The organism is Halarsenatibacter silvermanii (assembly GCF_900103135.1).
In the GTDB taxonomy this organism is placed as follows: Bacteria; Bacillota; Halanaerobiia; order Halanaerobiales; family Halarsenatibacteraceae; genus Halarsenatibacter; species Halarsenatibacter silvermanii.
Window position 1 is genome coordinate 57,672 of the sequence record NZ_FNGO01000003.1, and the last position, 57,671, is coordinate 115,342.

The 57,671-nt window shown below is 43.8% G+C and carries 56 protein-coding genes (2 of these 56 cut by a window edge); 10 read left to right on the plus strand and 46 right to left on the minus strand.

Annotated features, from left to right (window positions below; genetic code table 11):
- Positions 1–887 carry the 3' portion of a helix-turn-helix domain-containing protein gene (locus BLT15_RS02100; RefSeq protein WP_089758196.1) on the plus strand. 298 nt of this gene lie to the left of the window's left edge, so 887 of the gene's 1,185 nt are visible here — the last part of the coding sequence; its start codon lies off the left edge, out of view; it ends in the stop codon at positions 885–887.
- Between the two features lie 525 nt (positions 888–1,412).
- A complete protein-coding gene (locus BLT15_RS02105; RefSeq protein ID WP_089758197.1) occupies positions 1,413–2,444 on the plus strand; it encodes a DUF21 domain-containing protein in 1,032 nt (343 codons plus the stop codon).
- Between the two features lie 145 nt (positions 2,445–2,589).
- On the opposite strand, the gene BLT15_RS02110 is transcribed toward BLT15_RS02105, so the two are convergent.
- The 6 genes from BLT15_RS02110 to uvsE form a co-directional block, all read right to left on the minus strand.
- Positions 2,590–3,543, minus strand: coding sequence for an ATP-NAD kinase family protein (locus BLT15_RS02110; protein WP_200769677.1), 954 nt, complete (start codon positions 3,541–3,543; stop codon positions 2,590–2,592).
- A 26-nt stretch (positions 3,544–3,569) separates the two neighbouring features.
- Positions 3,570–3,716, minus strand: coding sequence for a hypothetical protein (locus tag BLT15_RS13400; RefSeq protein WP_200769672.1), 147 nt, complete (start codon positions 3,714–3,716; stop codon positions 3,570–3,572).
- A gap of 134 nt (positions 3,717–3,850) precedes the next feature.
- A complete protein-coding gene (gcvPB, locus tag BLT15_RS02115) occupies positions 3,851–5,428 on the minus strand; it encodes an aminomethyl-transferring glycine dehydrogenase subunit GcvPB (RefSeq protein WP_089758199.1) in 1,578 nt (525 codons plus the stop codon).
- A gap of 21 nt (positions 5,429–5,449) precedes the next feature.
- The gene (locus BLT15_RS02120) at positions 5,450–6,241 is read right to left on the minus strand and encodes a PLP-dependent aminotransferase family protein (protein ID WP_089758201.1); all 792 of its coding nucleotides are present in this window, start codon (positions 6,239–6,241) and stop codon (positions 5,450–5,452) included.
- Between the two features lie 221 nt (positions 6,242–6,462).
- Positions 6,463–7,284: a response regulator gene (locus BLT15_RS02125; RefSeq protein ID WP_089758203.1), complete on the minus strand. Its 822-nt coding sequence runs from the start codon at positions 7,282–7,284 to the stop codon at positions 6,463–6,465.
- A gap of 129 nt (positions 7,285–7,413) precedes the next feature.
- A complete protein-coding gene (gene uvsE / locus BLT15_RS02130; protein ID WP_234985470.1) occupies positions 7,414–8,376 on the minus strand; it encodes a UV DNA damage repair endonuclease UvsE in 963 nt (320 codons plus the stop codon).
- 197 nt (positions 8,377–8,573) lie between these two features.
- Here uvsE and nadE point away from each other — a divergent pair, with 197 nt between their 5' ends.
- Positions 8,574–9,377 carry an NAD(+) synthase gene (gene nadE / locus BLT15_RS02135; protein ID WP_089758207.1) on the plus strand — a complete coding sequence of 268 codons (804 nt, stop codon included), beginning with the start codon at positions 8,574–8,576 and terminating at the stop codon, positions 9,375–9,377.
- An 83-nt stretch (positions 9,378–9,460) separates the two neighbouring features.
- On the opposite strand, the gene BLT15_RS02140 is transcribed toward nadE, so the two are convergent.
- Together BLT15_RS02140 and BLT15_RS02145 are read right to left on the minus strand one after the other, a co-directional pair.
- Positions 9,461–10,360 carry a DUF1028 domain-containing protein gene (locus BLT15_RS02140; RefSeq protein WP_234985471.1) on the minus strand — a complete coding sequence of 300 codons (900 nt, stop codon included), beginning with the start codon at positions 10,358–10,360 and terminating at the stop codon, positions 9,461–9,463.
- Positions 10,361–10,402: 42 nt separating this feature from the next.
- The gene (locus tag BLT15_RS02145; protein WP_089758209.1) at positions 10,403–11,236 is read right to left on the minus strand and encodes an MBL fold metallo-hydrolase; all 834 of its coding nucleotides are present in this window, start codon (positions 11,234–11,236) and stop codon (positions 10,403–10,405) included.
- 268 nt (positions 11,237–11,504) lie between these two features.
- On the opposite strand from BLT15_RS02145, the gene acs reads away from it, so the two are divergent.
- The gene (gene acs / locus BLT15_RS02150; protein ID WP_089758210.1) at positions 11,505–13,478 is read left to right on the plus strand and encodes an acetate--CoA ligase; all 1,974 of its coding nucleotides are present in this window, start codon (positions 11,505–11,507) and stop codon (positions 13,476–13,478) included.
- A gap of 100 nt (positions 13,479–13,578) precedes the next feature.
- On the opposite strand, the gene BLT15_RS02155 is transcribed toward acs, so the two are convergent.
- Entirely contained in the window at positions 13,579–14,274 is a 696-nt protein-coding gene (locus tag BLT15_RS02155; protein WP_089758212.1) for an FMN-binding protein, read from the minus strand.
- A 374-nt stretch (positions 14,275–14,648) separates the two neighbouring features.
- On the opposite strand from BLT15_RS02155, the gene BLT15_RS02160 reads away from it, so the two are divergent.
- Together BLT15_RS02160 and BLT15_RS02165 are read left to right on the plus strand one after the other, a co-directional pair.
- Positions 14,649–15,440: an AIR synthase related protein gene (locus BLT15_RS02160; protein ID WP_089758214.1), complete on the plus strand. Its 792-nt coding sequence runs from the start codon at positions 14,649–14,651 to the stop codon at positions 15,438–15,440.
- 104 nt (positions 15,441–15,544) lie between these two features.
- Positions 15,545–15,904, plus strand: a complete 360-nt coding sequence (locus tag BLT15_RS02165; protein ID WP_089758215.1) for a hypothetical protein — start codon at positions 15,545–15,547, stop codon at positions 15,902–15,904.
- 145 nt (positions 15,905–16,049) lie between these two features.
- Here BLT15_RS02165 and BLT15_RS02170 read toward each other — a convergent pair whose 3' ends face one another.
- Positions 16,050–17,999, minus strand: coding sequence for a bifunctional 2',3'-cyclic-nucleotide 2'-phosphodiesterase/3'-nucleotidase (locus BLT15_RS02170; RefSeq protein ID WP_089758217.1), 1,950 nt, complete (start codon positions 17,997–17,999; stop codon positions 16,050–16,052).
- A 265-nt stretch (positions 18,000–18,264) separates the two neighbouring features.
- Positions 18,265–19,377, minus strand: a complete 1,113-nt coding sequence (locus BLT15_RS02175) for a YibE/F family protein (RefSeq protein WP_089758219.1) — start codon at positions 19,375–19,377, stop codon at positions 18,265–18,267.
- Positions 19,378–19,651: 274 nt separating this feature from the next.
- Between BLT15_RS02175 and BLT15_RS02180 the strand changes: the two genes are divergently transcribed.
- Together BLT15_RS02180 and BLT15_RS02185 are read left to right on the plus strand one after the other, a co-directional pair.
- Positions 19,652–20,407 carry an ABC transporter ATP-binding protein gene (locus BLT15_RS02180; protein ID WP_089758221.1) on the plus strand — a complete coding sequence of 252 codons (756 nt, stop codon included), beginning with the start codon at positions 19,652–19,654 and terminating at the stop codon, positions 20,405–20,407.
- A gap of 1 nt (position 20,408) precedes the next feature.
- Positions 20,409–21,347, plus strand: coding sequence for a SufB/SufD family protein (locus tag BLT15_RS02185; RefSeq protein ID WP_089758223.1), 939 nt, complete (start codon positions 20,409–20,411; stop codon positions 21,345–21,347).
- Between the two features lie 223 nt (positions 21,348–21,570).
- On the opposite strand, the gene BLT15_RS02195 is transcribed toward BLT15_RS02185, so the two are convergent.
- From BLT15_RS02195 to BLT15_RS02275, 17 genes are all read right to left on the minus strand, one after another.
- Positions 21,571–21,786 (minus strand): glutaredoxin family protein, encoded by a 216-nt coding sequence (locus tag BLT15_RS02195; RefSeq protein WP_089758227.1) that lies wholly within the window; start codon positions 21,784–21,786, stop codon positions 21,571–21,573.
- 41 nt (positions 21,787–21,827) lie between these two features.
- Positions 21,828–22,016: a hypothetical protein gene (locus tag BLT15_RS02200; RefSeq protein ID WP_089758229.1), complete on the minus strand. Its 189-nt coding sequence runs from the start codon at positions 22,014–22,016 to the stop codon at positions 21,828–21,830.
- Positions 22,017–22,036: 20 nt separating this feature from the next.
- On the minus strand, positions 22,037–22,555 hold the full coding sequence (locus BLT15_RS02205; protein WP_089758231.1) for a (Fe-S)-binding protein: 519 nt from the start codon (positions 22,553–22,555) through the stop codon (positions 22,037–22,039).
- Positions 22,556–23,719, minus strand: coding sequence for an aminotransferase class V-fold PLP-dependent enzyme (locus BLT15_RS02210; protein WP_089758233.1), 1,164 nt, complete (start codon positions 23,717–23,719; stop codon positions 22,556–22,558).
- A gap of 141 nt (positions 23,720–23,860) precedes the next feature.
- Positions 23,861–24,097 carry a thioredoxin family protein gene (locus tag BLT15_RS02215; RefSeq protein WP_089758235.1) on the minus strand — a complete coding sequence of 79 codons (237 nt, stop codon included), beginning with the start codon at positions 24,095–24,097 and terminating at the stop codon, positions 23,861–23,863.
- A 50-nt stretch (positions 24,098–24,147) separates the two neighbouring features.
- A complete protein-coding gene (locus BLT15_RS02220; RefSeq protein ID WP_089758237.1) occupies positions 24,148–25,320 on the minus strand; it encodes a permease in 1,173 nt (390 codons plus the stop codon).
- A 616-nt stretch (positions 25,321–25,936) separates the two neighbouring features.
- Positions 25,937–26,119 (minus strand): hypothetical protein, encoded by a 183-nt coding sequence (locus tag BLT15_RS02225; RefSeq protein WP_089758239.1) that lies wholly within the window; start codon positions 26,117–26,119, stop codon positions 25,937–25,939.
- A 309-nt stretch (positions 26,120–26,428) separates the two neighbouring features.
- Positions 26,429–27,256 carry an ATP-dependent sacrificial sulfur transferase LarE gene (gene larE / locus BLT15_RS02235; protein ID WP_089758243.1) on the minus strand — a complete coding sequence of 276 codons (828 nt, stop codon included), beginning with the start codon at positions 27,254–27,256 and terminating at the stop codon, positions 26,429–26,431.
- Positions 27,257–27,471: 215 nt separating this feature from the next.
- The gene (locus BLT15_RS02240) at positions 27,472–27,981 is read right to left on the minus strand and encodes an FMN-binding protein (RefSeq protein ID WP_089758245.1); all 510 of its coding nucleotides are present in this window, start codon (positions 27,979–27,981) and stop codon (positions 27,472–27,474) included.
- Between the two features lie 91 nt (positions 27,982–28,072).
- On the minus strand, positions 28,073–28,228 hold the full coding sequence (locus tag BLT15_RS13175; protein ID WP_159429769.1) for a hypothetical protein: 156 nt from the start codon (positions 28,226–28,228) through the stop codon (positions 28,073–28,075).
- Positions 28,229–28,268: 40 nt separating this feature from the next.
- Positions 28,269–28,400: an alcohol dehydrogenase catalytic domain-containing protein gene (locus BLT15_RS13860; RefSeq protein WP_089758397.1), complete on the minus strand. Its 132-nt coding sequence runs from the start codon at positions 28,398–28,400 to the stop codon at positions 28,269–28,271.
- A gap of 7 nt (positions 28,401–28,407) precedes the next feature.
- Positions 28,408–30,180 carry a sensor domain-containing diguanylate cyclase/phosphohydrolase gene (locus tag BLT15_RS02250; protein ID WP_089758246.1) on the minus strand — a complete coding sequence of 591 codons (1,773 nt, stop codon included), beginning with the start codon at positions 30,178–30,180 and terminating at the stop codon, positions 28,408–28,410.
- A gap of 175 nt (positions 30,181–30,355) precedes the next feature.
- On the minus strand, positions 30,356–31,132 hold the full coding sequence (locus BLT15_RS02255) for a helix-turn-helix transcriptional regulator (RefSeq protein WP_159429770.1): 777 nt from the start codon (positions 31,130–31,132) through the stop codon (positions 30,356–30,358).
- Positions 31,133–31,443: 311 nt separating this feature from the next.
- Complete coding sequence (locus tag BLT15_RS02260; RefSeq protein ID WP_089758250.1) at positions 31,444–31,911, minus strand: Fur family transcriptional regulator; 468 nt, start codon at positions 31,909–31,911, stop codon at positions 31,444–31,446.
- A 406-nt stretch (positions 31,912–32,317) separates the two neighbouring features.
- A complete protein-coding gene (locus BLT15_RS02265; protein WP_089758252.1) occupies positions 32,318–33,238 on the minus strand; it encodes a hypothetical protein in 921 nt (306 codons plus the stop codon).
- Positions 33,238–33,768 (minus strand): ECF transporter S component, encoded by a 531-nt coding sequence (locus BLT15_RS02270; RefSeq protein ID WP_200769673.1) that lies wholly within the window; start codon positions 33,766–33,768, stop codon positions 33,238–33,240. Before BLT15_RS02270 ends, BLT15_RS02265 begins: the two co-directional genes overlap by 1 nt.
- 39 nt (positions 33,769–33,807) lie before the next feature.
- Complete coding sequence (locus BLT15_RS02275; protein WP_143422996.1) at positions 33,808–34,266, minus strand: universal stress protein; 459 nt, start codon at positions 34,264–34,266, stop codon at positions 33,808–33,810.
- A gap of 202 nt (positions 34,267–34,468) precedes the next feature.
- Here BLT15_RS02275 and BLT15_RS02280 point away from each other — a divergent pair, with 202 nt between their 5' ends.
- Together BLT15_RS02280 and BLT15_RS02285 are read left to right on the plus strand one after the other, a co-directional pair.
- Entirely contained in the window at positions 34,469–34,951 is a 483-nt protein-coding gene (locus BLT15_RS02280) for a hypothetical protein (RefSeq protein WP_089758257.1), read from the plus strand.
- Positions 34,951–35,487 carry a permease gene (locus BLT15_RS02285; RefSeq protein ID WP_089758259.1) on the plus strand — a complete coding sequence of 179 codons (537 nt, stop codon included), beginning with the start codon at positions 34,951–34,953 and terminating at the stop codon, positions 35,485–35,487. Before BLT15_RS02280 ends, BLT15_RS02285 begins: the two co-directional genes overlap by 1 nt.
- 9 nt (positions 35,488–35,496) lie before the next feature.
- On the opposite strand, the gene BLT15_RS02290 is transcribed toward BLT15_RS02285, so the two are convergent.
- From BLT15_RS02290 to BLT15_RS02375, 18 genes are all read right to left on the minus strand, one after another.
- Positions 35,497–37,947 (minus strand): AAA family ATPase, encoded by a 2,451-nt coding sequence (locus tag BLT15_RS02290; protein ID WP_089758261.1) that lies wholly within the window; start codon positions 37,945–37,947, stop codon positions 35,497–35,499.
- Positions 37,944–39,056 carry a metallophosphoesterase family protein gene (locus BLT15_RS02295; protein ID WP_089758263.1) on the minus strand — a complete coding sequence of 371 codons (1,113 nt, stop codon included), beginning with the start codon at positions 39,054–39,056 and terminating at the stop codon, positions 37,944–37,946. The genes BLT15_RS02290 and BLT15_RS02295 overlap by 4 nt, the downstream gene beginning before the upstream one ends.
- 198 nt (positions 39,057–39,254) lie before the next feature.
- On the minus strand, positions 39,255–39,869 hold the full coding sequence (locus BLT15_RS02300) for an acetate uptake transporter (protein ID WP_089758265.1): 615 nt from the start codon (positions 39,867–39,869) through the stop codon (positions 39,255–39,257).
- 153 nt (positions 39,870–40,022) lie between these two features.
- Positions 40,023–40,700 carry a vitamin B12 dependent-methionine synthase activation domain-containing protein gene (locus BLT15_RS02305; protein WP_089758267.1) on the minus strand — a complete coding sequence of 226 codons (678 nt, stop codon included), beginning with the start codon at positions 40,698–40,700 and terminating at the stop codon, positions 40,023–40,025.
- 63 nt (positions 40,701–40,763) lie between these two features.
- On the minus strand, positions 40,764–41,417 hold the full coding sequence (locus tag BLT15_RS02310) for an NUDIX hydrolase (RefSeq protein ID WP_089758268.1): 654 nt from the start codon (positions 41,415–41,417) through the stop codon (positions 40,764–40,766).
- 54 nt (positions 41,418–41,471) lie between these two features.
- A complete protein-coding gene (gene trhA, locus BLT15_RS02315) occupies positions 41,472–42,110 on the minus strand; it encodes a PAQR family membrane homeostasis protein TrhA (RefSeq protein ID WP_089758398.1) in 639 nt (212 codons plus the stop codon).
- A 164-nt stretch (positions 42,111–42,274) separates the two neighbouring features.
- Entirely contained in the window at positions 42,275–44,041 is a 1,767-nt protein-coding gene (locus tag BLT15_RS02320; RefSeq protein WP_089758270.1) for an NADH-dependent [FeFe] hydrogenase, group A6, read from the minus strand.
- Positions 44,042–44,065: 24 nt separating this feature from the next.
- Entirely contained in the window at positions 44,066–47,143 is a 3,078-nt protein-coding gene (locus tag BLT15_RS02325; protein WP_089758272.1) for an FAD-dependent oxidoreductase, read from the minus strand.
- Between the two features lie 9 nt (positions 47,144–47,152).
- Entirely contained in the window at positions 47,153–47,659 is a 507-nt protein-coding gene (locus BLT15_RS02330) for an NADH-quinone oxidoreductase subunit NuoE family protein (protein WP_159429771.1), read from the minus strand.
- Positions 47,660–48,158: 499 nt separating this feature from the next.
- Complete coding sequence (locus tag BLT15_RS02335) at positions 48,159–48,461, minus strand: STAS domain-containing protein (RefSeq protein ID WP_089758275.1); 303 nt, start codon at positions 48,459–48,461, stop codon at positions 48,159–48,161.
- A gap of 42 nt (positions 48,462–48,503) precedes the next feature.
- Positions 48,504–48,908, minus strand: a complete 405-nt coding sequence (locus tag BLT15_RS02340) for an ATP-binding protein (protein ID WP_089758277.1) — start codon at positions 48,906–48,908, stop codon at positions 48,504–48,506.
- A 48-nt stretch (positions 48,909–48,956) separates the two neighbouring features.
- Entirely contained in the window at positions 48,957–50,645 is a 1,689-nt protein-coding gene (locus tag BLT15_RS02345; protein ID WP_089758279.1) for a methyl-accepting chemotaxis protein, read from the minus strand.
- A 90-nt stretch (positions 50,646–50,735) separates the two neighbouring features.
- Positions 50,736–51,041 (minus strand): STAS domain-containing protein, encoded by a 306-nt coding sequence (locus BLT15_RS02350; RefSeq protein ID WP_089758280.1) that lies wholly within the window; start codon positions 51,039–51,041, stop codon positions 50,736–50,738.
- A gap of 59 nt (positions 51,042–51,100) precedes the next feature.
- A complete protein-coding gene (locus tag BLT15_RS02355) occupies positions 51,101–51,448 on the minus strand; it encodes an STAS domain-containing protein (protein ID WP_089758282.1) in 348 nt (115 codons plus the stop codon).
- Between the two features lie 25 nt (positions 51,449–51,473).
- On the minus strand, positions 51,474–53,108 hold the full coding sequence (locus BLT15_RS02360) for a methyl-accepting chemotaxis protein (RefSeq protein WP_089758284.1): 1,635 nt from the start codon (positions 53,106–53,108) through the stop codon (positions 51,474–51,476).
- Between the two features lie 300 nt (positions 53,109–53,408).
- Positions 53,409–56,552, minus strand: a complete 3,144-nt coding sequence (locus BLT15_RS02365) for a PAS domain-containing hybrid sensor histidine kinase/response regulator (protein ID WP_089758285.1) — start codon at positions 56,550–56,552, stop codon at positions 53,409–53,411.
- 132 nt (positions 56,553–56,684) lie between these two features.
- The gene (locus tag BLT15_RS02370) at positions 56,685–56,999 is read right to left on the minus strand and encodes an Hpt domain-containing protein (protein ID WP_143422997.1); all 315 of its coding nucleotides are present in this window, start codon (positions 56,997–56,999) and stop codon (positions 56,685–56,687) included.
- A gap of 19 nt (positions 57,000–57,018) precedes the next feature.
- Positions 57,019–57,671 carry the 3' portion of a GGDEF domain-containing response regulator gene (locus BLT15_RS02375; RefSeq protein ID WP_089758290.1) on the minus strand. It continues 337 nt past the right edge of the window, so only the last 653 of its 990 coding nucleotides appear in the window; the start codon falls outside the window, past its right edge; its stop codon occupies positions 57,019–57,021.

Here is a 57,671-nt window from a genome sequence, read left to right on the forward strand (position 1 = left end):
ATAACTTAGGAGTTGAAAATATACCCTCGCTCTCCACCATTAATCGCATAATCAAACGAAATGATTTAACGGTGCAAGACTCTGAATATGAGAAAAAGGGCACTGACTATCCTAATATCCCTGTTTGGTTTCCCAATAGCCTTCACGAAGTAGATTTTTGGGGACCGAGATACATTACAGGAGGAACCAAGTTTTATGTGTTCAATGTAATGGATATATACTCTCGCAGTTTGTGTTCTATGCCTGCACAAAATAAGGGCAGTAAAACTGCGCTCAATGGTCTCTTTAAAGCCTGGAAAGCCATGAATGAACCCGATTTTATAAAATTCGATAATGCCCTGCAATTTCGAGGCAGCAATAGACATCCAAGATCTTTTAGTTCTGTTATAAGGTTTTGTCTTAAAAAGGGTATACAACCCATCTTTATTCCAAAAAATTCTCCCTGGCGCAATGGTCATATTGAAAACTTCCATGATACTCTCCAGAGGAAATTTTACCGTCAAATTGAGTTCGAAAATTTTGATCACTTCTGCAACAAATTTGAAGAATTTATCGTCTATCACAACGCAAACCATCGCTACAGTCCTTTAGGTGGGGCAACTCCTAATGAGGTTTACAGCAGGGACGTTTTAAACGGCGAAGAGGAAGAAGATCGCAATTATGAGCTCCCTGATGAAATTCCCATAAGCGACGGCTATATACATGTCATAAGACTGATAAGAAGCGACTTGAAGCTGGATGTATTCAGTGAGACATTTTCGATGCCTGAGGAGTTACAATATCAATATGTGGCTGCAACTATCTGCACTGACGCGCATATAATTCGAGTTCATGATAGTAACTGGAACAGCCTCTTCACAATACCATACAGATTGACCAAGAAATGAATTGTGTGAACGATGTCTTGAAAGTTAACCAGCATTAGGGGGCGGTTCGCCCCCTCGGGGGCGAACGTTACCGATGTTCTAACAGTTCCCCACCATTAAAAAACTGTGAACGAAGTCTTGACATTTAACAACTTGTGTTTAAATACGATTGCTTAATTCATCTTTTTACAAAAAACAAAATTCTGCCCCCTGATAAAAGGCAGAAAAGCTTTAATGAACCGCAGCAAATATTCATCACCTTCGGCAGACCGTCATGCCAGAATAAAATTTAAATCTAGCACACAGCCTTTGCCAGCTGCCTTTAAAAGCAGCGACCTTTTCGGGGATTTTTTAACTTAAAAAACTAAATCCAATTTAAGGATATCATAACTTATGGATTTAATCAAAATTTTCCTCAGTTTATTCCTTCCAGCAACCAGATTTTATCAAATCCTCTTCTCAGCAAAGCTGCGGATCGACAAGACAGATAATAGTTGATATAATATGGCTAAATGAAGTGCAATGAATGAAAGGTGAGTGCTATAAATGGGTATACTTGTCTGGCTGGCTATTATTCTATGTGTATCTCAGTCTGCCACCCTTTCCGGTCTCAATCTGGCTTATTTCAACGTGAGCAAATTGAGACTGGAAATGGAGATAGAACAGGGCAGCCGCAAAGCTAAAAAGGTGCTGGAGTTAAGAAAGGATGCCAACTTTCTGCTGGTGACAATTCTCTGGGCCAACGTTTCGGTCAATGTGCTGCTGCCGCTTTTAACCGGCTCGGTGCTCAGCGGTATTATGGCATTTTTCTTCTCCACAGTCGTCATAACTATAGTGGGCGAGATAATTCCCCAGAGCTATTTTTCCCGCCATGCTGTGGAGGTTGGGGCAAAATTTGCTCCGCTGCTCAGATTCTATCAAATTCTGCTCTATCCAGTGGCCAGGCCGACAGCGCTGTTGCTGGACAGATGGCTGGGCCGCGAGGCCATCTCCTATTTCCGCGAGGATGACATCAAGGAGATGATAAATCTGCACATGGAGGCTGAAGATACCGAGATTGAAAAGGTTGAGGGTCAGGGGGTTATCAACCTGCTCACTCTCGATGATCTTCCCGCCACAGCCGAAGGAGAAATCCTGCATCCTGACAGCATCATCGAGATGAAATTCAACGAAATCATGCCTCAGTTTCCTGATATTGAACCGCAGGGAGACGATCCCTTCCTGCAGCAGCTGCACAGTTCCGAACGCAAGTGGGCAGTGCTGGTCGATGAAGAGGACCAGGAACCCAGATTGGCGGTAAACGTCGATAAATTCATCCGCGAAGCGCTCTTTCAGCCGGAATACTTCCGTCCTTATCATCACTGCCACAATCCCATCCTGGTGAGAGACGACAGCACCACGCTGGGAGAAATCATTCCGGAATTTCAGGTAAACCCCCGGCACAGCGAGGACGATGTTGTCGACAGAGATATAATCCTCGTCTGGGGTGAAGAAAAGAAGGTAATAACGGGAGCTGATCTTCTGGGGAGATTGCTCCGGGGGATCGTCAAGAATTATGAGATCCCCCAGCAGGTATGAAGGAAAAATTTATTCACCGAAAAATTTCAGCTAAAATATTCGAGCAAATATTAAATAAACCATTTGTCCTCATAAGAAAGAGAAAATGACCGGCTGACAAAACTCACTATTTCTTCTCTGCTGCCTTCAGATTCAACTGCAGAAATTAAGTGCCTGCCTTTATCATCGATTCTGTCTTATAATCAGTTATTACCCGATAATAACCACTGAGCTGTTCATTAAGCTTCTGATCACCCGTATCTATCAGCATTTTATTCTCCGGGAGTGAATAAAGCTTATGGCTGGTGGCGATGATGGTGATACTATCCTCACCGACTCTTCTTATAACTCTATCGCTGATCTGCTGGTTGCCGCGCCCAAAGATAAAACCCTGACCGCCTATTACGGTGACCACTATTTCCGCCGGATAGTTCTCGTATTCAGTCAGCAAATTCAAAAGATCTTCTTCAGCTAAATCACTGCCCACCAGCTCTTCATTAAAAATTGCGTCCACTCCCAAAAGAGAGAAATTCAGCTCCAGTTTCTCCATTATAGATGAGGTGGTTGTGCCCGGGCCTATTATATAAAGAGTATCCTCTTTCATTCTCTCCTGCAGGAAAAAGCCTGCTATGGCATAGCGGGTCGATTCATCGCTTTTACCGCTGCCCGATTTCTGATTTTGTGTGAGCTGCTGATCACCGGGTACTGAGAGATAACCAAACAATCTGGCCCTAACTTCTCCCTCTCGAAAAGCATCTTCATCTATATCCATAACCTCTTTTTCATCGGTTCCGGAAACTTCCCCCCTGACAAACTTACGCACCAGCACTCCAGCATTTTTGGGATTAGTGGCAAAGACGGCGGAATGTATTTTTACGCCCGCAGGAATGCCCAAAGCGGGCAGACTGGTTTCAACAGCCGAATAAATATCGCGGGCTGTGCCATCTCCGCCGGCAAAAAGAATCAGTTCCACACCTTTTTCTTTCATATCCCGGGCTGCCTGTCTGGTATCTTCAGGCCGGGTTTCACCGGAATCGATTTCACCTATCACTTCTGCTGATATTCCCACTCTGGCAGTTGATTTTTCACCCATCTCAGCTGGATATGTGATCAGCTCCATCTCATCGCTGACAGATCTAACTTCTTTTAGAGCCTGAGCAGCTCTCTCAGGAGCCTCCGGTCAGCTCCCATATCGAGAGCTTTCTGCTGGGTTTCGAGGCCATCGCTGCCCTTGAGCCCCACTTTTCCTCCCAAACCAGCCCTTGGATTAACTATCAGTCCAATTCTTTTCATACTTTCACCTTCCTTAAATAATAAAGTGCCTCGGGCTTCCACCGAATTACCGGTGCAAGCCCGAGATTACTGATTTCTTTCCGGATCGATTAAAATTAAAAGAGTATTGGAATGATTATCAGAAACGAGAATGTTTAAATTTCTCCATCATATTTGTCTTTTTTCTTCTTAAATGCTCGATAGGTCAGCGCCCATTTCTCGGGATCGGTGAGCGCTTCATTGTCGAGCCGCTTGCTGGAAGCTGCCTTATAAGGGGAGTTTTGAACCAGTTCAGGATCTTCTTTGGCTTCCTGTTCTATTCGTTTTAGCACCTCAATATATTCGTCCATATCACCTTTGGAGTAGGTTTCGCAGGGTTCTAAAGTCATCGGTTCGGGTATCAGCCAGGGGTGGTGACTGGCCCAGTAATGCTGTATGCCATAATCGGCAACTCTGCGTTCTATGTCGGCAGTTCCAACCCCGGTTTCATCTTTGAGCTGTTCCCAGGTATAGCGCACCTGTTCCATGCGGCGAAAGTCATTGTCATAATAAGAGTAAGAAAGTGTGGGTATCTCTTCATCGAGTTTCTCGTACAGGTAATTGTTGTTCAGAACAGATATTTCGGCAGTTTCACGTAAGCCTTCAACCCCCATAGCCCGGGTCCAGGCATAGGCCCTTAATACAACTGCGGCCGTGCCATAAAAATCACGCACTTTGCCGATGGATTGGGGGCGATCATAATCAAGATAATAGTTTTTGCCGTCGTATTCCACGGTCGGTCTGGGCAGATATTTAGCCAGCTCATCCCGTACGCAGAGTGCTCCATTGCCCGGGCCCGAACCTCCGTGAGGAGTGCCAAAGGTTTTATGCAGGTTGAAATGACACATGTCAAAGCCAGCCTCTCTTGCCCGCGCTATACCCAGGAAAGCATTGGCATTGGCCTGATCGTAAAAACACAGCCCGCCCACATCATGAACTGCCTCAACAAATTTATCGATCCTGGGATTATAAAGACCGATATCTTCCGGATTAGTCATAAATACACCGGCTGTATTCTCAGAAAGCGCTTCCTTGAAAGCTTCTAAATCCGGCAGGCCGTCCTCATCGGGATATATTGTTATGACTTTAAAACCTGCATGTTGAGGACAGGCGGCATCTGAGGGATGAGAATAGATAGTTGTTATGATTTCGTCGCGTTGATCCAACTCTCCTTTTTTCTCGAAATGTTTGCGCATTATTGAAGCTGCTGTATAAACGGCATGATTTCCTCCACCGGGCTGAAAAGTCACTCTGTCCAGACCGGAAACCTCCTGCAGGATATTTTCAAACCTCTTATAGATTTCCAGAATGCCCTGCACTGTCTCATCATCCTGCAGAGGATGCAGATTAGTAAAGTCATCATGCTGAACCAGTTGTTCGTTTATGCGTGGATTGTACTTCATTGTACAGGTACCCTCACTTATATCGTTAGTGAGATTGGAACCCATGGTTTCCTGAGCCAGATGCAGCCAGTGCATCAATACATGTTTTTTAGCCACTTCTGGCAGCTCCGGCTTTTCCTCCCGGCTTATCTCATCCGGAAGCTCAGCCAGCACATCACCGGCTTCTTTTTTAACTTCATTATCCGGCTCCGGAACGCGAATGCCTCTTTCTCCGGGAGTTGACATTTCATATATAAGCGGCTCATCCCAGTCCGCCTGCTGGAAATTTTCTCTCACTATAGTTTTACCCATTCTATGATTTCACCTCCAAATTTAATTAAGAACTTTTTCCAGGGCCAGGGCCAGTTCTTGAATGTCTTCCTTTTGATGAACTTCGGTTATACTGAAGAGAGCGGCATTCCCCATCTCTTCGAATTCTTCGCTGAGATCTCTGCCGCCAAATATACCCTCTTCTTTGAGAGCTTCATTTATTTCTTTCACGGACATATCTGTGTCGGTGTATTTAACCACAAATTCTTTGAAGCAGGCAGTTTCGCTGGCTATTTCGATACCCTCGATGTCAGAAAGCAGGCTTTGAGCATACTTAATTCTTTGCATTATTCCTTCACCGAGCTCTTTCATCCCCTCCGGCCCCATCAAGGCCAGATAAACTCCGGCCACGATTCCGTACAAAGCAGTAGTGGTACCGATAAATTCCTTGCCTTCTTCTCTTTCTGCATAAGATGTTCTATCGAAAGCCACGTGACCAAACCCGTACTCGCCTTCCTCCTGAGTTGTGGTGATACCGAAGAGAAGATCGGGATATTCAGCCACGTATTTTTCTTCATCAATTGATGCTATATAACCTGAGAGTGCACCTCCCCACTTCATGTGCAGACCGAGAGGCTGAAGATCGCCGCATACGATGGTTGCACCATAGTTTCCAGGAGCTTCCAGCACTCCTAAAGAGGTGGGGTCGGCTCCGACTACAAATTCAGCCCCCACACTTTTTGCCAGCCGCGAAATATCTGCAACTTTTGTCTCGATAGTTCCCAGATAATTGGGATTTTCGATATAAACAGCCGAGACATCTTCTGAAATTTTTTTCTCCAAAAATGTCATCATGATTAATTATCTCATTAAATCAAAATAAAAAATGCCAGCATAATTTCTATGCTGACACCCTGTATAAACTTAATATCAATGGATCTTCCTGTTATCAGTTGATAGATGTCGTATAAGATCGAGGAAAAATTTCATCGTGAACGCAGCTTTATATCTTACAGTATAACTAAATGAGGTTTTTGACACACCTATTACCCAACTTAAGACGAGAAGATCCCCAATTAAATAACTTCCATCATTTTATCTCTATATTCGTACTGCTTTTCGGGGTTTACTTTTTCACCTTCAGCAATATCATCTGGAAAAGTGACATTTTTCTCTTTTACACTTTCTTTTCCCAGGGAAGCATTATTTTCGACAATTGATTTGATTTTGACTAAAAAAACTTCCCTGCCTTCACTGTCAGTGAGCGGAAGCAAAAATGCATAAACATTATCCTCCAGGAAAAAAACTCGATCTATATCTCTAATTTTTCCGGTTATATTGTCCTTTACCACCTTCAACTTCTGCTTTTCTATTTCCCGGGGAAGAATGATTTTCACAAGGCTAAAAGAAAGCCCGCCTCTGATCGCCCTGTTGAGCTCCATCGAAATAGAAGTTTTAAGATTTTTTATCTCAGTCTCCCGGGAAAAGGACTCTTTTTTTGCAGTGGTTTCAGTTTTGATATCATCTCGTGATATTATTTTATTGATCCTTGTCAGCATATCTTCTTTATCAAAAGGTTTAACCAGATAATCTTCAGCTCCCAAATTTATAGATTTTTTGACTATCTTTTTTTTCGTCTCCACGCTTACCATTATTACTTTTATAAAAGGATAGGTGTTTTTAATATATTCCAGAATTTTAAGACCACTTTCATCTTTTAAATATATGTCAAGCAAAACAAGGTCTATATTTTCCAGAGATATATCTTTTGAAAAAGTATCATTATAAACCACCTCTGCATTGGGAGCTTCAAAGACGTCAAAACCTTCTGCAGTTAATTCATTCTTTAGCTTGTATCTGATTATACCCGCATCGTCAACCACCAGAATGTTGTACATAACTAAACTCCCCCGATAATCCAAATATTTTGGATCTTCCAGCTGTTAATTCTTATAATTATACTAATTTCTAAAGTTTTATTTTGAGTTTAAATTATCACAAAATCTAAATTAGTTCAAATTTGAAAATCATAATCCCAGCTGTCGCCGCAGCTTGAAAAGAGCTCGCTCTTTTTCCTTGCATTCCAGCATCACATCAAAATCCTTATCCACTGCCCTATCGGCCAGGCTCAAAAACTCAGCAAAATCATCAGCATTTATTTCATCAGCATGCCGGGTGGGATTATCCAGGCTGGCCGGAGAAGAAAAATGCAGCTTCGGCTTTCTATTCCTCCAGGTTGCCAGAGCCCTGGGAAGCAAATCCGATAAATTCTCTTCTTTTCGGTGGTTGCAGTTAAAATGATGAATATCCAGGATCATGGGAATTTCCAGCTCTTCTGCCACCTCCAGCACCTCGCCGGCAGTATATGATTGATCATCATTTTCTATAACTAGACGTTTCTGTATGCCGGAATCAAGTTTGCGAAAATTCTTTATAAATCGCCGGCGGGATTTATCTTTGTTTCCATAAACTCCCCCTATATGCAGAATAATGATATGATGGCTGTCAAGTCCCATAGCCTGCAAAAATTTATGATGATATTTCAAATCTTCGCAGGCATTTTTTACTACTTTTTCTTTATTGCTGTTCAACACTGTAAACTGCTCGGGATGCATGCTCACCCTGAGATCATGTTCCCGGACAAATTTTCCCAGTTCGGCCAGTTCTTCCCGAGCTTCTTCTAAGTAACTCCAATCATCTGTGAGAGAATGAGTCGCCAGCGGCACTATATCGGAACAGAACCTATAAACCTCAATATTATTTTTAACATTAAATTTCAGGATCTCCAAATTGTTCTGCAGATTTTTGTGCAGCAGACCGTTGAGTTTTCGTCTGCGCTCGTGACTGCTCAATTTGCGCAGATGTTTTACAGTGGTTCCGTGATTGGGGCGTTTTTTGTTTTCTGAAAGTGTTCTATTGAGACAGGGATAACCCAGACGCATATTTTTCTCCTTTCCAGCCGGGTCTTTGCAGCAAATTTCTTCTGACATTATTATGCCCGGATTTGATATTATTCGAATTTAACAGCAAACTTGATTTCTTCCTGTTTTTTTGCTTATAATATGTAGAACCTGCTCAGAATGAAATTCTCTCAGCTAAAATCATCTCTTTTCAGCTCGCCTCTGCTCTTCTATTTTCTTTTAAACTGTCCTGCTTGTATCGGATTAAAAATTCGGGAGGGTTATTTATGTTAAGAAAAGGTATTGAAGATGAAATTACTGACTGGCTGGCAAGAGAGGTCGAAAACCGCGGCAGCGATGGCGGATTAATAGGACTGAGCGGGGGAATAGATTCCACCACAGTTGCAGCTCTGGCCAAAAAGGCTCTGGGCGATGATTGTCTGGGGATTCTGCTTCCGGCAGAAGGCACCACGGAAAAGGACAACGAATATGCCAGAATGGCAGCCGAATCGATCGAAATTGATACCATGATGGCAGACCTGGAGGATATCAATGCTCATCTGAAAAATTTCCTGCACGGGCTGGATTTAGATAGTGTTCATCGAGAATATTATCCGGAAACGGCTCTGAAAGCTTCTGAATGTGCCCGGGAGATGTGCGAAAAGACGATGCAGACCCGGCTCAGAATGATCACCCTTTATTACATCGGCGAATGCAAAAACTATGCGGTGCTGGGCACCAGCAATAAAAGCGAACTGCTGACGGGCTATTTTACCCGCTATGGTGATGCGGCAGCTGACCTATCTCCCTTAAAGCATCTCATGAAGACTGAAGTCTGGGAGCTGGCTGAGAGGCTGGAAGTACCTCGGGAAATCATTGACAGACCACCCACCGGCGGCCTGCAATCCGGCGAGGAACGAGTTAGTGATGCTGAAGAGGTTGGGCTGGATTATCGCACCTTCGATGAAATTTATCTGGCCATTGAAAACGGAAAAGATTTAAGACAGTTCGATCTGGAAGATGTCAATAGAGCCGTGGAACTGATGGCTGAAGCCAGCAACAATCTGGATATTCCTGGTTTCAAAAAATAATATTATTCCTGCTCAACCATAAAGCAGGCCCGGCCTGGAGTATCGTCCGGCCGGGCGTAATATTTTTATGCCCGGCATAATCATCAACTGCCCTCCATTATATGGGCCCGTTCACGCAGATATTGGAGGATATCCTGAGGAATGGTGTTCTCGCCGGGATATCTCTGCTCAAAATCTTCCTGATGATAAAAATCTATCAGGGCCTGTCTGAACTTCTCGTCAAATACACAGCTGGGTTCACCTTTATAATAGCCCAGATCGGAAAGCAGCATTTGTACTTCACAGAGGGTATCTCCCTCCAGTGGAGTGTGCTCTACGTCGCTTTCGACATAATAAAGCTTGAAAAGTTCGAGAAGGTCAGCCAGGTCTTCGATAGGTTTTTCGCTGTCATCCACCCGGAGATCTATGTATTTGTTTGTAAAACCACCATAACCACCACCTTCTTTATAGACCAGAAGCGAAGCTGATTGCTTGCCTCTTCTATCCCCTCCGGCTTCTTCAGCGGCAAATAATGAAGACAGCAGACGGTCTGCCAGACTTCCCTCCTCTGTTTTAAAGGTTTTTACCATCTCTTCAATGGTCCTGCCATTGACCAGGAGATTACCCTGGGCGGCATAATTCTCCCCGCATATACCTCCTGCCCATTCGATACATTGCTCACCTGTATATGTGGCTGAGCGCCCTTCGGCGTCAACTATACCGACCTGTCGCAAAACTGAACCTGAATCGAGAGCTGTGAGAGTCTCTACAATCTCCTCGGGGTCGTTACCCCGCTCGAGCAGCTGCAGAGTGCTGGGACCGTAGGTGGGGTTTATCTGAGCCTGAGTAGCTACCGCTCCTACATTCCATTTTATATAGGGTACGATAGAACCTATGGCCAGAAACTTTGACTGAGCGGCAACGCCCAGTTTTTCCGTTTCCGGCTCATAACCAACTATGGAATAGGTCGAAGTCATGGGAGGTTTTTGATCATTTGATTGCATTTTGACCCTCCTGCTCGGTAATAATTTCTATGAGTTATAATTTTAAAAAACGTACCTCTCTCCGACTTCTCCTATTTTCACCCGCGTATTCAGACTGCGTCTCATCTCCGCCTGAGCTGAAAATCCGGTGCAGTGCATGGGAACTATCAGATCCAGGTCCAGATCATCGAGGTATTCGATAGTTTTTTTGATAATATGATCATCAGCGCTGTAAAGATGCATACCTCCTAAAACAGCCCGCAGCGAGGACTGCGATGAAATCGATCTTATGTGTTCTAAAGTGTTGACAACTCCTGCATGAGCACATCCGAGAAGGACCACTGTGCCGCTGACGGTCGGAAAAAAGAGAGCCTGATCATCGATAAAATCATCCTTTACCAGCTCTTCTTCCCCCTCTTCTTCGGTGAGTTTGAGGTAATTATCGGGAGTCGTCTCCCAACTGTTTTTCCGGGGAATTGGACCGGTGAGCTGAAGTCCTCCGCAGATTTCCTGATGATCGTTTATCGGTTTGAAGTTAATCTGCTCCCGGGAAAAATCAATGCCTGCATTTCTCAAGTCCCCTTTATCTTCTTTTACATACTTATCTGAAAAAATTTCCGGGTGTCCGTAAAGCGCAAGATCCTGCTGATGTTCCAGCAGCCCCTCTATTCCACCCCCGTGATCATTATGACCGTGACTGACCACCGCCGCTGACAGTCTGCTCAAATTTATACCCAGTTCTTCGGCGTTGTGTTCTAGTACGAGTCCCTGACCGGTATCGAAAAGAACCTGCCTGTTCTCTTTAGAAATCCAGAAGCATAATCCATGTTCAGCCAAAAGATCAGGTTCATGAACCAGGTCATCGGCCAGAATTTTAACTTCGATAGAATCCGCCATCGCTTTCACCCCTTCCTGTAATATATCATTTCTTTAAACGGAGAGTATTACCTGCCGCAAGGGATAATTTTATCATAAAAAATACATATATCTATTCCGAAGTCGGGATCAGTTTTTTATTCTTTATATCAATAAATCAGGGTATACTGAATAATTAATATAATATTGACAAAATTAATTGAGTTAATTATACTAATATATAAATTAAATCAGAAAATAAAGAAATTTTGTCATTTTAGAGTCAAAAAACCAAACCGAGTTGATTATTATGAGCAGTGAAGACGGAGAAGAAGTTTTTGACGTCCTATCCGAAGGTGAGGAAGTCTTTGCTCCGCCTGAGTCTTTCAAGGAGCAGGCAAATGCGGGTGCGGAGTTATATGAAATTGAAAACTATCAGGAGTACTGGGCTAAAGAAGCGGAAAAACTTGACTGGTTTGAAAAATGGGATCAGACTCTCAGATGGGAACCTCCCTTTGCCCAGTGGTTTGTCGGCGGAAAAATAAATGCTTCCTACAACTGTCTGGATCGCCATCTGGACTCATTTCGCAAAAACAAAGCCGCTTTGATCTGGGAAGGTGAACCGGGAGATGAAAGGGTTCTCACCTACAATGATCTGCATAGAAAAGTATGTAAATTTGCGACAGTATTAAAGAATCAGGGAGTGCAAAAAGGCGACATAGTGACTATATACCTCCCTATGATTCCGGAAGCTGTAATCGCCATGCTGGCCTGCGCCAGGATCGGTGCCCCTCATTCTGTAGTTTTTGCCGGTTTTGGCCCCGGATCTCTGGCTCAGAGAATCGAAAATGCTGACTCCTCTTTTCTGATCACCGCCGATGGATATTATCGCCGGGGCCGGCTCATACATCACAAAAACAAAAGCGATCAAGCTCTAGAACAGACGGATAAAGTCGAGCAATGTGTGGTGGTCGAGAGATGCGGACTGGATGTTACCATGAACCGCGATCGAGATTACTGGTGGAAAGATCTTATGTCGGAGGTCAAATGCGAAACCCCGGCTGTTAAACTCGACTCGGAGGATCTGCTCTTTTTGATGTATACTTCCGGAACAACCGGCAAACCGAAAGGTGTTGTTCACACGATCGGCGGTTATATGACTCATGTCACCTCCACCAGCAAATATGTTTTTGATTTGAAAGAAGACGACACCTACTGGTGCAGTGCCGATGTGGGCTGGATTACCGGTCATTCCTATATCGTTTATGGCATTCTTTCCAACGGGGCTACAGCTGTCATGTATGAAGGTGCCCCCGATTATCCGGATAACAACAGAACCTGGGAAATTATCGAAAAATACGGGGTGAACATATTCTACACCGCTCCCACTGCCATAAGATCATTTATGAAGCACGGAAAAAAATACCCTCAATCTCATAATTTGAACAGTCTTAGGCTTCTCGGCAGCGTGGGTGAACCAATTAATCCGAAGGTATGGAAGTGGTATCACAAAAATGTAGGCAATGAAAACTGCCCGATAGTCGACACCTGGTGGCAGACCGAAACAGGTGGCATCATGCTGTCTCCACTCCCCGGGGTCATCAAAACCAGGCCTGGCAGCGTAACCCGTCCTCTGCCTGGAATTTCAGCGGAGGTACTTGATGAGGAGGGCGAGCCAGCTGATTCCGGCTATCTGGCAATCACCAAACCCTGGCCGGGAATGCTGAGAACTGTCTACCAAAATGATGAAAGATATAAGAAGACCTACTGGAGCAAATGGGATGACGAGACTTACTTCCCCGCGGATGGGGCCAAAATAGATGAGGATGGATATTTTTGGATTCTGGGAAGAATAGATGATGTTATAAATGTTAGCGGACACAGGCTCAGCACCATGGAAATAGAAAGCTCTCTGGTCAGCCACAGCGATGTGGCTGAAGCTGCAGTTGTCGGTGGGAGTGATGATTTAAAGGGACAGGTGCCGGTGGCATATGTGATGCTGCAGGAAGAAGCTGAAAATGATAAACTCAATAACGGCGAAGACGAGGAGTTAGACTTTTTTAACGCCGACCTGGAAGAGGAGTTAAAGGATTATGTCGCAGAAGATATCGGAGCTATAGCCAGACCGAGGGACGTGACTTTTGTTCCTGATCTGCCCAAAACCCGAAGTGGAAAGATTATGCGCAGGCTGCTTCAGGATATAACAGAGGAAGAGGAGCTGAGTGATACGACAACACTGAAAAACCCTGAAATCGCCGAAAAAATTCAGGATATTTACTGCTGAAAAAATGAGAAATCATGCGGGATGTAGGCAAAAACCACCGGCATCCCGCATGTTATTTTTTCGACATTTTATTATTCAGGACATAAAATTCAATGCTGGTCTACTCTTCTAAAGTTTCCGTATCCAGGCCGGCTTTTTCCAGAGCATTTTCTACAGACTCTCTCCACATCTGAGAGCTGCTGGTTGCCTCTGTGAATGTGTCAACATCTGGACTGTCGGCCTCAACAAACCATTCCGGCATTTCCTCACGTGCTTCATGCCAGTGATCCCAGCCATAATCCTCATCCTTGAACTCATCGCCATCGGTAACCTCTTCCAGTCTCACATCGACAATGCTCTCCCCTTCTACTGTTACCCAGGCAACTCCCCAGCCGCCATTGTCTTCTGCGGAAGTGCCGAGATAAGTGCCGTCAAACTGCTCTACACCTTCAGCTTTCTGACGGGCCATCTCAACGGCCTCCATAGCCTTTTCGGAGGTACCGGTGGCTCCGGATACTATATCCACATCAGAGCTGTTGGCCTCCTCGAATCTCTCTGGTAAAATTTCCATCGCCTCATGCCAGTCATCCCAGGTATAATCTTCTCCTTTGGCTTCTTCTTTCTCGGTATATTCTGTGAGATTTACAGAGATTATGTCACCGTTTTCCAGAGTTACAGCTGCTTTTACGTAACCGTTTTCGTCAGCTTCGGAATAACCTACATACTCCCCATCTTCAAGATGTCCATCTGCTGCTGTCCCGGCCCCAAGACCGAATACTACAGCTGCAGCCAGCATAACTATCAAAAACTTCTTCATCAATATCTCCCCTTTTGGCAGATTTAATTATATGAGTCTTTAGTCAAGCTGATATCATTATAGAAAATCGTGACAAAAATATCAAGAAGAATTTCTGATTGGAATCTTAGTTGACTCAATAAATCATTTTTATTATAATTAAAGGAGAATATTTAATTAAAGATTAATTATATTTACAATAATTTCTACTCAATAAAAGTTGGATCTTCTTGTTATCAGTTGATAGATATCGTATAAGATCGGGGAAAAATTTCATCGTGAACGCAGCTTTATATCTTACAGTACAACTAAATGAGGTTTTTTACACACCTATTAAACAACTGAATACAAGAAGATTTAAAAAGTTAAGATTATCAAATCCTGCAGGTGATAAAATGAATTTAATAGAAAAATTTCATATTAACCGGGTGAAAAACGAGAATCTTATCTCACAGGAGAGAGATCTCACCAGAGTAAACATAGATGAGAAAACAAGTCTACTGCTGGCTGTCGACTCCGATGGTGGAATAGGAAATAAAAAAGGAGATGCTGTTCAGGTACCTCCTGAAACGCTGGGACGTTTTGCCGTCCGGGTTCCTCTAATGGAGATAATTGCGGCCAGCAGTCAGCCTTTGATGATAATCGATGCTCTGACGGTGGAGATGGAAGATACCGGCAAAAGAATAATTGCCGGTATCAGGGATATGTGCAGAAAAGCCGATGTTAACAGCCTGCCTATCACAGGCAGCACCGAGGAGAACATCCCCACCCAGGAGACGGGGATTGGGATAATGGTGCTGGGAACGATGGTAAGAGAAGACTGGACGATAGGCTCTTCGCAGAAAGGAGATGTAATAGCGGCGGCCGGAATTCCCAAAAGCGCCCCTGAATTTGAGGTCAGGCTGGACGATGAAGAAATAATCTCTTTTGAAGAGCTGCAGATTTTAAGACAGCAGGATGGCATCAGGGATATTCTGCCGGTAGGTTCAAGGGGAATAAGATACGAGATGAGCGAACTGGCTCATACAGCCGGATGCAACTTTATAGAAACGGGCAAAAATATTGATCTCGAGCGCTCCGGGGGACCGGCCACCAGTGTCATTTTTTCTGCTGCTGATAAAAAAGTTCTGGCCGAAGTCCGGGGCAAAATAAACGCGCCGATAAACGAAATAGGAGAGACAAAATAAAAACAGATCTTCTTGTTATCAGTTGATAGATATCGAAGACTAGAAGATCCTTAATAACAGATGTATGATCTCTTTTTGATAATCTGAATCAGGGAGGAAAAGACATGGAGCTACTTTTGCTGGCTTTAATTCTGGGGTTTTCTGGTTATGTCCTGATAAAATTCATAGCTCACAAGTTTGATCCAGGTCTGTCGGGCAGCGCTCAAAGACTGGAAGGAGATAGCAGTGATAAACCTGTGAAAGCTGATGGTGGTAGCGAAGGGTATGGTGATCAGGAAAATCATCCGGAGCAAAAAGTCCAGAAGTCTTCCGGTTTAAAAAAAATATTGAAGGTCATAGGCTATATTTTAGGAGGAGCTGCAATTGTTGTAGCAGGAATCATAGTATTTTCCATTGCAATTCCAATTATAGCTCTGGTAGCTTTTCTCTCTTCTTTTTCTTTTATAATATTTTTCCGAATTTGAGCCCGTTCAAAAAGTCCGCAGCTTTGAAATTAACCATAATAAAATAATTATTCTTCTTGTGTTCAGTTAAGAAGAAGAACCTGAATTATCGGTAAAATGGGCAGTGCCGCAAGATCGAAAATGAGCAGCACTGCCCTGTTTTATGCTAAATGCGGGCTATATCGATCTCGTAAACACCCATTCCTTCTTCATCTGTCTCCACAAATTCCACTTTGCCTTCCAGCTGAGGAACGGTGACTTCCATAGCTTCTGGATGAGAGCGAAAATGCACGGTGCCGGCAACTTCTACGGGTTTTATTCTCCAGTTATCAGTGGGTTCAGGGGCGATGGGAGCGTGTTCTTCTATATAATCTATTATAATTTCCCGATTTACAAGTCCGGAGGGAGCGTAGATGGGATCATGTCTTTCCGTCGGCGGGAATCCGCCACCTCCGCCGGCTCGATAATCATTGGTAATCACCAGAAATTCCTGGTCGGCGCTCAGCAGTTCACCCTCGTAAGCTGCGTTGACTATACGCTCTCCCTCTGGCTGAGTAACATCTATTTCATATTCGATTCCATCTATAACGTCGTAATTATAGGCCGAGAAAGTGCCGTCGATAAGGTCCTGGGTGCCTTCATAATCAGGATCTATCCGATTGAAGTTTTCAGCACTGCGCTCAAGCCACTCAATGATCTCTTCTCCATTAACTTTCATGACCCTGAGCTCATTATCATAGATATATATGTCGGCTACATCACCTATCGTCACATCACCTGCCCTGACATCGGTGAAGTATTCGGGATCCTCTCTGCCGGCCTGAAAAGGAGCGGAAGCGGAAAGTATTGGCAGGTCAGCAAACTCACCTTCTGTGAGCTCGGCTGAATTGTGAGCCCACCAGAGCTGAGCATCATTTACTATCTGGGTCACGGGATTGTCGGCAACCCGGGCAAAAAATGAAGTAATAGCCAAATCGGTGCTGCCGATAGGAGTACGCACATATTCCAGAGTGGCTTCATGCACATCTTCCGCCATCTCCTCTACCCGCGGATGTGATTCTATATTTTCATCGGTCTTACGCAGCTTGACGCCTGCCTCACCTATACGCCACTGTCCATTTTGCTTCATGAGTTCCAGATCAATTACGCCGAGTGAATCACCCCAGGAACCGGCCATGACCACCGGCAGGCCGTCGATAAGACCAAGATTGTTGTTCACAACTTCCATCTCCATCCAGTCATAATCGCCGGGAAAGAAATTATGATCATGACCGCAGATTATAGCGTCAAAACCATTCAACTGAGCCAGATGAGCAGCCGCATCTTCCCGGGCAGCATCCGAATCGACCGGCGAATCGTCCAGACCGGTATGAGCCAGAGCGATAACTATATCGGCCTTCTCTCTCACTTCTGGCAGCACTTTTTCGGCCGAGGGCACTATATCATCAAATTCCAGCTCGCCTTCCACCCAGTCCCGGCCCCATTTTTCAGTCTGAGGAGGAACAAAACCTATCAGACCAAATTTCACGGTTTCACCATCGAACTCACGCTCAATAATTGTATAGGGATCAACATAATATTCATCGGTTCCGGCCAGACGGATATTGGCCGCCAACCAGGGAAACTCAGCTCCCTCAACCGCATGTTCAAAAAAATTCATGCCAAAATCCTGCAGTTCATGATTTCCTACTGCGGCAGCTTCGTAACCCATCTCGTTGAAGATCTCCACTATTCTCTGAGTTTCTCCTTCTTCCAGCGGATCTACATCGAATTCCAGATTGCCTATCATACTGCCCTGGATTGTGTCACCGGCTGAAAGCAGCATATAATTATCTCTGGCTGCTGCTTCTTCTTCAAAGAGCGTCATAGCTTTGGAAAGACCTATATTTTCTGCTGTCTCATCCTCCATGTAATTATAGGGCAGAATGTACTGATGTTCGTCAGTTGTGGCAAAAATGGTGAAACTATCAGTACCATCTGCCTGCACCTCTCCACTGAGATGTTGAAGGCCGGTGCTGGCCAGAAGTGCTCCTGCCACTACTTTCCCGGAAGTAGCGATAAAATCACGGCGGGAAATATCTTTCTCAAAAATGTCGACATTTTCGGAATTTGACATCTTTTAATTTTACCCCCTGATAAAAATTTTAAGCTGCCATTATTCGCACCTATTATTTATTTTATAACCTGCAGTAAAGAATTGTCAAATTTTCTTCTGTTCGGACGATGTCAAATATTTTTAGGGCGAGGTCAGAATGAGGACTCCCTCCTTTAACTGGAAAATCCAATTTTACTCTATGATTATTTCTGATAGAAAAATTTGATGATTTTCAGAGAAGATAAATCCATTCAACAACTTAAAAACTAAAAAAACAGAAAAGAAGTTAATCCCCCTTCATAAGTATTGCAGCTGCCAGCGCAGTCGCCGGAATGGCCAGAACCAGCCCTAAAGAGCCTGCCAGTCCGCTCAATATTTCCGTGGCTATATAATCGAGATTGACTATTCTGAGCCAATCAAGCTGCTGGGCCATGATTAATAACAAAAATGGCACCGACCCCCCCACGTAGGCCAGAATGAGAGTATTTGCCATGGTAGCCATGATATCCCGCCCCACCTCCAGGGCATGATAAAATAATTTATCCGGTGCTATTTCGGGATTGGCCTCCTTCAACTGAGAAGCGCTGGCAGCTACCGACATACCCACATCGGTTATAGCCCCCAGAGAGCCAACAATGATACCGCCATAAAGCAATCCTCTGACATTAATCTCCAGATCGCTGGCTCCCAGCATCTGCGCCTCTTCTGTACCCAGGCCGGTTAAATGAGCCATCTCCCCGATAATGTAAGCCATTACTCCAGCGGCTATGACTCCTGTCGAGATGCCAATAAAGGCAGCAAGAGACTTCGAGGATAAACCTCCGATGACGATAAGAATCACAGCTATGATAAGCAGAGCGCTGGCCGTTGCCACCGGCACCGGAGCCCAGCCCTGCAGCATCAGGGGCAGCATGATTCTAAAGATAATATATCCTGTCAGCAGCAGAGAAATTAAAGTTTTTATCCCCTTCATTTTGCCCACGATGATAAGAGCCAGAGCCAAAACAGCCCCGGCCAGATAAAGTCCGCGGTCGCGGGCTACGTCCTCCAGATAGATCTCAGGACTGCCATTTTCGTGAAAAGATATAAGAATCACCTCCAGTCCTGACTCAAGCCTGATATCCAGATAAATATTTTCTTCCCCGTAAACATTATCGATCTCCACTATTTCTCCGGCCTTAGGACCTTCATTTATCAAAACCTCTGCCTGCTGCTCAAGACCGAACTCGGTTCTCTCTTCTTCCAGCACCTCTTGTACGGTGCCTCGAAAATATTCAGCATCTTCTCGTGCCATATAACTGGAATCCGGCATCAATCTCTCGGTATAGCTATGTACTGCGGCCAGAATAACCAGCCCCAGAAAAATAGCGAGGATGCTTAAGAGCAATCTTTTTGGCAAAAAGCACACCTCCAAATTTCGAATGTTAATTTTTATTCATCAAAAAGGAATGCTTTTATGCTGCGGAGCAGAAATTATACCAATAATAACTATATCACAGCTCAATTGGATCTTAAATTGCCTTTTCGGGAAAATTGTGACGCGAAAAAAGTAAAATCGCCGCCTGATATAAAATTCTTTACTTCACAAAATTACTTCTAAACGTTATAATAACATTAATCAGTATTGAAGCAGGCTGAAAATCCTGAGTTTCAACAAATGAGGAGGAAGTAAAGTGGAGAGGGAAAAAATTTTAAAGGTGAAGGATTTGGAATTGGTTCTGGAAAAAACAGATATACTCAAGGGTCTTAACTTTGAGCTTCAGGCTGGAGAGGTGCTGGGCATAATAGGACCCAACGGATGCGGCAAAAGCAGTCTGGCTTATACTTTGATGGGCCTCGACGGTTATAAACCCGCCGGCGGCCGGGTGATATTTAAAGGCGTAGATATAACTGACCTGAAGCCCTATGAAAGAGCCTGGGAAGGTCTTACCCTGGCCTGGCAGGAGCCGGCCCGTTTTGAAGGCATAAGCGTGCGCGAATTTTTAGCCCTGGGCAGAAAACATCGCGAGAGCGAAGTCGGTTCCGGGGAGATCCGTCGGGCTCTGCAGGACGTGGCAATAAATCCCGATCAATATCTTGACCGCAGCATCGATGAGACACTCAGCGGCGGGGAAAGGAAAAGAATAGAACTGGCATCCATATTGTTGATGAATCCGGATGCGGTCATTCTTGATGAGCCCGATTCCGGCGTGGATGTGGTGGCCCTCAACAACATCGAAGAGGTTATTAACAATTTTCGCGAGAACAACACTGGTGTTATCCTCATAACCCATTCTGAGGAGATGCTGGAGATGGCCGACAGGGCTGCTCTTATCTGTCAGGGGAAAATTTTTATGGAAAACAGTCCAGCCAAAATCAGCAGTTATTTTAAAGATGAATGTCTACCCTGTGAAGATCAGGATCCCGCCAAACACAAAGAGGTGAGTTAAATTGAGTGATTACAAGAACATGGTCGACATCTACGATCAGGTCGGCGACGAAGAGGTTTTTTCCGACAGCGATGTAGCTCATGTGGTGCTGGAAAGAGATAAAGTCATGGGAACAAACACAGTAGATGGTCTGGAAGTCGATATCAAAAACCAGGAACCCGGTCTGGTGGCGATTAAAATGACGGTTTTAGCCGATTTCAATATCGATAAAACGGTACATCTCTGTTTTGGTGTGCTGCCTGAAGAAGGAAAACAATTTATTGATATGGACGTAGAAATAGAGGAAAACGCCGGAGTAGAGGTCAAAGCGGACTGCGTTTTCCCCAATGCCACCCGGGTTCAGCACAATATGGAAGCCGATATTCTCCTGCAGGAGGGAGCGACCTTTATCTACCGCGAAAGTCACTTTCACGGTGATGAGGGCGGGGTTGACGTGAAAGCCCGGGCTGAAATTGAAATGAAAAAAGGCAGTACCTACAAAACTTATTTTGACCTGCAGGAAGGTCGAGCCGGGAAAATTGAATTCGATTACGAATCTGTGCTCAGAGAAAATGCCACCCTGGAGATGGTGGCCCGCATGCAGGGACAAAAAAGTGACAAATTGAACATCAGAGAAACCGCAGATTTGATTGGCAGTGGCGCCCGGGCTCTGCTGGAAAGCAAACTGGCTCTGCAGGATGAGGCTGCGGGCGAGGTGCTCAACGAGCTAACAGCTTCGGCACCTGGTGCCAAAGGCCACGTCGAATGCACTGAGATCATAAAGGATGATGCCACCGCCCGGGCAGTTCCTGTGGTGGATGTGCAGCACCCAGAAGCAAAAGTCACTCATGAAGCTGCCATCGGCAGCGTGGACAGCAGTCAGCTGCAGACTCTGATGGCGCGCGGCCTCAACGAGGAAGAAGCTGCAGAAACTATCATTCAGGGTATGCTCAATGGATAATCTGTCATCCTTTCTTTTTTCCATCCTTCTTTCAGAAACATATGAGCTTTGAACTTAAATAGGGCGCGATCCCAAAATTTGGGATCGCGCTCATTGATGTGGATTGAGTTTTTTGAGTATGCAGGCTTTAAAATGATAGTGAATGTCGGTCCTGTATACTTCCTTTTTTTTGGTTTTGGGCTGCTAAAAAATTTGCCGGCTTTCAGCCGGCCTCTTATATTTTTCAACCTCCACCGCCAAAACCTATCTGTTCCAATTCACCTTCCCTTACAATTACCGGAACTCTCTCAACGCCAAAGTTTTCCATGGCATATCTGCGGGCTTCTTTATCTTCTGAAGTATTGATCTCTTCAAATTCAACATTCTTCTCCCGGTAATGGTCTATAGCTTTCTGACAGAATGGACAGCCGTCTTTGGTGTAGATAGTTAGGTCGGGCAATTTAATCCCTCCTGGCAATTTATTAATTGGACCATTTACTCTTATTTCTTCTTTAGAAATTTTTCATAACCCTCAAAACAGGGCTGGCCTTTATCTTTGACCTGGGGTAGAATGACCTCTTCAATGAACTCCAGAGCCTCTTCCGGGTCCCTGTCGACATTGATGCGCTCTAAAAGCATCTGCTGTTCTTCGTCCAGGACAACAAAAACTTTATTTCCTTCTTGTGCCATTGTCTTCACCCCACTTTCCGCTATTGTGGCAGCATGGCCTTAAGAGTTTCTCTGGCATCAGCGTAGTCCTTTTCTTTCAGTTTGGGACAGTTTTCCAGATCCTGTTCGTATTCTAACAGCTGCACCGCAAAGGCAAGACAGGTTAGTTCCCCGCATTTGCTGCAGTTTGTTTTAGGCAGCAGCTTAAATATTTCCAGGGGACGCGGAGGGTCTGATGCTGTATGATCCGGTTCAATTTCATCTTTGCGTGCATAAATATCATTTATGATATCCTTCAACCACTCTATAACCTGCATGGCGTCGGTGGAATTTTCCGCTTTAATCATGGTCATTTTCTCTTCGTAAAGGGTTATGGTTCTGAACTCCTTTTGCAGAGAGAGGCTGGGCAGACCGGGATTATAATTTGCTCTTTCAATTTCAGCGTTTACAAAGGGAAAAATATCTCCAATATTGGATCCCAGATCAGCTTTTAATCTGATCTTATCAGGATCAGCAAGACAGGGTGATATGTAGGTAATGTCGACTCTGTTCAGTGTCATCTAAGAATTCACCCCGGTTCCGCGCTGCAGAATTTTTTTCAGCGCCTCTCCCGCCCTCTCAATATCCTGTTTGCTGTTAAAGATTCCCGGGCTGAACCTGAGGCTGCCCCTGTCTTCGGTGCCCAGCATTTTGTGGGCTTGAGGTGAACAGTGCAGCCCGGCCCGGACCATAATATCATATACATCGTCAAGCACATAGGCCGCCTCTTCGGCCGGAATATCCGCCAGATTAACAGAGACAACTGCAACTAAATCTTCGGCTGAAAGAGGACTATAGATTTCACAGTCCTGTAAATCACCCAGCACATCCAGGAGATATTCTGTCAGCTGGAGTTCATGCTGCCGGATCTCTTCTATTCCACGCTGAAGTAAATATTCAACCCCTGACTTTAAACCGGCAAGACCGACGGAATTGACCGTGCCGGCTTCAAAGCGGTCGGGTAAATCTTCGGGCTGTCTTTCCAGATAGGATTTGCTGCCAGTTCCTCCCTCTTTGAGGGGGGCGAGTTCAATTTCGGAATCTATATAAAGTCCTCCGGTTCCGGTTGGGCCCAGCAGCCCCTTATGACCGGTAAATCCCAGCATTGAGATATTATACTCCTGCACATCAATCGGCAGAATCCCGGCTGTCTGGGCACTGTCTACCAGCAGAGGCAAATTTTTTTCCTGGCAGAATTCACCGACAGTTTCCAGAGGGGCGATGGCCCCGGTGACATTAGAAGCATGATTGATGATTACCAGTTCGGTATTTTTTGAATGGGCTTCCTCTAACTCCTTTTTATCTATAAAAGCTCTATCGGGAGCCCCTATGGTGCTTATCTTCACCTCTTTTTCTTTTTGCAGGTGCTTTAAGGGCCTCCAGACAGCGTTATGCTCAAAACTGGTGGTGATAACATGGCTTTTTTCCGGGACAAAGCCCTTTATTGCCAGGTTTAAAGCTTCCGTCACATTGGCTGTAAATACAATTCGGCTGACATCGTCTATATTGAATAAATCACCCAGAGCCTGACGGGTTGAGAATACTATCTGTTCGGCTTTAAGCGCCCGCTGGTAGGCTCCCCGGCCCGGATTCACTCCTATATTTTGCATATAGTTATTCATCTCTTTCTGTACAGAATCGGGCTTGGGATAGGATGTTGCGGCATTATCGAGATATATAGCCATAAATGCACCCCCGAAAGTTACTGAAATATTTCACAAAACTTATAATTGAGGGAGGGAGGCATAGCCTCCCTCCATTTCTCCGGACCAAAACGGTCTACTGGGATAAAACTTTAACTGTCTGTTCTTCAAATTTGCTCTGCTTTAACTATTCTGCAAAATATCCTTTATCCCCTCTGCTGATGGCACTTCACCGGTAACTACTGCCTCACCATCCACAACTAAAGCCGGAGATAGAGCAATCCCCCGTTCTGTCATCTCATTCATATCTTTGATATGCTCAAAATCGGCTTCAAGCCCTAACTCTTCAATGGCTCTTTTGGTCCTTTCTGCCAGCGTCTCGCAATTCTTGCAGCCCGGTCCTAAAACTTCAACTTTCATTTTATCACCTCTTTTGTTTGATTTTTAATCATATTTCAGCTTAAACTCTGCTATAATACCAGGTTACCAAAAATCATACCACTTATAGTGGCCATAATCACAACCAGGACAATAAAGACGGAGGTTTTTTTAGTGCCTAAAACGCTGTGAATTACCAGCATATTGGGCAGACTCAAAGCTGGTCCTGCCAGAAGCAGGGCAAGCGCAGGACCATCACCCATGCCCAACCCCATAAGCCCCTGAAGTATGGGCACTTCCGTCAGAGTGGCGAAATACATGAAGGCTCCCAGTATAGAGGCTAAAAAGTTGGCGGATACGGAATTGCCACCTACAAAATCGGCGACTACCTGCTCGGGTATCAAGCCGGCCTCTGTGCCGGGGCGTCCCATCAAAAATCCGGCGATGAGAACACCGGCAAAGAGCAGGGGGCCTATCATCTCTGTAAATCTCCAGGTTTCCTCGAGCCAGTCCTTCAGTTCCTGTTTATTGAACCATTTAACCAGCATGACTGCCAGAATGATTAAGAGTCCACCGGTGAGATACCATCTAATCTGGAAGATTTGATACCAGATACCCTCGGCCTGCTCCGGTTCAGCCCAGGCCATAAATATCAGGGCCAGCACCAGAACTATAAAATAGGTCAGATTCTGCAGGCTGGAACGGGATTCTTCTGCACTGGTGGTGGCAGTAACCAGATCGCTCTGCCTGTCTTCTTCGGAATCCCTGAATATTACCGCCATTAAGATGCCTATCACCAGGGCAAAGAAGACTGCTCCAATCACCCTGGCCAGTCCCAGCTGCCAGCCCAGAACACGGGCGGTCAGAATTATTGCCAGCACATTGATAGCCGGTCCGGAATAAAGAAATGCTGTGGCAGGTCCTATACCTGCTCCGGTTTTATATATGCTGGCAAAAAGCGGCAGCACAGTACAGGAACATACAGCAAGTATAGCACCTGAAACTGAGGCCACTGAATAGGAAAGAATTTTATTGGCTCCGGCTCCAAAATATTTAATTATGGCATTGCGGGAAAGGAAGTTTGCTATAGCGCCCGCCACAAAGAAAGCTGGAATCAAACAGAAAAGCACATGCTCCCGCACATAATACTGGAGCATCAAAAAGGCTTCATTTATGGCCTCCTGGATCATAGCTGTTTCAAAAGGTATGAAATATACTGCTATAAATACGGCAATGAATAAAAGTATTTTATTTAGTCTGCTCATGAAATCACCCTTCAAGCTTGAATTTTTTGTCAGGTTAAATTGAGTTTTTCGCCCTTATCTTTATATCGTTCTTTTTGGTAAAGCAGATCAATTATTTTAAGTATCTTCTTGTCTTCAGTTGTTTAAAAGGTGTGTAAAAAACCTCATTTAGTTCTACTGTAAGATATAAAGCTTCGCTCACAATGAAATTTTTCTGTTCTCGATGTTTTTCCCACCCTGCTCTCATATAAAATAAAAGGCAGTTACCATCCGGTTTCCAGAATCGATCTCAATTACTATATTACAATAAAAGAATATAGTTGTCAAGATCTAATCCCGACCACTGAAAAATGTAATAGAGATCGGGATCTATTTGCTCTGCCGGAATTGTATTACATCTTTCCTATCTCTGTTTTAGGGAAAAAATTCTGAAGTAAAACATAGGGGAATCCAGAAAAAAAGGTAACTTCGCAAAAAAGTTGTGGAACTGGAAAAAGAAGTAGAATATCTTTTTCGGTGCTGGAAAAACAGCAAAAATATCAGCCAAACTGCCAGAAAGCATAAACTCAGCTATAACCTGTGGCACCCGTTAAGTAAACACTTAATTTTCATGACAGCTCATCCTCACCCTGCGCATTCATCCCATAAAAAACATTAAGACCAGATAAATCCCTGAAGCCAGCAGAGAAGTCATTATGGCCCCCAGCAGAGCAGCACTGCGGCTGGGATATTGTTTGCCCATGTCCAGTATATTGCGCGAATAGATTATGTACCAAAAAGCGGTGAATATTAGAAAAAAAGTTGAAACGCTGCGGAGCATATCTCTTCCTCCTCACCTAACTACATATTCCTGTCAGCAGTCTGATTTCCTTTTGCTGTACCATGATTAACAAATCAAGATAGGGCCTCCCGCCCCGGCTTTGGCCGCATCAACCTCCAGGTCTTCCATCAGAACCTGATGAAAGGTCTCAAATATAGTCTTATTTACAGCCCTGACTTCGCTTGATATTTTATCTCCCCTTTGACATCCTCCCCGCCCATTAACATGGACGAGGCTTTCTCGGCTAAAATTCGTAATCCTTTCCACCGATACATCGACACCCAACGGATGTGGAGAAGGTCCAAATATCTATGATATAACTTCATTCATGCTGCCGGTCCGATAACCCTCAATGTCCAGGGTTACATAGGTATAATCGAGCTGTTTTAGCTTTTTTATTATCTCTTTTCTGTGTTCTAAAACCCTGTCCAGTTCCTCAGGGTTTACTTCTATTCTGACCGTTTCATCATCATGATGCCTTAATCGCAGCTGATCAAAATCAAAGCTCTGCAGAAAATCCTCTCCCTCATCCACTCTCGTCAGTTTCTCCTCTTCAATTTTTACTCCATAGGGGAAACGAGACGAAAGGCAGGCAAAAGAAGGTTTATCCCATACGGGAAGATCTCTGCGCCTGGCCAGAGTCCTTATCTCTTTCTTGTTTAGCCCGGCATCTTTCAGAGGACTTTTTACCTTGAGCTCCTCCACAGCTTTGATCCCGGGACGATATTCACTTTTAGCATCATCATAGTTTGACCCTTCCAGCACTTCCCGATAACCCTTCTTCTCTGCCATCTCTTTTAAATCCGAAAGCAGTTCTTTTTTGCAGTAATAACAGCGATCCTCATCATTTCTGGTGAAGTTTTCGTTATCAAGCTCTGTAGTTCTGATTATTTTGTGTTTTGCTCCGATTTCAGCGGCCAGCGACCTGGCTTCTTCCAGTTCCCGGTCGGGATATGTTTCCGCACAGGAAGTTACGGCCAGAACATTATCCCTTCCCAAAACTTCCAGAGCAGAATCCAGCAGCAGAGCGCTGTCTACGCCTCCAGAAAAAGCTACCACAACACTGCCATATCCCTGAAGAATATTTTTTAACTTTTCATTTTTTTTGACCAGTGCCGCATCTTTTTTCTCTATCATATAAAATCCTCCTTCTGTACTTAACTTGATTTCCTGATATTAACTTAACTCCTACCAACAAGTATAATTTAGTTTATTTACTCTGTCAAGATAATGAAAAATCCATCAAAATAAAAAAAACGCTGACTCAAAATCTTCCTTTGAGCCAGCCGCTGAGTTTGCAGATCAGCTTATTTATTTACGTTGAAACGTAATTTAAAACTCTCTCCGGACAATTATTCCCGATATCTTCCCCGATTAAAGGCATCTCTAACAGCGGAAACAACTTTCGATGACCTGATAGTTGCCGCGGTGAAACCATCTACTTCTTCAGGCTCTATAGCTTCAAGAGCCGGCGTGCCTTCAGGAGTGCCCTCCAGATAACTCAATCTTTCAGTTATTTCGCTGAGACCCTGAGCTCCTACCAGATACTCAAGAGCTGACTCGTATTGTTCTCTGATTCCCAGAAAAGTATCAGAAACATCCTCCTCATAATAATCCACGCCATCATATTCCTGATGTCTCATACTGACACCGACGATTTCTTCATCCTCTATCGTGACCTGCAGACTGATGTTGATCACACCATGATCCATAAAGCTGCCTCGATAATCTCCATCCAGCAGTTCCCAGTGTTCCCCATAGGAAGCTTCACCATGAGAATCAGCAGAGACGTCAGCGGAGAAAGCAAAAACAAGTGATAGTGATACGATTGCTACCGCAGCGATAATAAGATTTCTTTTCATAAAATTCCCTCCTTATGATAATGTATTCATACTTCTCAACTTGAATAATAGCACAGCATTAAAGTTAAGTCAAGCAATTAATTTAATCAACTTAATGATCATTAAGGTCTGAATACCAATCCTCCCGGTCATGTTCGAGCACTACTTCCATTCGGCCGCTGCTTGCTTCATCAACAGGAGCCTTATCGCCCACCTGAAAATTGGCCCTCCTGACCGCATGAATACCTACAGCCGCTGGCTCAGCCATAGCTCCATTCCAGCCAACATTGACCGGATATCATCCATTTTTACAAATCTGCTATCGACCGCCACGAAATCTGGGACATGCCCCACAATTTATGACCGAGAACGATCGGAAGATCAACTAAAGGATGGTGGCCGGAATAGGAATGTACGTCTGAACCACAGATGCCAAATATTTACCGATTACTCCGCCCGCATCATCTGCACAAATTTTTTGGCCAGCTCGGGATCAAATTGACTGCCTGCATTTTCTTCTATTTCCTTCAGCGCTGCTTCTTTCCCGGCCGGATCACGATAGTTGCTGCCGCAGAGAATAACGTCATAGGCATCGACTACGGCTATAATCCTGGAAAGCAGCGGTATATTTTCTTTTTCCAGCCCATCAGGATAGCCCTGACCATCCCAGCGTTCATGCCTGTGCAGAATTTCTTCAGCTATAAAAGAAAATTCCTCCGTTTCTGCCGCCAGAATACCTCCCCTTTCGAGATGCTTTTTGACAAGTCTCCATTCTTCACCACTAAGTTCTTCAGTTTTATTTAATATATCCTCCGGGATCGTTGCTTTCCCCAGATCATGCAGAATAGCCACCAGTGAGAGATTGTGTAAATCTTTCTCCGGCAAATTCAATACCCTTCCCAGCTTGAGAGCCAGCTCGTTTATTCTCAGATAATGTCTTTCAGCCCCAGTTTTTTTCACCCTCAAAGTGGCAAGCATATTCTGAACAGCCTTATATTCTGGGCTTTTTCCTTTGGTTAATTTGTCTTTATACATCCTTTCATCAGCCTGAGACAGCACTTCCTGCAAATTTACTTCTTTATTAACTTTGGTGGCGATACCCAGCCCCAGAGAGATTTTAAATCCTGCGATTTCAGTTTTCTGACATGTTTCCTCTATCCTATCCACAATTTTTCTGGCCATTTTGGTGCCTGTCTGGGGCAGCAAAATCACAAATTCATCCCCGGCCCAGCGTGCAACTATATCTTCTTCTCTAGTATTGGCCTGAAGAATTTCGGCTACTTTGACCAGCAGCTCATCTCCTGTTTTATGCCCATAGGTGTCATTAACGATCTTCATGCCATTTATGTCACACATGATCATGCTGATAGGAAGCTGCCTTTCCGTGTCCAGTCGATCCATCTCCGCTTCCAGATAAAACCTGTTATAGAGGTCGGTCAATTTGTCGTGATAACTGACATATCTCAGCTCTTTTTCTCTTTTCTTGATTCTGGTAATATCCCGTGAAGTCCCTATGATTTTCTCTATTTTGCCATCAAAAATTATAGGGGTCAGACTCGTGCTCCATACCCTTTCACCTTCAGGCAGAGTAAGCTTTTCTTCATACTCTATTTTCCCTCTCTTGTTCAGACACTTCCGGTAATTTTTTTCAATTTCTTTTCCCAGTTCAGGACCAAAAACTTCCACAGGCGTCTTATCTTTGATATTCTCTGTGCTGAGACCGGTTAACTTTTCATGCAGAGGGTTCAATTTTTGAAATGTTATTCTTTTGTTATCGTCAACTCCCAGAAGGAATATACTGGAGTGAACGCTGTCGAAAACAATTTTATACTCTTTCAGCAGCCCTTCCAGTTTGTTATTATTACACTCGCTGACGGTTATCTCTTCTTTTACTACCAGGATTTTATCCTGAACTATGCCAGCTCTGAGCGCGTACCGGGATTTTTCTTCACCATTTACGCATTCCAGATCCATGTTAAATTTTTCTATCTCATTCTCAATCAGGAGGTTGAATTCTTTAACCAGCTCATCGATATCCTCCTGGATAAAACCCGCTCCTCTTAAGATTTCAGGATAATTGCTGCCATTTTCGAGCTCAGTCGCAGGCCGGTCCATCTCTGCAAAAAGTTTCGACCACTCCCTGTTGGTTTGATCTATTATGAGATTTTTTTTTAATAAAGCAGCCCCCATCGGCAGAGAGGCAAAGATATTATCGGTCACCGCAATCCCTCCTTCTTAACAGCCTGCTGCTGAAATTGACAAAAGAGAATATACCTCTAAGGATATTATATCAGGCATGAGAAAAGTATAATATTACCCGATCGGGTAATTTTTATTGAAAAATTAGGAGGAAAAGTGAGAAAAGATAGGGAGTTAAGAAGCAGAAGGATAAGTATTAATTTTCCAGCAATCTGTGGATTAATTCCTGGCGGCTGGAAACTCCAGCCTTTCTGTAAAGATTTTGAAGGTGTTTTTTGACGGTATTCACGGAAATAAACAGATCTTCGCTGATTTCAAGGTTTGATTGACCGGACCTGACCAGGCAGGCCACTTCTTTTTCCCTTGGGGTAAAGTCAAATTTTTCCATGCTCAGCCGGTATTTGATATTGATATACTTTTGATCGGAGAGACTTTGAGGGTGTATTTTCTTTAAAAGATGGATATGGCAGGCTATACTTGTCTTAACGCGGTTCAAAAAAAGAAGCTCAGCTGTGCTAAAATCCCCGCTCTCTTCCTGGCGGATTAAAGTTATAGTAATCAGTATTTCGCCTCTATAGTGAATATCAACCCCGCAGAGGTAGTAAAATTCATTGGGCGAAAGAAAATTATTAAAGTAATTAGTCCTCCTCCAGCTGCGATGATCAAAAACCAGTGAGCTTTTCAGCGCTGATGGTGTGTCAAAAATGCAGTTTTTCAGCGGATCTATATATTGAAAATGTTCTACATATTCATCTATAACTTCATAATCAATATTTACGGTAATAAATTTCGAAAAATCCTGATCGTCATTATGCTCGAGTATATGACCGGCATCAAAAAGTATGAAATGATCCAATTCTTGCAAAATTTTTTCATAATATTTCTCGAAACTGGCTTTTACACAGGTCCGGTTGACAAATTTCATTATTTTCTTCCACATGTTTTTATTAAGATTGGAATCTTCTGCAGCCACTGCCATCACCTCTGGGGCGCATAAAAGTTAATTTAATATTAAAAAAACAATGAATAAAAATAATTAACCATTTTATTGACTAAAGTATACCGCATTATGCCCGCATATTCAATACATTTCAGATAAATTCATGTCCTAAATGCGGATTTTTATGCGGATTTTCTAAATATCAGCTGGTTTAATATAGTTTTGGTCATATTCTTACTGCTTATTTTGGAAGCTATTATTTTCTTAGGAACATATAAACAAGCAGTTGTAATTACAGGATGCGAATATTCAGCTATGCGGCCAGATATTCCCGGCCACATCTGTCACTCGTAAGCGCTGTCCTCCTGCTCCATTTGACATTCCTGACAGCTGCCAAAAAATTTTATTCGTTGTTCCCGGGGAATAAAACCATATTTTTCCTCAATATTTTCTTCAAATTTATTTAAATCTTCTGATTTAAATTCGATTACTCTACCACAGTCCAGACAAACCAGGTGGTGATGATGGTCTCTGAAGTTGACAAACTCAAAATAATCTTCCTGCTCCCCTAAATTTAACCTCCTGACCAGGTCCAGCTCTTCCAGAAGTTCTAAAGTTCTGTATATGGTTGTCAGACCTATATCAGGATTTATTTGCCTGACAGTTTTGTGCAGCTCATCAGCTGTCAAATGTTTTTCTGCGTTTTCGACCAGTGTTTTGAGAATATCTCTTCGCTGTTCTGTCAGCCTAAAACCGCTATTTCTGACGCTGCATATCAGCTCTTCCATTAGCTCAGATTTTCTTGTGAGCATGAATATCCCCCCAGCCTCGGATAAATTTATCAGCCCCGCCTCTCCTTCAGTGCAGAGAGCGGAGCTGATTACAGTTTACCCTATGCTGCTCAGCGGAGCAGTTTTACTTCAGCCCAATTTTTTATTACACTTTCGACTCGAGTTCATCGCTTCTGTCTCTGACAGCATCCAGTTCATTTGATTGCCAGAATGGGGGACATTACATCCTGCACAATGAACAGAAACTCTATCTGTCATCGCCCCATTCCTGCAGGACCTGGGCCATCTCTTCGAGACATAGCCACCCCCTTTTTTAAACATTTGATCATTACAATTTCATTTTAACATGGTTTCTGACATGTGTCAAAAAAGGGGTTGGCCCGCTGATTTTTTATATTGCAGCCAGATTAAGTCAACGGCAGTAAATTCATCTCCACTGCAAATCATCGATCGGTCCGTGAGGAGAAAGGCGCATACCATCATTTTCAAATTCTACAGGCATTTCATAAATATGAGTCAAAAACTCCAGACCGTCCCGCAGCTGACTATCAGCAAATTCCAGATATATATCGGATTCATAAATGGTTAGTTCGTCCCGGGGCTGATAATAACCGAGATCAAGATAGGAATCAAACGACAAAAAATCTGTGGTAAAACGCAACTCATCTAAGGTTATATCCACCTGTTCATCATTCTCCCCTGGAAAAAGATCTTCGCTGCTGAGCTTCACTTTCAGGCTGCTGAATCTTATCTGCCCCAGATCCAGCCCCAAAAATTGACGAATTTGTTCCAGATCTGCCTGATCTACCTCTCCCCAGTTCAACAAATCGAAGTTCATATCCTTCAGTTCCAGCCCGGCGGTAAAATTCCAGTGATAATCTTCTATATCAGCCTCTCCGGAATAATTAATCAAAAGTTTATTCAGCCGGGAAATTTCTATCCCGTTCTCATTAAAAGAATTAATATCAAAAAAAGTCAGCTCAAAATCATCCAGATTGAGAAGATGCTCTTCAGATTCTTCGGCGGTTAAAAGACCCAGCATCTCACCTGCTGTCATGTCAACATCGAGTTCCTCGATATGGATTTCTCCCCGACTGTGATTGTATTTCAGCTCATCCCCTATTATTTTTCCCTGCCAGAGGCTGGAAGAAAACTTCCCGTCGATCATTTCAACCTCCTCATCATCCAGCGTTTTCTTAAAGCCTTCCTGCAGACCTTCAGCAAAGCTATCGGTTATCAAATTATTTAGCGTGTAATTCAAAATAAGAAGACCAGCAATCACTGCCACAACAAGAATTATAGCAATTTTACCTTTATTACCATGCGTTTTTTCCTGTGCCAAATCCATCACTCCTTATTTGCTTGAAGAATTTCCGCCAGAGTTTTTTGCAGCAAAACGGCCAGAAAACCACCGGCCAGAGCGGTATACAGCTGAGGAATAGTCATCATCCGGGCCATAGCAGGAGGCACTTCGACCAGAAAACTGACCGCTCCCGCCAGTATCAAAAACTTTGCCCCAGCCCCCGCCGCTACAGCAGCTATATTTTTAAAAGTGAAGCCCGATTTCGGTTTGACTGCCAGCATCCTGCTCAAAAGTGCATATACCAGAACTAAAACGGCATTGCCAATAGCAATGAAAGGGATCATAGGAGCCAGCAGCGGAGGCAGTATGCCCCGCAAAAAAGCCACCAAAGGCGTCAATATACCTATCAATATGCCGGCAGCTGAACCCAGCATCATCACTGCCACGAACAGAATTGTATTAATCGCTGGTCCGGTCACAGGCTGTGGCAGCCCGCTCATTTGGAAGACCAGAGCCAGCGTCAGCAAAAAAGCTGTGCGAGTCCAGAATCGAGTATTTTTGACATCTGGTTTCATAATGATATATCAACAATCTCTCCTCAATTAAGATTTTTATTATTTGACCACTATTACGGAAATCGGGCTGTACCTGGTAACTCTTTCAGCAGTACTCCCCATCAAAAATCTCTTCACAGCTCCTCTCCCTTTATCTGCGACAACCACGAAATCATAGTCTCCCTCTTCAGCAGTGCGACATATCACATCGGAAGGAACGCCTGTTTTGACCTCTTTTTTTAATTTGCTAACTTTTTTTTCCAGCCCTTCACTGCAGGTATCGACCATATCTTTCGCCTCTTCTTTCATGCCCTCTCTGCGCGAAAAGGCCTCCCGGGCAAATTCTTCTGAATAAGTTTTTGGAATAGCCTTTTCCAGAACTGTCAGTACGGTGACATCGAGATCCATATCATCTGCCAGCTCATAAACTTTTCCCACCGCTTTGCTGCAGCTTTTAGAACCATCCACAGCCAGCAATAACTTTTGCATATTATCCTTCCTTTCTACGAATTCAATCATTATCAAATTATAATTATTCTTACTATAATTTTCCGGATGTTCAGAAAAAAACCTCTTTGATCGGAAATTTTATCGGAGAATTTCCCAAAAAATTTAGGGTAAATCACTTTACATACAATTCTTACGCCGAAGGATATAATGGACCCAGAAATCATACCCCTCAGGGGTACTTAAAAAGTTGCGATTAGGGAGGTTCAATTAAATGCAATATCTCTACTTAATTATGGCAGCTTTGCTCTTCATATCTTTTCTGTTCGATCGCGAAAAAACCTGGAAATCTATTAAGCGCGGAAAAAACAAACTGGTAAAAATTCTGCCCGGGTACCTTAAGCTGCTGGTGCTGCTTTCGCTGGTCCTGTTCTTTTCTGAAGATCTGATTGTTCAATATCTGGGTACGGAAAATGTACTGCTGGGCAGCTTTATCGGGCTGATTCTGGGATCTATAACCATGATGCCTGGTTTTATAGCCTATCCTCTGGCAGGCATACTTCTCAGTCAGGGAGTCAGCTTTATGGTTATAGCTTCATTTATCATCCCGTTAAAAATGGTAGGAGTTTTGACCTATCCTCTTGAGAAGGAATACATGGGCATTAAAGCTACAGTTTATAGAAACACTGCCAGTCTGGTGATAGCGGCTATTTTAACACTTTTGATCGGACTTTATTATGGCGAGGTGATTATATAATGAAAAAAGGAAAGAACAAAGATCATAAGGTCGATTATGCTTTTTTTAGCGGTTTCATGCTGTTTTTAGGCATTTCCTGGCTTTTGAACTTCGGTCCAGGAGTGGCAATGGGAGAAAACTTTCTCATATTTGCCCGTGATATGGTGCTGATTTTACCTCCGGCCTTTGTGATTATAGGGCTGTTCGAAATCTGGGTAGATAGAGAAACCATAGAAAAACATTTTGGATCATCCTCCGGCTTCAAACGTCATATTTATGCTATTCTGCTGGCTGCCACGACAGTAGGAGGAACTTTTGTAGCTTTCCCCGCAGCCAACTCACTTTACCATAAAGGGGCTGATTACAGCTCTATTTTCACATATATAACTTCAGCTTCCCTGGTTATGATTCCCATGAGCATAATGGAAGCTTCCATTATCGGTCTGGAATTCACCGCCCTTAGGATAGGTCTTTCGCTGCCGCTGGTAGTACTTAGCTCGATAATCTTAAATGAATTTTTCAGCCGGGGCAGTTATGAACTGCCAGCCAATGTATAAGTTGAGTGGTTACTTTTCAGAAATATCTATTAAATTGCCGCCGAGTTTATGAGCCGTTTCCCTGCTGCAGGTGGAAAAAATCACCTGATAGTCCCGGGCGATTTTCTGAATTAATTCGACAGCGTTTTCCTGGCGCCTATCATCCAGGTTGACCAGACAATCGTCCAGAACTAAAAAACTATCTTTATCTGCAAAAAGATTATCAAAAAGGGCAAATCTCAAAGCCAGAGCTGCGGCATCAAATGTGCCGTAGGAAAGCAATCTTTGAACAGCGGGAAGTTCTCGGCGGCCTTCAGCCTGCCTGAGCAATATCTCAAATTCATCATCTATATTACCCAGCTTATAATTTCCATCTGTAAGCCTGAAAAGATGGCTGCTGAAAGAATCGACCAGCGGGCTGAAGGATTGTTCATCTATCTCTTCCAGCTTTTTTTTCACTATCTTTTTGATCTTTCTATATTTGTGTGCTTTTTCAACCATCCGTTCAAACATTCCTTCTTTTTCCTGTTTGATATTTTTAAGCTCCGCAATCGACTCTTCCGGCAGATTTTCTCTTACAGAGAATAATTGCTGTTCTTTTTTCCTGATTTTATCTCCCAGCTGCTCATGTCTCTGCCGCAGCGAATTCAGCCTGTCTTTAAAGTCCTGAGCATCATCAAATTCTTTGGGGAGTTCGCAAAGCTGAGCAAGTTCTCGCTTGAGCTTCTTTATATCTGTCCGCAAATTGTTTTTTTCTTCCTTGAGCTTATCCAGGTTCTCGTATTCCTGCTGCCATTCTTCTATTTTATCATCGGCTGCCGCTATCTCAGATTCTATCTTTCCTGTTCTGGCGATCAGATTTTCAATTTCTTCGTTGATCTCCTCCAGCTCCCGGGCGGATTCCAGCTCCTCCAGACCTTTCAACCTTTCTTTTATTTCGGCAAAATCTTCTTCCCCGAGCAGGTCCCTGACTCTTTCTCTCCTGGTGGCTATACCATTTTTGATCTCTCTTACTTTTTGCAGTTTTTCACGAGCCGCTTCCAGGTCTTCAGCTCCAATGTCCTCCAGCAGCTCAGCAAACTTTTCTTTATTCAGTTCATACTCCTTTTTAAGACCGGTAACATCCAATTCTGCTGATTCCACCTCTATCTCCTCATGCTCGGTCTCTATTCTGGCAAATCCCTCAGCCTCGACTTCATCACCGACCTCTGCTTCGATATCCTCCTCCAAACCTGCCTTTATGGTTATTTCTTCAGATTCTGAACGGATGATTTTGATCCGAAACCTGCTTCCCTTCAGGCTGGCCCTGGCCTCCCTCAGATTGTCCCGATACTCACTCAGCTTTTTTAGTTTATCTTCATTCACGCTTTTTAGATCTTTTTTTTGTAACTCGAGCTCTTTTATCTCATTTTTTAATTTTTTGGCCGTCTTAAATTTTTTCTGCAGAGATTTTCTCTCTTTATGCTTTTCCGCCCGCATTTTTTCAGATTTTAATTCATCGATTTTCTTTTTCATTTCTTTCAGATCATTTTTTCTTTCAGACCGGGAGCTTTTCTCTTTCGGCCATTTTTTGAGAACATCTTCGAGCCTTTTTATCTTTTCTCTTTTGCCGGCTAAATCATGCTCAATCTTCTGTCTTTTGTTGATTTCTTCTTCTTTTTTTGCCAGTTCATCACGAGCTTTTTTTACTTTCTCCCTGTCATCTTCAAGTTTTTCTATCTCAGATTTAAGACTGCGATATTCTTTTTCCACTGATTCTGCCTCTTTGATCTTGATTCTGAGGTTTTCCTTCTCGATATATTTATCATATATTTTGCCTCTGGCCTGCTTGTAGGGATTATTCACACCTCTATCAGGGTTGGAAGGGCAGTTGCCCTGCAGATCCCATTTTCTGGTCAGCTCATGATATTCTTCATTAAGACGGCTGCGAAATTTTTCCGCTGATACGTTGCCCAACCTCATCACGGCTCTGCGCAAAAAATTGCTGATAGTATCCTTCAAATTTTGAAACTCGTCTTCTTCAGTGATCTTTTCCAGAAGATCTCTCACCTTTTCCTGGCGGGTGAAGACAATATTTTCATAGGTGCTTTTTCCATAGGGAAGAAGTTTTTGCCTTTCACTCTTGATTTTCTCATAGGAAATTCGCGAACCATCGGGCAGTTTCAGATGACCATCCGGATTTTCATTGCTCCATTTTTTATATATCTCGTAAACTTTTTGTTCTGTCTGCAGCTGCAGACCGGCTTCGGCATAATTGCCTCTGGGGTGAGGAAAAAATCGATCTCTAAATCCTTTGCCCTGCAGTCCTGATCTGTTATACTTTAATTTTGGTTCGATAAATAATGAGGCATGTATAGACTTGATAACAGTGCTTTTGCCGGCCTCATTGGGACCGTATAATACATTCAAACCATCATCAAATTCGACCGCTACATCGCTCAACCCGGCAAAAACATCTATGCTGAGTTCTTTAATATTCATTCTTTTACCTCCTGCAGAAGTTCATAGGCCAGTTCCAGCGCCCTCTCATCACCGATGAGTTCCTCCAGAACCTGATAGGGAAAAGAACCTTCCGGAAAATCTTCGGCTATTTTATCTCTGTTAAGCTGGAGATTCAGGTCATCATCCAGTATCTGCAGATGGAAAACTGAGCCACGAAATTTGCGGTAATATTCCTGTTTCTTTTTATATGCAGCTTCCGGTATTCTGCCGACAATTTTTATCCTCATAACAGTTTTTTCAGCTTTTTCCTTCTGACGAACTTCCTGCAGCAGGCAGGCGAAATCATCTTCGCTGTTTACCTCCCGGGCGATATCTATAAACCTGTATTCTCCCGTTTTAACCGGTATCGCTTTCGTGCTTCCGTCCTTCTCGAGTTCTATATACCAGGCCTGCCCCTCATGACTGCAGTCCAATCCATCTGGTTCCGGAGTTCCACAGTTAAATATATATTCATTTTGAACATTTTCATCGACATTTTTGGGCAGCGGTATATGAGTATGGCCGAGAAGCCAAAGATCAATATCCAGCTCTCTGAGCTCCTCCCGTCTCATGCTGAAATAGCTATCGGTCATATCCGGAGAAATCCCCTTCAAGGCGCCATGGGCAGCCCCCAGTTTGAATCTGGCATCTTTTATATCCTCTTGTTTTATCCAGTCCAGGTTGTTTTCCCGCGAGGTTCTATCATCACAGGGGGCAGGATAGATTGTAGCTTCGAGATCAAATCTGTTCAGCTCATAAGGTTTTGTTTTGTCCAGTAAAACCACATCGGCCGGAGATTTACGCCTGAAGTCATCCCATAAATCAACCCCTGCGAAATCATGATTGCCCGGAAGTACAACCACCAGGTCTCCAGAAAATTCACTTAAAATGTTTATTGCTTCGAGCAGATCCCCCTCGGGTATGGTCACCTTATCGAACAGGTCTCCGGCTATCACGAGCAAATTACATTCACGCCGACAGGCTTCATCAACAACATTTTTCAGCGACCGGAAGCGAGACTGTTTTAGCTCGCGGGCGGTATCTTCAGGATAACTGGAAAATTTTTTGCCCAGATGCACGTCCCCGGTCAGCATAATTTTTAGGGTCAAAAAACATCCCTCCCTTCCATTTAAAAAACTTTTGCTTTCAGTCGATTATAAGGATGCTGCGGTCGATCTGTACAGTCGGTTTGCTTAATAACTTCTTTAAAAGGATTGGTATTCCCTGCAAAATAAAAAAATCGGAGGTGATAAAAATCTGCACATCACCTCCGAAAGATTGAGATCTGTCTAAACCGTTTTTTATTTTTATCTTTCATCTGCGGGAGTGCCGCTGACTCTCTGTTCGTCTACGACTGGAGAACCGATAGGAAGAACTTCTTTATCGAAGGTCGCATTGATAACTTCCGCTGCTGAGGTATACCAGGCAATCGAAGCACAGATTATGCCCAGATAACCTCCCATATGACCAAAGACTGGTGAAATAAAATCTCCCAGGGCCAGCAGAGCGAAGGTAACCCAGAGGGTCAAAAATATAAGCCAGACAGCTTTGTTCAGAGAGAAACTGGCCAGCCACATGTAAAAGGTGAATATTGCCCAGGCGGTCAGCACAAGTCCCATCGACATCAAGTGAGCATCGCCCAGCTCGAGCCAACCCAAAAACAGGGAATATTCAAGCAGAGCATAAAACATCCACCAGGCTCCAAAAGAAGTGAAGGCGGTAGCACCAAATGTGTTTCCGGTTTTAAATTCCCACATACCGGACATAAATTGAGCCAGACCGCCATAAAATAAAGCCAGAGGAGCTACAATTGCAGCTCCCTCAGCCGGCATTATTCCGGCATTATAAAAGCTCAATACAAAAGTTGTCAGTGCGAATCCTCCCAGACCCAGAGGAGCGGGGTCAGCTATTTCATTACTCATAAAAATATAACCTCCAGCGCAAAGTTTTTATTGTGAATATAATAATTTTCACAATCAATCTTATCATATTAAAAACAAATTTACAAATCAGCCTAACTCAAATACAGCTTTTTTTATTTTATTTAATGAAATGAGATCAATTATTCCATCCGCTTACAGCTGCTTTTCACGTGCCTCCGGATCGAATTTATCCTCCCGATTGGGGCAATTTTCGCGCGCACAGAGGCGGCAGTTGTTATAATCTTTTTCATCGGCAAAGAAGATCCCGGATACCGATTTATTCGGTTTCATCAGCATAGAATCGGTGAGCTCAACTCCGATTTTTTTATAGACATTCCCCAGCAAATCAAAAAGACTTTTCTGCTGAGCTATAGGCCAATCCTCAAGAGAACCGGGATTCATTCTGGACATGGCACCGGGATTAAAATTGTTTTTTATATGCTTTTCCAGTTTTTCTCTGGCATCAGCAAGAAATATCTCTTTAATATCATCTGTCAGATAATCATCCATCATGTTGTCAAAATTTCCAGCCCAATCCTCCAGCTCGCAGCCGCAGGTCGCTACAAAAGGAAAAACCCGGCCCACATCTTTCAGATTTTCACTCAAAATCCTGCTCTCAAACTTTATGCCTTCAATCTGCACTTCCTCATCATCAATTTCATCTATAAAAGCCACCTTATAGATCGCTTTAGGCCGGGCAATCTCGATAGCTTCTTCAGCCAGCTGCAAAAATCTTTGCTTCCAGCCCTCCCTTTCCGCAAACTTGCTCATATTAAAAAGCTCTTCAGATGTTCTTTTCGGTTTTATATCATCCAGCAGGATTTCTTTCATCGACTCTCCCCCTATTCTGTTTCCTCCAAACTGAAAAAATTTCAAGATTAATCGACTTCAAATTCAATCAAATTTTGCTTCAAAATTCTCTTTATTCCTCGCCTCAAAACAGAGCTTAATCTCCTCCTCTGTATTGCGCTCTTTGGATATATTCGGCAGGTCATCTCTTCCGTAAAATTTAGCGGTGGATGTTTCAATATTTTCCTGAAAATCCATCGAAATAAAATCGCACTCCACGAATATTTTATAGATACCGTAGAAGGAAAGGGCTTCCTCATCCTTAGTTCCCCTGTCAAAAACACCGATAATTCGCCGGGGATTTATTTCGACTCCCGCTTCTTCGTGCGCTTCTTTGATTAGATTTTCCTTAAGCGACCACTCTATATCGGCCCAGCCACCGGGCAGCGACCACCGATCATTAATTTTTTCTTTGACCATCAAAATATCTCCCTTCCGAAAGATAGCTGCTCTTACGTCAACCCGGGGAGTGGGATATCCTATCTCACTTTCCAGCAGATCCTCAGCTTTTTCCTTTTCTAAACTGCTGTACTCGCGCAAAATTTCGGCACCTATTTTTTGAATCTCTTTAAATCTTTCTCGGTCATATTTGTTTTCAGAATAAGTCAGCCCGGCCTGAGCTATAGTCTGCAGCCGCCGGGCGTAGCTTAGCCACCCTGGAGCTTTATTCCGATCTTCGCTTTTTTCTGAATCCTCCAAAATTCATCCCCCCTACTTTTTGTTTTGAAGCTGGCAGGACCTGCAGTCCAGAAATTAGTTGAGCAGGCTGAGTAAAATGGTAAAATAATGAGATATGCTGCCGCCCAGAACAAAAATATGCCAGATAGCATGATTGTATTTCAGATCTTTTTTGACATAAAACAATACACCTACCGTGTAAAAAAGCCCGCCCAGGGCCAGAAAAATAAGGCTGGTAGTTCCCAGTGCCACCAGCAGCGATCTCAGCACGAAGATACTCAACCAACCCATGACCAGATAAAGGAAAAAAGACACTTTTTCCAGCCTATTAAACCAGAAAACATTTATGATAATTCCCGCCAGCGCCAAAATCCAGATGATAATGAAAATGGTCCAGCCGGTTCTATTCCGCAAAAACAAAATGGTTATGGGGGTGTAGGTTCCCGCTATCAGCAGATATATAGCAGAATGGTCTATTATCTTGAGAATATACTTCGCTTTACCCCGGGGAAAACTATGATAAAGGGTTGAAGCCAGATAAAGAATGACAAGAGTGGACCCATAAATACTGCTGGCAACTATATGCCGCCTGCCGCCGTATAGCTGGGCTACAACGATTAAAACGGCCAGAGCAGTGAGGGACATACCCAGCCCTGCTCCATGCAGGACAGCATTAGCTATCTCTTCGTGATCATAATCTTCTTCCTCAGTCATTTTTTCCACCTCATATGTTACTTCTTGATCCTTCCAGGCACATCCTCCTTTAATGCTAAAAACAAAACCCCTGCCCCATTTTTGCGCAAATAAGGCAGGGATTATTAAATTATCTGTATTGATTAGATTTATAAAAGTCTTAATCCAGGGTCTTAATGCAGGTTTTAACCACCATTTTTAGCATAACTATCCCGGGTCGTATAATCAGTATGCAGAAGCTCATGGGCCCTGCTACTGCCGGCCTCTTTCAGATATTCACTGTAAAGCTTCTGCACCTGAGGATTCTCATGCGATTTCCGCCTGTCTTTTTCTCTATCTATTTCGTATAAAGCTTTCATTCTCTTTTCCAGAGTCTCACTTTCTCTTGAAATCGGCTGACCGCCTCCACCTATACATCCGCCCGGACAGCTCATAAATTCGACAAAGTGATATTCTCGGCCGTTTTTGATCGCTTCCAGTACCTCCCGGGCATTGCCCAAACCGTGAGAGACCGCTATATTTACCTCCGTTCCGTTCAATTCCAGCGAGGCTTCTTTTATACCCTCGGATAGTCCCCGGGCCGGGGAAAAGTCCAGCTCCGGCAGCTCCTGTTCTGTAATCAATTCATAGGCTGTTCTCAAAGCTGCTTCCATCACGCCGCCAGTCGTGCCAAATATGGCAGCAGCTCCGGTGGAACTACCCATCAGCTTGTCATAATTGCCTTCCGGCAGATTCCAGAGATGAATGCCCTGCTGTTTTATCATCTGGGCAAATTCTCTCGTGGTCAGTACATAATCAACATCCTCTTCCATTTCCGGCCGGTCAGCTTCATATTTTTTTGCTGTGCAGGGCATTATAGAAACTACGGTCAGTTCATCTGGATCAAGATTTTCTTTTTCCAGATAATATGAATTGGCCAGAGCTCCAAACATCTGCTGGGGTGATTTGCAGCTGGAAACATTATCAAGGAATTCAGGATAGAAAGCCTCGATAAATTTAATCCAGCCCGGACTGCAGGAGGTGAAAAGCGGCAGCTGCCCGCCAGATTCAAATCTCTCGATAAACTCAGTGCCCTCTTCCATTATGGTTAAATCAGCGGTAAACTGGGTGTCAAAAACCCCATCAAAACCCATAATTCTCAAAGCCGAAACCATCTTACCGGTGGCAATGGTTCCAGGGGGCTGATCAAACTCCTCGGCCAGCGCTACCCTCACCGCCGGAGCAGTCTGTACAATTACATGCTGATCGGAATCATTCAAAGCCCGCCATACCTCATTGATGTACTCTTTTTCAGCGATAGCTCCGGTCGGACAGGCCACCGCACACTGCCCACACATTACACAGGGACTGCTGGCCAATTCCTCAAAATAAGCCGGACCTATTTTTGTCTCAAATCCGCGGCCTTCAGCTGCCAGCACATTGACTGTTTGCGTATCACTGCATATATTCTCACAGCGCCGGCAGTTTATGCATTTATCGGGCACCCGCCTTAAAGCAGGAGATGATTCATCCACGGGCTGCTCTGTTTTTTCACCGGAAAATCTAACATCCCTTATCCCCATCTCCTCTGTTATCTGACGAAGTTCGCAGCTGCCATTTTTCACACAGCTGGGACAATCACTTTCGTGGTTGGATAAAAGAAATTCAAGATTCATGATCCGGGTCTGCCTCACGCGATCATTCTTAGTCTCAATGCGCATACCTTCTTCCAGAGGAGTATTACAGGAAGTTATCAATTCACCGCTATCTACATTTTCTACCAGACAAACCCTGCAGGCTCCGCTTTCGTAGACTCCCTCCATATAACAGAGATTGGGGACTTCTTTATTGATAGATCTCAGAAACTCTAATACAGTCATATCCTCGGCAGCGGTATATTCTTCGCCATCAACGCTAATTTTTAAACCCTGTTTTTGTTCTATATCTTCAGAATTAATCTCTTTATCAGCCATGCTCTCCCTCCTCACAACTTTTTCTTATATATCGCAGCGCAGGCAGCGGGAAGCCTCTTCCCGGGCCTGATCCTCAGAATATCCTTTTTCAACTTCTTTAAATCCCTGCAGGCGCTCTGAAAGAAGTATCTCTGGCATCTTAACTCTGGGTTTTTCCTCTTCTATTATCGGTTCTGTCAGTTCTCTTTCCACTTCGCTTTCGGGAACTACCTCTCCATCTCCTCCCAGGTATTGATCTATTTCGCGCGCTACCTCTTTACCCTGCTGTACACACTCGACTACAGTTGAAGGCCCTTTTACGCAGTCACCGCCGGCAAATATCCATTCGACTCTGGTGCTGAGATCTTCATTGACATCGATCAATCCATTTTCGTTCAGCTCCACCATTGTTTCACCGTTATTGAAATTGTCCTCGACAGTTTGACCTATTGCTACGACGACTATATCGGATTCGAGTTCAAATTTTCTCTCCTCATCGGGAATGGGCCGACGACGACCGCTCTGATCGAATTCACCTTCTTTCATTTCGACACATTCGACAGCTTTGACCTCTATATCTTCTCTGGCGATCTTAACCGGACTCACCTGAGTGTACATATTGACTTTTTCATATTTAGCTTTCTCAACCTCTTCGGTATTGGCTGGCATCTCCTCTTCCCGGCGCCGATAGACTATATTGACTTCTTCAGCTCCCAGCCGCACGGCATTGCGGGCCACATCTATAGCTGAATTTCCCCCTCCGATCACAGATATTTTCTTATCTTTCATGTCAACTCTGTTAGGGTTTATATTGATATCCTCCAGAAGATCTATTGCATTATGAACTCCACCAAGTTCTTCACCTTTAATATTGAGCTGATAATCTTCATGAGCACCAACCGCGAGGTGCACAGCTTTAAAACCCTGACGTCTCAATTCGTCCAGAGTGACATCCTGACCGACCTCTGTTTCGAGCTCCAGTTCAACACCCATGGTTGTCAAAACGGTTATCTCTTCATTTAATTTCTCCTGAGGAAGCCTGTATTCAGGTATTCCCTGAGCCAGCAGACCGCCAGCAACCGAATCTTCTTCGAATATCGTAACCTGATATCCCTTTCTGCGCAGATAAAAAGCTGAAGTTAGCCCGGCCGGACCTGAGCCAACGACTGCGATCCTTTCGTTCTTCTCCTCTTCAATCTGAGGTATGGGATAACCACCCTCCATTTTTGGCACCACATCACTGACAAAACGTTTAAGCTCTCTTATGGCCAATCCTTCATCCAGCGACCTGCGGTTACAGGAGGGTTCGCAGAGATTGTAACAGACCCGGCCGCAGATTAGAACCAGCGGATTTTCCCGTTGAATTTCCTTATATGCCTGTTTGTATTCTCCTCTCCTGATGAGATCGATATATTTGGGCACATCAACGTTGGCCGGGCAGGAATTCTGGCAGGGAGAATTAAAAAGCGGTGCACATCGAGAAGCTTCGCAGTAATCATTTTCTATATGATCTAGATATTCGTCTTCAAAATAGCGGGCGGTGCTAACCACCGGATTGGGCGCGGTCTGTCCCAGTCCGCAAAAAGAGGAATCCTGGACCTTTTCTCCCATGTCAAGCAGCATCTCGTAATCCTCATGATCAGCTTCCCCCTCGGTTATACGGTTCAATGCTTCCAGCATACGGGTTGTTCCAATCCGGCAGGGGGTGCATTTGCCGCAGGATTCATCCTTGCAGAAATCGATAAAGTATTTCGCCAGGTCGACCATGCAATCCTGTTCATCCATGACTATCAATCCGCCGGATCCCATTATCGTCCCTAGTTCCTGAAGAGAATCGTAATCTATAGGCACATTGAGATGTTCGACCGGTATACAGCCGCCGGAAGGCCCTCCAGTCTGAGCTGCTTTAAAGTTGCCGCCGTCAATTAAACCGTCCCCTATATCAAAAACGATCTCTCCCAGAGAAGTGCCCATCGGTATTTCTACCAGTCCGTTATTTTTTACCTTGCCGGCCAGGGCAAATACTTTTGTGCCCGGACTATTCTCTGTTCCTATATCTCTAAACCATTCATGCCCGTTGGCGATGATAGCAGGAACATTGGCCAGCGTCTCGACATTATTAATTACGGTGGGATCGTCCTTAAAACCTTCCTCGGGTGGGAAAGGGGGTCTGGGCCGCGGTTCACCGCGCTGTCCTTCAAGAGAGGCAAGCAAAGCGGTCTCCTCCCCACAGACAAAAGCTCCGGCCCCAAGTCGAATCTCCAGTTTAAAATTAAAACCCGAACCCATTATGTCCTTGCCCAGAAGTCCCAATTCTTCAGCCTGAGAAATAGCCTTTTTAAGTCTTTCGATAGCCAGAGGATACTCAGCCCGACAGTAAACATAACCATGATTGGCTCCGATCGCATATCCGGCGATAGTCATACCCTCTATAAGCCTGTGAGGGTCTCCCTCGAGTAAGCTTCTATCCATGAATGCTCCGGGATCTCCTTCATCCGCATTACAAACCAGATATTTATCTTCACTCTCATTATCACGGGCAAATTTCCATTTTAAACCGGTTGAGAACCCCCCTCCTCCGCGGCCGCGGAGTTTGGCGTCTTCAATCTCATCTATAATCCCTTTCGGTTTCATCTTCTTCAGAGTTTTGGCCAGCCCTTTATAGGAGCCATGACTGATAGCAGCTCTGATGCTTTCCGGATCTATAACTCCGCAGTTTTTCAGAACTATCCTTTCCTGCGGCTCAAAAAAGTCAGAATCAAAAGAAACACGCCAGCGGGAGATGATGTTGCCGGAGACTATATGCTGTTCAACCAGCTCTTCCACCTTTTCGGCCGTAATATCCTCGTAAAGTATTCTGACATCCCCCTGTCTTATCTCCACCAGAGGCTCGCCCACACAATAACCCATGCAGCCGGTTTTGGCCAGCTCAATATCTTTGATGTTTTTTCTTTCGATTTCATTTTTAAGTGCTGTGATAGTATTCTCCGCACCTGCTGCAATACCGCATGTACCCATCCCAACAACAATTACCGTATCAGCGCTCTTCTTTCGCTCGCTGTTAAATTCTTTTTTGATTTCATCAAGATCATTCCGATTTTCCACCATATCTATCATTTCCATAATATCCTCTCACACCTCCTCCAGTTCGGCTTTTTTGCAGTAACGGTCGATAATACTGACTGCTTTTTCCGGATTGAGCATGCCATGAGCATTACCGTTGACCGTCATGACGGGAGCCAATCCGCAGGCTCCCAAACAGCGAACTACCTCCAGCGAAACAAGCCCGTCTTCAGTCGTCTCTCCGGGGGCAATCTCGTACTCCTCGCTGATTCTGTCAATTATCTCTTCAGCTCCTTTAACATAGCACGCTGTACCCTTGCAGATAGAAACCTCGAACTGGCCCCGCGGCTGATCAGTAAAATAAGTGTAAAATGAAATTACACTTTTGACCCTGGAAGGGCTTATTTCCAGGCCGCGGGCAATTCTTTCCTGAGCCCTTTCGGGAATATGCCCTATGAGACTTTGAGTTTCATGCATGATCTCGATAAGAGCTTCCTGCTGAGCGTCATTGCGCTTAACTATCTCCTCGAGTTCAGGCTCAACTCTGTGCCAGTTGATCTCTTCATTTGCTGACATCGAATCACTCCCCATTTAATTATGAAAAACTTCACATGTTTTTGCAAAAAAATTGCTGATTTTTGCTATTGAAAAGGTAAAATTGATAAAATTAATGACAATAAATGATAAAAAATGACAAATCAGGGCTCTGATATAAATTACGAGCCTGTATAAGAACTATATGCCTTCGAATAATCATGATTGGCCAATTCCTTATGTAAATTATATAACATTTAATAGTTTCTTGCAAACTATTTATATTGTTTTGTTTGTCAAAGTTGCTTTTTCAATTAAAATTAAAACTTTTTTTGAGTAGTGATGATGTATTTCCTGCAATATGATAGAGGATCTTCTCCAGAATCGTTGAAGAAATTTTCATTGTGAAGAGAGAACTACCAATAATATGCAGCATTAATATGACTGGGATTATATTCAAACAGCTAATATGGATAAAGGCAAGATAAAAAACTCAGCCATAGCAAACCCTTTTAGGTTTATTATGGCTGAATCCGCAGAATCACCAGTCTATTTCCAAAACCTCATCTAATTTCACCATCTTAAACATTTTCCTGACGTAATCCGTATCCACATTCCTTATTCTCAGTTCACAATCTCTATCTGTCAGCTTTCTATTTAAAAGTAAAATCTTCCCCATCCCAATGCTGTCTATCATCTCTACCCCAGAAAAATCGAGAACAACCTCCTCAAATTCTTTTTCCATCAATCTTGCTGTAATTTCATCCATCTCATCAGCATTGGTCAGATCAAGCTTTTTATCTATGCTGACTATAGCTTTATCCTCCTGATAATTTAAATCCATATTGATTTTCCTCCAATAAATTTAAAATAGACCGGGAAAAGATCAGGTGAAAACGGCAGTGATGGCATTTCCATCTTCATTGAATTCGAGTTCGTCAGCCACCTGATTTATCAGATTTAATCCTCTTCCTTTCTCTTCCAGTACGGGCATGTTTTCCATATCAGCCTGCCGCCAGTCGAAACCATCCCCCGGATCTTTAACAGATATTTCGACTCTACCCACGTGAGCACTGATCTCAACTCTGGCCTCCTCCTCGGGAGAGCTGCAGCCGTGTTCCAGGGCATTGGCCAGCATCTCCCTGGCAGCCAGCTCCAGCCTAAAGTTGAGATCCTCCACACCGTGATCTGCATCGGCCAAAATATCTATTATCTCTTCAACCGTATCAGCAACTAACTCCGCCTGACAGGCCATGGTCAGATCAGTCTCTATCATCTTTTCAGCAGACATTATTCTCCCTCCACTCTGCTAACAATCAGTATACTGAAACAGCTCCCCTTATTCATTTATATCAAACTGAGAGATCAGCTGTTTGAGATGACGGGCCATATTTTCCAGTTCATCTGCCGAAGCCGCCATTTCTTCCACCGAGGCGCTCTGTTCTTCGGTAAGTGCGGAGACTTCTTCAGCCCCAGCAGCGGTGTTCTCCATCGATTTGGCAGCCGTATCTATTGATTCATTTACCTCTGCCAGCGAAGCTTCCATGTCTTCAACAAAACTTTTAACTTCTTTCACCTGCTCGCTGGTTTTACGTGAGAATTCCACAATCCTATCCAGAGAATCACCTGCATCCTTGATGATTTCGATCTGCTTCTGCACCTCTTCATAATTTGTATCCATCGAGTTTACAGTAGCTTCCGTTTCTGACTGAATGTCTTCAATGAGACTGGTTATATCTCCAGCAGCCTGTGAAGATTCTTCTGCCAGCTCTCTGATTTCTTCGGCTACCACAGAAAAGCCCCGGCCGGATTCTCCAGCTCTTGCTGCTTCTATGGCAGCATTCAAAGCCAGCAGATTGGTCTGAGAGGCTATACCTTCGATGAGCTCAACCATATCACCTATTTCTTCAGATCTTCTGCCCAGTTTTTCAATGGCGTCCGTGGCAAATTCGACAGTTTCATTCACCACATCCAGCTGCTCTATGGCTTTGTCGATCGAATTATAACCATCAGCTGCTTTTTCTTCCGAGTTTTCAGCTATATTCATGGTCTTACTGACTGTATTCCTGAGCTGCTCTGCGCCTTCCTTCTGGTTTCCCGCGTGCTCCTGCAACAAATCTAGTTCATCGCTTATCTCCTGACTTTCCTCGGCTACCTCTGTAACCGTCCGGGCAATCTCTTCAGCACTCTGGCCTGTTTCATCCGAGGCAGTACTCAGTTCTTCCGAGGCATTTACCACAGAATCCGCACTATCATCTATACTTCTTACCAGATTCCTCAGAGTAGATATCATTTCGTTAAAGGAGTCTTTTAAATCTCCAATCTCATCTGTTTTGCTGCTGGTAACCTTGCTGGTAAGATCTCCTTCGGCCACCCTTTCAGCCTGTTCACTCATACTCTGCAGCGGACCAACCGTAGTTTTTGTCAGTCCGAGAGCAATTATTCCAGCAAGAACAACCGCGAGCACAATGGATCCCATGGAAACCATATCTGCCCGGGCGGCCACAGCTCTGCTTTCGTCCTGCAGGCTTGCAATTTCCTCCCCGGTAAGATCGATAATTGCAGCCAGATACCCGCGCACATCTTCCAGGACTGGAAGTGTTTCTTCCCGGAAAAGTTCTAATGCTTCCTCTTCCTGTCCTGCTTCATGAAGTTCCACAACTTCATTGCCGGCGGCATGCAGCTGAATATGGGGCTCTTCCAGGGCCTCATATTCATCGGCATAAAAATCTTCAGGAGATGTGTCATAATACCACTGACCTAAATTGCATTCAGTATGATCCACTAAATCCGGCGCTTCTCCCGTGGTCAGCATATCATATATGCTCATCGCCCACATATGATGATCGATCTCCAGGTTCAGAAAATGCTGTTGTAAATTCTGCATCTCATTTATTTCAGCCTCTATATCTGCTACCCTCTGATCATAGACTTCATCCAGCCAGTTCGCTGCAACAAATAGTAAAATAATAAGTAAAAAAGCCAGAATAAATTTTAGAAATAATGAACCCCTGATTTTTTTAATCAAAATATCTCACCCTTTTTTGGCCCCGGTTTTACGCCAGAGGTGATATCCATCCCTCCCGGGCCCTAAAATTGATCTGCTAATTATCTATGGTTATTGAACATCCACCAGCTCATCGAGATGAACCATCTCAAAAACTTCCCGAACGTATTCAGAATTAATATTCGTGATTTTCAAACTCCCCTGTTCTTCCTTCAAAATTTTCTGGAAAAGCAAGATTTTGCCGATTCCGGAACTGTCGATTCTTCTAACTCTCTCGAAATCAATAACTATATTCTTTTGACCGTTCTCAACCAGCTCGGTGAATTCTTCTTTGAGGTCTCCAGCGGTGGTTAAATCCAGATCTTCACCGGGAACAAGTCGGGCAAAATCCTCTTTTATTTCAACTTCAATATCCATGAGTAATCAGCCTCCCGATTTCTTTGGTGGGGAAATAATCATACTTTTAATTTTTCCTTTCATTCCAGGGCCTTTAGAGCTGATTCGAGATCATCATAAACTTCAATTATATCATTCAATCTGGTCAGCTCGGCAACCCTTTTGACTTTATCGTTCAAACCGGCTATAACCAGTTTACCGTTATTTTCCCGCATATACTTAAAGATAGAGATAACATAACCCACCCCGGAACTATCAAGATAGGGAACATTTTCCAAATCTATAATGAGCTTCTCAATTTCCTGATTGCCCAGTTTTCTTTTTGTCTCCTCTTTGAGGGGATTGGAATTTTCAAAAACAATTTCATCTTCGGGTTTGACAACTCCCACGTCCCCTTCAGTTCTCAATTTGATAATATCTTCGCTCATATTATTTCGCCTCCGATTTTAATTTTTATTTTTCCTTCAACTGGTCTTCAAAACGCGCCAGCCTGGATTCCAGCACTCGGGCCTGACTGACGATATCTTCAGTGGTATCCTTCAACCTGGAGATAGATCCGGCCTGCTCCTCCATGGAAGCGGTGATTTCCTCGGTATTGGCCGCAAATTCCTGCGAACTGGCGGAAACTCCCTCTATATTTTCGGTTAGTTTTTCCTGCCGCCGGTGTAATTCGGAAAAATTTTCACCAAACACTTCAATATTTTTCTCCTGCTCTTTCAACAGATCCTGGAGGTTTTCAAATGCTACAAAAACATCCTCTGTACTGGCCAGCTGCTTTTGGGAAGCATCCGCCAGTCGGCCTGCTTCTTTTCTCACCCTGTTAATTTCTCCGATCAAACTATCTATTGTTTCACTTATATCCTGAGCAAATTTATCAGTTTCAACTGAAAGCTCACGCACCTCTTCCGCAACAACGCCAAATCCTTCGCCTCTTTCTCCTGCCCGGGCTGCTTCGATCGAAGCATTTAAAGCCAGGAGATTGATCTGTTCGGCCACCTCCTGAATCTGAGTGTTGATGTCAGAAATTGCCGAAGTCTGCTCCTCCACGCTGCCTATCTGATCTATTAAACTCTCAATGGCTTCGTTGTTCTGGCGGGAATCCTCCCTCAATTCGTTGATCTTCTCAGAATTATCCTCTCGAAAACCGACTATCTGTTGATTAACATCTATAACAGACCGGACGGTTTCCTGATTGTCTTCAGTAAAATCCTTTAAGTCATCGACTGATTTTAGCGCTCCCTGAATACTGCTGGATTGTTCTTCAGCATCACTGGCCATATCTTCAGCTGCCCTGGCAATTTCATCTCCGGCCTCTTCAACCTCGCTATAAGCTTCAGATAGTTTCCGCGAAGTTCTATCCAGTTCATCGGCGGAATCCCCCAGCATATGAATCATTTCGCCGAAACTGCTGATCGAAGCTGTGACCACTCTGTCCATAAAATCGAGGGGAGAAAAATCAGAAGCACTTTTGAAGATCAGTTCTTTATCCAGGTGAGTGGTTCCTTCCTGCAGCATAATATCGACCCCGGTAACACCCAGAACCTCATCATCCTCAATAATCGGCTCCGCTATAGCAGTCATCAGGACTTCTCCGTTCTCCAGTTCATCATATATGAAAGGATCCATGACGACTGTCGATTTTTCCTCTCTGGGGCGGTTGTAGAATTCTTCTTTGTCGATTTCAGGAAGAGACATTACACTTATCTGACCACCAGCCCGATAAAAATAGGAGTTGAATCTCCCGGTTTCGTCATAATGGTCAACCTGGCTGTATGAATTGTCGGCTCCATCGAATTTATCGGGTTCAAAGACTACCCAGGCTCCAAAAATTCCGGGATTTTCCCTGAGATGCTTTTCCAGCATATTATTCACAACTTTTCTATTGGTAGCAGCAGCCTTTTTGGTTTCGAGTATTGAAGCGCTGAAGCGCTCCACCAGGTCCAGCATTTCATCTATAAAATCATAATCTCCAAGCATATTCTCCTTGAGTTTAACTGCATTTTTTCTAAAAGCCTTTCTGAGTCTGAAAAGACGATATATACTTATCAACAATAAGAGTGCAAGGATCAACAAAACTGCTTTTAACATAAATTATTTATCCTCCGGTTTTTCTTTTTTAACTTAACCAAAGGCTTCCAGCTGCTTATTAGAGCTGCTGATTGAATAAAATAATTGGTTATAATAATCAATTGTATATTATCGCTGTAATTCCTCCTTAAATTGCTAAAAAATCGTAAAAAATATCCCCTGAAAAGAGGTTTTTTCAGGAATATTAAACTGCAAAAATTGCCAAAAATAGCCCCTTGAAATATACGCTTTAAGCTAGCCCAGCAGAATTCCTGGATCGATATCTATTACTTCCGAATATAAATTCCTTTATTTCAAATCCTATTCTCTGTATTTTTCCACCAGAGAAAGCAGTTTATCTTTTTTGATGGGCTTCGTAAAATGATCATCAAAACCCATTCTTTCGGTTTTTTTCATATCTTCTTTTAAGGCATGGGCTGTAAGTGCCACCAGAGGTGTTGAGGGAAAGCCTTTTTTCTTCTCGAGTTCTCTGATTTTTTGAGCTGCCTGATAACCATCCATTTCCGGCATCTGCAGGTCCATTAAAATTAAGTCATACTCGTCCTCCTTAAATTTCTCAACACCCTCTCTCCCGTTCTCTGCCATGGTAAGAACACAATTTTGAGGTTTAAGATGAGCCTGGACGAGCAGTCTGTTTTCTTTTGCGTCTTCTACCAGCAGAATATGCAGCGGTTTTTTCTCCTCTTTCTTTTTCTTACCGACGATTTTATCTCTGTCAGTTTTTTCTTCCTTCCTGCCAGGCTTAACCCTTTCCTCCTCTCTCTTTTTCGAACCGCATTTTTCCTGGACCTCTCTATCAGTTTCGGATGGGCTTTCATCTATCTTTTTATGAACCACTTCACTGATAACCTGTATCAGCTCCTCTTTTCTGAGGGGTTTAGAGATAAATCTATCGATCATCTCTTCCGACAGTGAAGTAAGCTGTTCCCTGCCAGGAGCTGAAGTTAAAAGAATTATTCCCCCAGCAAATTCTCCGGTCTTATCGTCCATCCATTCCAGTACTCCATTGCCATCCATAACCGGCATCATTAAATCCAGCAACAACAGGTCAAACTCTTTTTTGCTGGCTCCCTCTCTTTTTTCAAGATCAGCCAGCAGAGAGATCGCCTCACCACCATTATGGGCGGTGACGACTTCCGCATTTTTCTCCTGCAAAAACTCTTCGAGCACGAGAAGATTGGTTGAATTATCATCCACCGCCAGCACCTTAAGACCGGAAAGATCAATATCTTTGTCGAATTTTTCTGCTCCGGCAACCGGTTTTTCGGCCGGGGAAAACTCTATTGTAAAATAAAAAGTGCTGCCCTCCCCGGGAGTGCTTTCCAGATCGATATTTCCTCCCATCAAATTGACCAGTTTCTTTGAAATTGTAAGACCAAGACCTGTGCCGCCGTATTCTCTGGTATTGGAGGCATCCGCCTGGGTGAATGTGGAAAATATATCCCTCTGCTTCTCGGGCTTAATCCCTATACCAGTATCCCTAACAGAGAAGATTAGTTTCACACTGCTTTCATCTTTCGTCTCCAGGTCCTCAACTTTTATATCTGAATTTTTTGCTATATCTATCTGGAGAACTACCTCTCCCTCCTCTGTAAATTTGACTGCATTGCTGAGCAAATTCACCAGAATTTGCCGCAGCCGCGAGGGATCTCCCATTATCTCTTCAGGGACTTCCGGAGCAATTCGAGACGCCAGATCCAGACCTTTTTCATAAGCTCTGTAAGCCATCATTTCAATAACATCATTTATCAATTTTCTTAAGTTGAATCCGGTTTCTTCCAGTTCTATCTGTTCGCCCTCAATTTTGGATAGATCCAAAACATCGTTAATCAATGCCAGCAGATTATCTCCCGAAGTTTTCAAAATTTGCCGATATTTTTCCTGCTCTTCGCTCAGAACTGTTTCTTCCAGAAGTTCGCTCATGCCGATTATGGAATTCATGGGAGTTCTTATCTCATGACTCATCGTGGCCAGAAATTCAGATTTAGCGCGAGAGGCCTTGAGTGCTTCATCGCGCGCCTGTTCGAGTTCTATATTTTTTCTTTCTATCTCCTGAGTATATTCATTCAGCTTTTGTTCGGCTTCTTTAGCTTCAGTGATATCCTGATACATGGCCAGAATACATTTTTTATTATTAATAATTATTGATTTGGCGGTGACCCTGATATCAATAACCTCACCGAATTTGGTTCGGTGTTCTGTTTCAAAATTTTTGCCTGCCCCACGCAAAATCTCTTTAATTTGATTTTTAATTTTGCAGGTTTCTTTTTCAACCGTGTAATCTTCTACTTTAAGCTCTCCAAACTCCTCGCGAGAATAGCCCAGCTGATCACATACCGCTTCATTAAACTCCAGATGTTTTCTGCTTTCGGGATCAATAACAGCTATGCCGTAGGGCGCCTCTTCAAAAAGAGTTCGATACTTCTGTTCTATCTCCCGTCTTTTCGTGATATCACGGGCTATACCCAGAACGCATTTTTCGCCCAGATAATTAATGGGAACTTTTTTAGTCTGAAACCAGCGCTCAGTACCCTCAAAGTCAGTTATACGTTCCTCCGTTATTTTCTGCTCTTCACCGTCCAGAGCGGCTCTATCATCACGGGAAAAGTCATCTGCTTCTTCATCGGTGGGAGTCAACTCATAATCGGTCTTCCCCACCACTTCCGCCTCCTTCAGACCAAAAAGCTCCTCCAGTTCACTATTGATAAGCTGATAACGGCCATTTTTATCCTTTATAAATATGCAGTCAGGGGCGGCATTTATCACACGCCGAAAGGATTCTTTCTGCTGCTGCAGTTCTTTTTCATATTTTTTTCTTCTGGTAATGTCATAGTTAATGCCCAGCATGTATTTGCCCTGGCTCTTTTCATTGTTCTCATCTTTTCGGTGGATCCCTCCATAAGCCTGCACATATCTTGCCGTACCATCCGGACGCTCAACTCTAAATTCGGCTTTAAACTCCTTTTCTTCTTCCACCGCCTCTTCCAGTCTTTTAACAGCCTCTTCTTTATCCTCAGGATGCAGTCCCTGAACCCAGGTTTTAAATTTATTCTCCACACTATCCTTCTCCATGCCGTACATTTCATACATATAATCATTCCAGTAAAGATCCCTGCTCTCCAGATCCAGCTCCCACACACCTACTCCGGCGCTGTTAGTAGCCAGCTCAAAACGATTATTTAACTTCTTCAATCTACGTTCAGCTCTTTTTCTTCTGGTGATATCCCGGGCTGAGCCCACAATCTGGGTAATTCCACCCTTACTAAATACTGGCGTAAGGGTGGTCCTCCATATTTTCCTGCCGCCGGGCAGTTCAAGTTCTTCTTCGTACTCAATGGCTTCTCCGGTCCTAAGACATTTTCTATAATTATTTTCTATTTTCCCTCCAGTATCATCTCCCAGAACCTGCACCGGAGTTTTTCCTTTGACTTCCTCCGTTTTCATGCCCGTTTGCTCTTCATGGGAACGGTTCAAACGCAAAAATTTGATCTCTTTTTTTCTGTTACCTCGAGCAAAAACATAGCATCCTGAGTATTATTAAAAATAATTTCGTACTGATCCTGCAGGGAAAGATCATCATTCATAAACTATCTCCACCTTATTAAGATGTTCCTCGAATTCTGCGATCAACTCTGCTATACGGTCCTCATTTCGACATTCAGCTGCTTTTTCAATCTCCCGGGCCAGCTCCGTCATCCTGTCAAAGCCATAACTCCCGCCGCTTCCCTTAATTTTATGAGCGAGTTCTTCAATCTCATCAAAATTATCATTTTTCAGCATCTCTTTAAAGTTCCCTATATCTGAGCTGCGATTTTCCATAAACATAGGAATCAAATCTTTTAAATCCTTATCAACGTTTACCACAAACTCACCGGCAGAATCATCTGCCATATAATCACCCCGCAAAAAATTATTGACAAAAATCAGCTGCAAAGACCTTCACGCAGTTCCGGCCGTCATTCTTGGCTGCATATAATGCTTTATCCGCCTTCTCCAACAGCATTTCCGGCTCTCCTTCCCGACAGTAGTTTGATGCTGTCCCTCCTACGCTGACGGTAACATACTCATCGACAGGAGAGTCTTCATGCTCTATTTCTAACTCTCTGATCCCTTTACGAATTCTTTCAGCAACCCTTTTTACCCCCGTAATATCTGTCCTGGGGAGTATCGCTGCAAATTCCTCCCCACCATAACGCGCGACCAGATCTCCCGGTCTATATAATAGCTTCTCCAGCTTTTTAGCAAGTTTCTTAAGACAATCATCACCAGCCTGATGACCATAAAGATCGTTATAATACTTAAAATGGTCTATATCGAGCATTATTAGTCCCATAGAAGAATTCTCACGCCTGGCCCTTTTCCATTCCTCATTCAGCCTCTCATCAAAAAGCCGTCTATTGGCCAGAAAGGTAAGTCCATCCTGAGAGGCCAGCTTTTCCAGCTTCTTGTTGGCTTCTTTTAGCTTGCTGGTTGCCTCTTTCAGCTCTCTTTCGCGGGCATTTCTCTTCTTTATTTCTTTCCGCAATCTCAGGGCGGAAGCAACACGGGCCTTAAGCTCTATTT

Bases quoted from the DNA above. Each gene is read 5' to 3' on its own strand.
- BLT15_RS02240 (WP_089758245.1), bottom strand. From the start codon at position 27,981: ATGAAAAGAAATCTTATTATCGCTGCGGTAGCAATCGTATCACTATCA.
- BLT15_RS02365 (WP_089758285.1), bottom strand. From the start codon at position 56,552: ATGAAAACGGAGGAAGTCAAAGGAAAAACTCCGGTGCAGGTTCTGGGA.
- BLT15_RS02360 (WP_089758284.1), bottom strand. From the start codon at position 53,108: ATGTTAAAAGCAGTTTTGTTGATCCTTGCACTCTTATTGTTGATAAGT.
- BLT15_RS02140 (WP_234985471.1), bottom strand. From the start codon at position 10,360: ATGCAATCAAATGATCAAAAACCTCCCATGACTTCGACCTATTCCATA.
- BLT15_RS02355 (WP_089758282.1), bottom strand. From the start codon at position 51,448: ATGAGCGAAGATATTATCAAATTGAGAACTGAAGGGGACGTGGGAGTT.
- uvsE (WP_234985470.1), bottom strand. From the start codon at position 8,376: ATGTCAGAAGAAATTTGCTGCAAAGACCCGGCTGGAAAGGAGAAAAAT.
- gcvPB (WP_089758199.1), bottom strand. From the start codon at position 5,428: ATGGGTAAAACTATAGTGAGAGAAAATTTCCAGCAGGCGGACTGGGAT.
- BLT15_RS02105 (WP_089758197.1), top strand. From the start codon at position 1,413: ATGGGTATACTTGTCTGGCTGGCTATTATTCTATGTGTATCTCAGTCT.
- BLT15_RS02305 (WP_089758267.1), bottom strand. From the start codon at position 40,700: ATGAAAGAAATCCTGCTGGATGATATAAAACCGAAAAGAACATCTGAA.
- BLT15_RS02205 (WP_089758231.1), bottom strand. From the start codon at position 22,555: ATGACACTGAACAGAGTCGACATTACCTACATATCACCCTGTCTTGCT.
- BLT15_RS02120 (WP_089758201.1), bottom strand. From the start codon at position 6,241: ATGATGACATTTTTGGAGAAAAAAATTTCAGAAGATGTCTCGGCTGTT.
- BLT15_RS02215 (WP_089758235.1), bottom strand. From the start codon at position 24,097: ATGAAAGTTGAAGTTTTAGGACCGGGCTGCAAGAATTGCGAGACGCTG.
- BLT15_RS02300 (WP_089758265.1), bottom strand. From the start codon at position 39,869: ATGAGTAATGAAATAGCTGACCCCGCTCCTCTGGGTCTGGGAGGATTC.
- BLT15_RS02170 (WP_089758217.1), bottom strand. From the start codon at position 17,999: ATGTCAAATTCCGAAAATGTCGACATTTTTGAGAAAGATATTTCCCGC.
- BLT15_RS02210 (WP_089758233.1), bottom strand. From the start codon at position 23,719: ATGGCTATATATCTCGATAATGCCGCAACATCCTATCCCAAGCCCGAT.
- BLT15_RS02110 (WP_200769677.1), bottom strand. From the start codon at position 3,543: ATGGAGCTGATCACATATCCAGCTGAGATGGGTGAAAAATCAACTGCC.
- BLT15_RS02340 (WP_089758277.1), bottom strand. From the start codon at position 48,908: ATGTCTGCTGAAAAGATGATAGAGACTGATCTGACCATGGCCTGTCAG.
- BLT15_RS02270 (WP_200769673.1), bottom strand. From the start codon at position 33,768: ATGAAACCAGATGTCAAAAATACTCGATTCTGGACTCGCACAGCTTTT.
- BLT15_RS02155 (WP_089758212.1), bottom strand. From the start codon at position 14,274: ATGAAGAAGTTTTTGATAGTTATGCTGGCTGCAGCTGTAGTATTCGGT.
- acs (WP_089758210.1), top strand. From the start codon at position 11,505: ATGAGCAGTGAAGACGGAGAAGAAGTTTTTGACGTCCTATCCGAAGGT.
- larE (WP_089758243.1), bottom strand. From the start codon at position 27,256: ATGATAGAGAAAAAAGATGCGGCACTGGTCAAAAAAAATGAAAAGTTA.
- BLT15_RS02275 (WP_143422996.1), bottom strand. From the start codon at position 34,266: ATGATTGAATTCGTAGAAAGGAAGGATAATATGCAAAAGTTATTGCTG.
- BLT15_RS02335 (WP_089758275.1), bottom strand. From the start codon at position 48,461: ATGGATTTAAATTATCAGGAGGATAAAGCTATAGTCAGCATAGATAAA.
- BLT15_RS02330 (WP_159429771.1), bottom strand. From the start codon at position 47,659: ATGTCAGCAAATGAAGAGATCAACTGGCACAGAGTTGAGCCTGAACTC.
- BLT15_RS02290 (WP_089758261.1), bottom strand. From the start codon at position 37,947: ATGAATATTAAAGAACTCAGCATAGATGTTTTTGCCGGGTTGAGCGAT.
- BLT15_RS02165 (WP_089758215.1), top strand. From the start codon at position 15,545: ATGGAGCTACTTTTGCTGGCTTTAATTCTGGGGTTTTCTGGTTATGTC.
- BLT15_RS02260 (WP_089758250.1), bottom strand. From the start codon at position 31,911: ATGCTCACAAGAAAATCTGAGCTAATGGAAGAGCTGATATGCAGCGTC.
- BLT15_RS02350 (WP_089758280.1), bottom strand. From the start codon at position 51,041: ATGGATATTGAAGTTGAAATAAAAGAGGATTTTGCCCGACTTGTTCCC.
- trhA (WP_089758398.1), bottom strand. From the start codon at position 42,110: ATGACTGAGGAAGAAGATTATGATCACGAAGAGATAGCTAATGCTGTC.
- BLT15_RS13175 (WP_159429769.1), bottom strand. From the start codon at position 28,228: ATGGCTGAGCCAGCGGCTGTAGGTATTCATGCGGTCAGGAGGGCCAAT.
- BLT15_RS02320 (WP_089758270.1), bottom strand. From the start codon at position 44,041: ATGGCTGATAAAGAGATTAATTCTGAAGATATAGAACAAAAACAGGGT.
- BLT15_RS02200 (WP_089758229.1), bottom strand. From the start codon at position 22,016: ATGGCACAAGAAGGAAATAAAGTTTTTGTTGTCCTGGACGAAGAACAG.
- nadE (WP_089758207.1), top strand. From the start codon at position 8,574: ATGTTAAGAAAAGGTATTGAAGATGAAATTACTGACTGGCTGGCAAGA.
- BLT15_RS02160 (WP_089758214.1), top strand. From the start codon at position 14,649: ATGAATTTAATAGAAAAATTTCATATTAACCGGGTGAAAAACGAGAAT.
- BLT15_RS02225 (WP_089758239.1), bottom strand. From the start codon at position 26,119: ATGCTCCGCAGCGTTTCAACTTTTTTTCTAATATTCACCGCTTTTTGG.
- BLT15_RS02220 (WP_089758237.1), bottom strand. From the start codon at position 25,320: ATGAGCAGACTAAATAAAATACTTTTATTCATTGCCGTATTTATAGCA.
- BLT15_RS13400 (WP_200769672.1), bottom strand. From the start codon at position 3,716: ATGAAAAGAATTGGACTGATAGTTAATCCAAGGGCTGGTTTGGGAGGA.
- BLT15_RS02125 (WP_089758203.1), bottom strand. From the start codon at position 7,284: ATGTACAACATTCTGGTGGTTGACGATGCGGGTATAATCAGATACAAG.
- BLT15_RS02265 (WP_089758252.1), bottom strand. From the start codon at position 33,238: ATGGATTTGGCACAGGAAAAAACGCATGGTAATAAAGGTAAAATTGCT.
- BLT15_RS02280 (WP_089758257.1), top strand. From the start codon at position 34,469: ATGCAATATCTCTACTTAATTATGGCAGCTTTGCTCTTCATATCTTTT.
- BLT15_RS02145 (WP_089758209.1), bottom strand. From the start codon at position 11,236: ATGGCGGATTCTATCGAAGTTAAAATTCTGGCCGATGACCTGGTTCAT.
- BLT15_RS02370 (WP_143422997.1), bottom strand. From the start codon at position 56,999: ATGGCAGATGATTCTGCCGGTGAGTTTGTGGTAAACGTTGATAAGGAT.
- BLT15_RS02285 (WP_089758259.1), top strand. From the start codon at position 34,951: ATGAAAAAAGGAAAGAACAAAGATCATAAGGTCGATTATGCTTTTTTT.
- BLT15_RS02325 (WP_089758272.1), bottom strand. From the start codon at position 47,143: ATGGAAATGATAGATATGGTGGAAAATCGGAATGATCTTGATGAAATC.